The 57,172-nt window shown below is 62.6% G+C and carries 52 protein-coding genes and 2 pseudogenes; 19 read left to right on the forward strand and 35 right to left on the reverse strand.

Going from position 1 to position 57,172, the window contains the following annotated elements:
• Positions 1-11: 11 nt before the first annotated feature.
• From PWP93_RS24160 to PWP93_RS24170, 3 genes are all read right to left on the reverse strand, one after another.
• A complete protein-coding gene (locus PWP93_RS24160) occupies positions 12-1,160 on the reverse strand; it encodes a porin (RefSeq protein ID WP_421046323.1) in 1,149 nt (382 codons plus the stop codon).
• A 110-nt stretch (positions 1,161-1,270) separates the two neighbouring features.
• Positions 1,271-2,131 carry a transporter substrate-binding domain-containing protein gene (locus PWP93_RS24165; RefSeq protein WP_421046981.1) on the reverse strand — a complete coding sequence of 287 codons (861 nt, stop codon included), beginning with the start codon at positions 2,129-2,131 and terminating at the stop codon, positions 1,271-1,273.
• A gap of 90 nt (positions 2,132-2,221) precedes the next feature.
• Complete coding sequence (locus PWP93_RS24170; RefSeq protein WP_421046324.1) at positions 2,222-3,010, reverse strand: HalD/BesD family halogenase; 789 nt, start codon at positions 3,008-3,010, stop codon at positions 2,222-2,224.
• Between the two features lie 107 nt (positions 3,011-3,117).
• Between PWP93_RS24170 and PWP93_RS24175 the strand changes: the two genes are divergently transcribed.
• Positions 3,118-4,020 carry a LysR substrate-binding domain-containing protein gene (locus PWP93_RS24175; protein WP_421046325.1) on the forward strand — a complete coding sequence of 301 codons (903 nt, stop codon included), beginning with the start codon at positions 3,118-3,120 and terminating at the stop codon, positions 4,018-4,020.
• An 8-nt stretch (positions 4,021-4,028) separates the two neighbouring features.
• Here PWP93_RS24175 and hutC read toward each other — a convergent pair whose 3' ends face one another.
• The 6 genes from hutC to PWP93_RS24205 form a co-directional block, all read right to left on the reverse strand.
• Positions 4,029-4,760: a histidine utilization repressor gene (gene hutC, locus PWP93_RS24180; RefSeq protein WP_421046326.1), complete on the reverse strand. Its 732-nt coding sequence runs from the start codon at positions 4,758-4,760 to the stop codon at positions 4,029-4,031.
• Positions 4,761-4,837: 77 nt separating this feature from the next.
• The gene (locus tag PWP93_RS24185; protein WP_421046327.1) at positions 4,838-6,448 is read right to left on the reverse strand and encodes an aromatic amino acid ammonia-lyase; all 1,611 of its coding nucleotides are present in this window, start codon (positions 6,446-6,448) and stop codon (positions 4,838-4,840) included.
• Between the two features lie 20 nt (positions 6,449-6,468).
• Positions 6,469-7,260 (reverse strand): ABC transporter ATP-binding protein, encoded by a 792-nt coding sequence (locus PWP93_RS24190; protein WP_421027565.1) that lies wholly within the window; start codon positions 7,258-7,260, stop codon positions 6,469-6,471.
• A 25-nt stretch (positions 7,261-7,285) separates the two neighbouring features.
• The gene (locus tag PWP93_RS24195) at positions 7,286-8,032 is read right to left on the reverse strand and encodes an ABC transporter permease (RefSeq protein WP_421046328.1); all 747 of its coding nucleotides are present in this window, start codon (positions 8,030-8,032) and stop codon (positions 7,286-7,288) included.
• Between the two features lie 18 nt (positions 8,033-8,050).
• Positions 8,051-8,773 (reverse strand): ABC transporter permease, encoded by a 723-nt coding sequence (locus tag PWP93_RS24200; RefSeq protein ID WP_421027567.1) that lies wholly within the window; start codon positions 8,771-8,773, stop codon positions 8,051-8,053.
• A gap of 87 nt (positions 8,774-8,860) precedes the next feature.
• Positions 8,861-9,718: a transporter substrate-binding domain-containing protein gene (locus PWP93_RS24205; RefSeq protein ID WP_421046329.1), complete on the reverse strand. Its 858-nt coding sequence runs from the start codon at positions 9,716-9,718 to the stop codon at positions 8,861-8,863.
• A 588-nt stretch (positions 9,719-10,306) separates the two neighbouring features.
• Between PWP93_RS24205 and PWP93_RS24210 the strand changes: the two genes are divergently transcribed.
• A complete protein-coding gene (locus PWP93_RS24210) occupies positions 10,307-11,095 on the forward strand; it encodes a hypothetical protein (RefSeq protein ID WP_421046330.1) in 789 nt (262 codons plus the stop codon).
• Positions 11,096-11,182: 87 nt separating this feature from the next.
• On the opposite strand, the gene PWP93_RS24215 is transcribed toward PWP93_RS24210, so the two are convergent.
• Positions 11,183-11,950 (reverse strand): ROK family protein, encoded by a 768-nt coding sequence (locus PWP93_RS24215; protein WP_421046982.1) that lies wholly within the window; start codon positions 11,948-11,950, stop codon positions 11,183-11,185.
• 235 nt (positions 11,951-12,185) lie between these two features.
• Between PWP93_RS24215 and PWP93_RS24220 the strand changes: the two genes are divergently transcribed.
• A complete protein-coding gene (locus PWP93_RS24220) occupies positions 12,186-12,974 on the forward strand; it encodes a hypothetical protein (RefSeq protein ID WP_421046331.1) in 789 nt (262 codons plus the stop codon).
• A 52-nt stretch (positions 12,975-13,026) separates the two neighbouring features.
• Here the strand turns inward: PWP93_RS24220 and PWP93_RS24225 are convergent, their stop codons facing one another.
• From PWP93_RS24225 to PWP93_RS24235, 3 genes are all read right to left on the reverse strand, one after another.
• Complete coding sequence (locus PWP93_RS24225; RefSeq protein ID WP_421046332.1) at positions 13,027-13,965, reverse strand: LysR family transcriptional regulator; 939 nt, start codon at positions 13,963-13,965, stop codon at positions 13,027-13,029.
• Between the two features lie 160 nt (positions 13,966-14,125).
• On the reverse strand, positions 14,126-15,043 hold the full coding sequence (locus PWP93_RS24230; RefSeq protein ID WP_421046333.1) for an NAD(P)-dependent oxidoreductase: 918 nt from the start codon (positions 15,041-15,043) through the stop codon (positions 14,126-14,128).
• 105 nt (positions 15,044-15,148) lie between these two features.
• Positions 15,149-15,907: a GntR family transcriptional regulator gene (locus tag PWP93_RS24235; protein ID WP_421027573.1), complete on the reverse strand. Its 759-nt coding sequence runs from the start codon at positions 15,905-15,907 to the stop codon at positions 15,149-15,151.
• Between the two features lie 262 nt (positions 15,908-16,169).
• Between PWP93_RS24235 and PWP93_RS24240 the strand changes: the two genes are divergently transcribed.
• From PWP93_RS24240 to PWP93_RS24270, 7 genes are all read left to right on the forward strand, one after another.
• Positions 16,170-16,439, forward strand: a complete 270-nt coding sequence (locus PWP93_RS24240; RefSeq protein WP_421028024.1) for a UxaA family hydrolase — start codon at positions 16,170-16,172, stop codon at positions 16,437-16,439.
• A 48-nt stretch (positions 16,440-16,487) separates the two neighbouring features.
• Entirely contained in the window at positions 16,488-17,663 is a 1,176-nt protein-coding gene (locus PWP93_RS24245; RefSeq protein ID WP_421027574.1) for a UxaA family hydrolase, read from the forward strand.
• A gap of 154 nt (positions 17,664-17,817) precedes the next feature.
• Positions 17,818-19,131, forward strand: a complete 1,314-nt coding sequence (gene dctA, locus PWP93_RS24250; protein WP_421027575.1) for a C4-dicarboxylate transporter DctA — start codon at positions 17,818-17,820, stop codon at positions 19,129-19,131.
• A complete protein-coding gene (locus PWP93_RS24255; RefSeq protein ID WP_421046334.1) occupies positions 19,128-20,162 on the forward strand; it encodes an Ldh family oxidoreductase in 1,035 nt (344 codons plus the stop codon). The genes dctA and PWP93_RS24255 overlap by 4 nt, the downstream gene beginning before the upstream one ends.
• 91 nt (positions 20,163-20,253) lie before the next feature.
• On the forward strand, positions 20,254-21,540 hold the full coding sequence (locus PWP93_RS24260; RefSeq protein WP_421046335.1) for a cation:dicarboxylate symporter family transporter: 1,287 nt from the start codon (positions 20,254-20,256) through the stop codon (positions 21,538-21,540).
• A 234-nt stretch (positions 21,541-21,774) separates the two neighbouring features.
• The gene (locus tag PWP93_RS24265; protein WP_421046336.1) at positions 21,775-22,188 is read left to right on the forward strand and encodes a hypothetical protein; all 414 of its coding nucleotides are present in this window, start codon (positions 21,775-21,777) and stop codon (positions 22,186-22,188) included.
• Between the two features lie 231 nt (positions 22,189-22,419).
• Complete coding sequence (locus PWP93_RS24270; RefSeq protein WP_421046337.1) at positions 22,420-22,908, forward strand: YaiI/YqxD family protein; 489 nt, start codon at positions 22,420-22,422, stop codon at positions 22,906-22,908.
• Between the two features lie 99 nt (positions 22,909-23,007).
• Here the strand turns inward: PWP93_RS24270 and infA are convergent, their stop codons facing one another.
• The 3 genes from infA to PWP93_RS24285 all read right to left on the reverse strand — a co-directional run bounded on the left by infA (position 23,008) and on the right by PWP93_RS24285 (position 25,091).
• On the reverse strand, positions 23,008-23,274 hold the full coding sequence (gene infA, locus PWP93_RS24275; protein ID WP_421028025.1) for a translation initiation factor IF-1: 267 nt from the start codon (positions 23,272-23,274) through the stop codon (positions 23,008-23,010).
• 358 nt (positions 23,275-23,632) lie between these two features.
• The gene (locus tag PWP93_RS24280; RefSeq protein WP_035525294.1) at positions 23,633-23,836 is read right to left on the reverse strand and encodes a cold-shock protein; all 204 of its coding nucleotides are present in this window, start codon (positions 23,834-23,836) and stop codon (positions 23,633-23,635) included.
• 226 nt (positions 23,837-24,062) lie between these two features.
• A complete protein-coding gene (locus tag PWP93_RS24285; RefSeq protein ID WP_421046338.1) occupies positions 24,063-25,091 on the reverse strand; it encodes a LacI family DNA-binding transcriptional regulator in 1,029 nt (342 codons plus the stop codon).
• A 136-nt stretch (positions 25,092-25,227) separates the two neighbouring features.
• Between PWP93_RS24285 and PWP93_RS24290 the strand changes: the two genes are divergently transcribed.
• Positions 25,228-25,770: a gluconokinase gene (locus PWP93_RS24290; protein WP_421046339.1), complete on the forward strand. Its 543-nt coding sequence runs from the start codon at positions 25,228-25,230 to the stop codon at positions 25,768-25,770.
• 121 nt (positions 25,771-25,891) lie between these two features.
• Here PWP93_RS24290 and PWP93_RS24295 read toward each other — a convergent pair whose 3' ends face one another.
• Positions 25,892-26,026 carry a hypothetical protein gene (locus PWP93_RS24295; protein WP_421027582.1) on the reverse strand — a complete coding sequence of 45 codons (135 nt, stop codon included), beginning with the start codon at positions 26,024-26,026 and terminating at the stop codon, positions 25,892-25,894.
• A 198-nt stretch (positions 26,027-26,224) separates the two neighbouring features.
• On the opposite strand from PWP93_RS24295, the gene PWP93_RS24300 reads away from it, so the two are divergent.
• Entirely contained in the window at positions 26,225-26,659 is a 435-nt protein-coding gene (locus PWP93_RS24300; RefSeq protein ID WP_421046340.1) for a phosphate-starvation-inducible protein PsiE, read from the forward strand.
• 59 nt (positions 26,660-26,718) lie between these two features.
• Here the strand turns inward: PWP93_RS24300 and PWP93_RS24305 are convergent, their stop codons facing one another.
• Both PWP93_RS24305 and PWP93_RS24310 read right to left on the reverse strand, forming a co-directional pair.
• Complete coding sequence (locus tag PWP93_RS24305; protein ID WP_421046341.1) at positions 26,719-28,026, reverse strand: MFS transporter; 1,308 nt, start codon at positions 28,024-28,026, stop codon at positions 26,719-26,721.
• Complete coding sequence (locus PWP93_RS24310; protein WP_421027585.1) at positions 28,023-29,213, reverse strand: M20 aminoacylase family protein; 1,191 nt, start codon at positions 29,211-29,213, stop codon at positions 28,023-28,025. Before PWP93_RS24310 ends, PWP93_RS24305 begins: the two co-directional genes overlap by 4 nt.
• Positions 29,214-29,429: 216 nt before the next feature.
• On the opposite strand from PWP93_RS24310, the gene PWP93_RS24315 reads away from it, so the two are divergent.
• Together PWP93_RS24315 and PWP93_RS24320 are read left to right on the forward strand one after the other, a co-directional pair.
• On the forward strand, positions 29,430-30,386 hold the full coding sequence (locus tag PWP93_RS24315; RefSeq protein WP_421046342.1) for a LysR family transcriptional regulator: 957 nt from the start codon (positions 29,430-29,432) through the stop codon (positions 30,384-30,386).
• A gap of 150 nt (positions 30,387-30,536) precedes the next feature.
• Complete coding sequence (locus PWP93_RS24320) at positions 30,537-31,007, forward strand: RbsD/FucU family protein (protein ID WP_421027587.1); 471 nt, start codon at positions 30,537-30,539, stop codon at positions 31,005-31,007.
• Positions 31,008-31,049: 42 nt separating this feature from the next.
• Here the strand turns inward: PWP93_RS24320 and PWP93_RS24325 are convergent, their stop codons facing one another.
• Genes PWP93_RS24325 through glnH form a run of 5 tightly spaced genes read right to left on the reverse strand, consistent with a single transcriptional unit; the run spans position 31,050 to position 35,271 of the window.
• Entirely contained in the window at positions 31,050-32,048 is a 999-nt protein-coding gene (locus tag PWP93_RS24325; protein ID WP_421046343.1) for a MurR/RpiR family transcriptional regulator, read from the reverse strand.
• Entirely contained in the window at positions 31,984-33,084 is a 1,101-nt protein-coding gene (locus PWP93_RS24330) for a C45 family autoproteolytic acyltransferase/hydolase (RefSeq protein ID WP_421046344.1), read from the reverse strand. The genes PWP93_RS24325 and PWP93_RS24330 overlap by 65 nt, the downstream gene beginning before the upstream one ends.
• Positions 33,085-33,107: 23 nt before the next feature.
• A complete protein-coding gene (glnQ, locus tag PWP93_RS24335) occupies positions 33,108-33,848 on the reverse strand; it encodes a glutamine ABC transporter ATP-binding protein GlnQ (protein ID WP_421027590.1) in 741 nt (246 codons plus the stop codon).
• Positions 33,845-34,501, reverse strand: coding sequence for a glutamine ABC transporter permease GlnP (gene glnP / locus PWP93_RS24340; protein WP_421046345.1), 657 nt, complete (start codon positions 34,499-34,501; stop codon positions 33,845-33,847). The genes glnQ and glnP overlap by 4 nt, the downstream gene beginning before the upstream one ends.
• A 23-nt stretch (positions 34,502-34,524) precedes the next feature.
• Positions 34,525-35,271, reverse strand: a complete 747-nt coding sequence (gene glnH, locus PWP93_RS24345) for a glutamine ABC transporter substrate-binding protein GlnH (RefSeq protein ID WP_421046346.1) — start codon at positions 35,269-35,271, stop codon at positions 34,525-34,527.
• Between the two features lie 148 nt (positions 35,272-35,419).
• Between glnH and PWP93_RS24350 the strand changes: the two genes are divergently transcribed.
• Positions 35,420-36,016 carry an acyltransferase family protein gene (locus PWP93_RS24350; protein ID WP_421046347.1) on the forward strand — a complete coding sequence of 199 codons (597 nt, stop codon included), beginning with the start codon at positions 35,420-35,422 and terminating at the stop codon, positions 36,014-36,016.
• Between the two features lie 51 nt (positions 36,017-36,067).
• On the forward strand, positions 36,068-36,724 hold the full coding sequence (locus tag PWP93_RS24355) for a glutathione S-transferase family protein (RefSeq protein WP_421027594.1): 657 nt from the start codon (positions 36,068-36,070) through the stop codon (positions 36,722-36,724).
• A 43-nt stretch (positions 36,725-36,767) separates the two neighbouring features.
• Here PWP93_RS24355 and tssF read toward each other — a convergent pair whose 3' ends face one another.
• From tssF to PWP93_RS24400, 9 genes and pseudogenes are all read right to left on the reverse strand, one after another.
• Complete coding sequence (gene tssF, locus PWP93_RS24360) at positions 36,768-38,618, reverse strand: type VI secretion system baseplate subunit TssF (protein WP_421046348.1); 1,851 nt, start codon at positions 38,616-38,618, stop codon at positions 36,768-36,770.
• A gap of 104 nt (positions 38,619-38,722) precedes the next feature.
• Positions 38,723-38,986 carry a PAAR domain-containing protein gene (locus tag PWP93_RS24365; RefSeq protein WP_421046349.1) on the reverse strand — a complete coding sequence of 88 codons (264 nt, stop codon included), beginning with the start codon at positions 38,984-38,986 and terminating at the stop codon, positions 38,723-38,725.
• 16 nt (positions 38,987-39,002) lie between these two features.
• Positions 39,003-40,475 carry a virulence factor gene (locus tag PWP93_RS24370; RefSeq protein WP_421046350.1) on the reverse strand — a complete coding sequence of 491 codons (1,473 nt, stop codon included), beginning with the start codon at positions 40,473-40,475 and terminating at the stop codon, positions 39,003-39,005.
• Positions 40,476-40,485: 10 nt separating this feature from the next.
• Positions 40,486-42,703: pseudogene (locus PWP93_RS24375) on the reverse strand (T6SS effector phospholipase Tle3 domain-containing protein); the annotation flags it as partial.
• Positions 42,634-43,665 (reverse strand): type VI secretion system Vgr family protein, encoded by a 1,032-nt coding sequence (locus PWP93_RS24380; RefSeq protein ID WP_421046351.1) that lies wholly within the window; start codon positions 43,663-43,665, stop codon positions 42,634-42,636. The pseudogene PWP93_RS24375 and the gene PWP93_RS24380, both read right to left, overlap by 70 nt.
• Positions 43,662-45,020 carry a type VI secretion system Vgr family protein gene (locus PWP93_RS24385; protein WP_421046352.1) on the reverse strand — a complete coding sequence of 453 codons (1,359 nt, stop codon included), beginning with the start codon at positions 45,018-45,020 and terminating at the stop codon, positions 43,662-43,664. The genes PWP93_RS24380 and PWP93_RS24385 overlap by 4 nt, the downstream gene beginning before the upstream one ends.
• A gap of 601 nt (positions 45,021-45,621) precedes the next feature.
• Positions 45,622-46,680, reverse strand: a complete 1,059-nt coding sequence (locus PWP93_RS24390; protein ID WP_421046353.1) for a hypothetical protein — start codon at positions 46,678-46,680, stop codon at positions 45,622-45,624.
• Between the two features lie 45 nt (positions 46,681-46,725).
• Entirely contained in the window at positions 46,726-47,853 is a 1,128-nt protein-coding gene (locus PWP93_RS24395; RefSeq protein ID WP_421046354.1) for a hypothetical protein, read from the reverse strand.
• Positions 47,854-47,955: 102 nt separating this feature from the next.
• Entirely contained in the window at positions 47,956-51,642 is a 3,687-nt protein-coding gene (locus PWP93_RS24400; protein ID WP_421046355.1) for a hypothetical protein, read from the reverse strand.
• A 1,357-nt stretch (positions 51,643-52,999) separates the two neighbouring features.
• On the opposite strand from PWP93_RS24400, the gene PWP93_RS24405 reads away from it, so the two are divergent.
• Positions 53,000-53,239: a hypothetical protein gene (locus tag PWP93_RS24405; RefSeq protein WP_421046356.1), complete on the forward strand. Its 240-nt coding sequence runs from the start codon at positions 53,000-53,002 to the stop codon at positions 53,237-53,239.
• Between the two features lie 271 nt (positions 53,240-53,510).
• Here the strand turns inward: PWP93_RS24405 and PWP93_RS24410 are convergent, their stop codons facing one another.
• A complete protein-coding gene (locus PWP93_RS24410) occupies positions 53,511-55,034 on the reverse strand; it encodes a PLP-dependent aminotransferase family protein (RefSeq protein ID WP_421046357.1) in 1,524 nt (507 codons plus the stop codon).
• Between the two features lie 188 nt (positions 55,035-55,222).
• On the opposite strand from PWP93_RS24410, the gene PWP93_RS24415 reads away from it, so the two are divergent.
• The gene (locus tag PWP93_RS24415; protein ID WP_421027606.1) at positions 55,223-55,975 is read left to right on the forward strand and encodes an SDR family oxidoreductase; all 753 of its coding nucleotides are present in this window, start codon (positions 55,223-55,225) and stop codon (positions 55,973-55,975) included.
• Between the two features lie 237 nt (positions 55,976-56,212).
• A pseudogene (locus PWP93_RS24420) lies at positions 56,213-56,551 on the forward strand (linear amide C-N hydrolase); the annotation flags it as partial.
• A gap of 123 nt (positions 56,552-56,674) precedes the next feature.
• Here PWP93_RS24420 and PWP93_RS24425 read toward each other — a convergent pair.
• The gene (locus PWP93_RS24425; RefSeq protein WP_421046358.1) at positions 56,675-56,989 is read right to left on the reverse strand and encodes a DUF4148 domain-containing protein; all 315 of its coding nucleotides are present in this window, start codon (positions 56,987-56,989) and stop codon (positions 56,675-56,677) included.
• Between the last annotated feature and the right edge of the window lie 183 nt (positions 56,990-57,172).

A 57,172-nucleotide genomic window follows, 5' to 3' on the forward strand; every position in this document is an offset into this window, starting at 1 on the left:
GGTTGAACAACTCAGAATGAATGTCTGATGGCGACGCGACTGACGAATTGCCGGTTCGACGACGAGGAATTATCCGCACCGGTAATGAATGCCTGATCCAGGAACGTCCCCGTATTGCCGTCCGCAACCTGCTGAAATACCCCTTGAAGATAGACATCCGTGCGCTTCGAGAGGTTGTAGTCGAGCATCAGGCCCACCTGGTGCCATTTGGGCCGCGCGCTGGCATTGCTTCCCTGGTACTTGCCAAGCGTGTACGTGTACATGGCCTGTGCGAAAAGCGCCGGCGTGAAGTCGTACTTCGCATTGATCTCAAAGTTATCGAAGTCCAGCGAACTGACTGTCACACCCGCTGGAAAGGTGCCGGGCATCAGGTAGCCGTTGCCGCCAGGCGCGTCCAGCGACGTGTGGCTATAAACAAAGCCCAGCGTCGCGCTGGCCATCGTATAGGTGACCCCCGCCCCATAGGTTCGCTGATGCCCCGCGACAAAACTTGCGTCGTTCGTCGCCACCGCGCCACCGCTATTGGCACCGACGTTATCGATGTCCATGTAGGCGAGAGCCAGCGACAGCGAACCTGTGCTATAGGCCGCTCCAATGCTATAGAGCCGGTTATTGGCGAACGCACCGGCGGCATTGCTGAAACCATAGACGCCACCGAATGTAAAGCCCGCGATATTCGGGCTGGCGTACTTCACCGAGTTGCTGACCCGAAACGAATTATCCGTATTGTCATTGTCGTACGGATGAGCGAACAGGTATCCCGAGTACCCGCCGTTTGCCGTGAGCGGCGCGAGATAGTCCACGACTGAGTCATATTGGCGTCCGAAGGTCAGGCCGCCCAGCTTGTCGCTTTGCACGCCGACGTAGGCTTGCCGGCCGAACATCCGTTCCCCCTGGCCAGCGCGTCCGCTATTGACGTCGAAACCGTTCTCGAGCGTAAACAGTGCCGCGAGCCCACCGCCGAGATCTTCTTTGCCGTTGACGCCCCACCGGCTACCTGCCGCGTAGCCACTTTCCATTTCGTACGCGTGCTTACCTCCGGTATTCGTCGTGAAGTTGAAGCCCTCGTCTATAATCCCATATAGAGCGACGGAGCTTTGCGCGGACGCAATCGACGAAATGAATACGAACCCCCCGGCTACGAAAATTTTCTTTATCATAGATGTCTCCATATTAATAATTGGCATTACAAATTATTTATTTCGGAAGGAGCGGGTATTCGGGCAGTGCAGCATTGGCTGGACTGCCCTATATCGCCATACTCACGCCATCATGGTGTGATATTGATGCTGAACCACTTCTGTGACAGTTTCTTCACGGTGCCGTCCGCGAGCGCGGCGGTAAGCGCGGCATCGAATTTCGCCTTCAGATCGGCATCACTCTGACGGAATGCGAGTGCTTCCCCTGGACCCCAGATTGTTCCCCCGATCTTCGGACCCACGAAGGCAAGCGACTTGTTTTCCGGCTGCTGAAGGACCGCCGAAAAATAACTCACGTCATCGAACGCGACGTCGATCCGGCCCGAAGCGAGATCGAGATCGCGCTCAGGTGACTTCTTGTACTCGCGAATCGTGGCGACGTCCTTGAAGTTCCTGTTGATGAAGTCGGTGTACGCGGTGCCGATCTGAATGCCGATGGAGCGCCCCTTCAATGCCACGCGAAGGCGGTCAATGGCGGTTTTGTCCGCTTTCGGGTCACCGGTCAGCTTGAGCACCTCCGCAGTACCGCCAATGCCGGAGAGCATTTTTGGGTCGGCTGAAACGAACGCTCCCGGCGTCAACGCATAGGGACGCGAAAACGCGATCACTTTTTCGCGCTCCGGCGTCACCATGATGGCGTCCATCAATACATCGAACTTGCCCACCCGCAGACCCGGAATCATCGAATCCCAGTCCTGCGCAACCAGCTTGCATTCGATTTTGATGCGTGTGCATAGATTCTGCATCAGTTCCGGCTCGAAGCCACCGAGCTTTCCGCCGGGCAACGTGATATTCCACGGCGCGTAGGCGCCTTCAGTAGCGATGGTGACCGACGTCCACTCTTTCGCGTCGGCAGACGAGGACAATGTCACAGACGCACCCCACACGGCCAACGCGACCAGCCGGCCCAGCACCCCACGCTTGATAAGCATCATTCGTCTCCGTTCGAGAATTTCTCGTGATTTAATTTCGTTATCCAAATTGAATTGATCGGGCCGTTGGCTCACGTTTGCCGATAACCGCTAGGCCGCGCGCCCGTAAAACCCGAGCTTTTCTTCGTCGCTAAACACGACACCCGATTTTTCATAGTAGGAAAAGACAGCAATCATCCTCTCGCGAATTCCGCGCACGCTCGTGACGCGGTGCGCCGTGTTCTTGCCTCTGAACACGTTGAGGTTCCCGGCCTTGAGCCTGAGGGTTTTGACGTGCGGGTCACGCCCTTCAAGAAGCCTGGCGACACCGTCGTAGTTCGGATCGTCGTCCGAGCGCAGGTCTGAGCGGTATTCGAATTCCCCGCCCGCTTCCGGCTCTTGCAACAACAACGTGGTCGTAAATTCCGCACGGTCAAAATGCCAGTTCAAAGTCTCGCTCTCGCGGTACGACATGACATTCACACGCGCGAGCGGGTCCTGCATCACGTGAAGCGAGCGCTTCCCCATGGTCGCCGCGAGAAAATGAGCAAGGGGTGCGTACTCGTATATCGCCAGCACGATGCTCTCGGGAATCTGGTCGGCGCAAACGGTGTGGCTAACGGTTTCAACCTCGCGAAGCGCCGGGTGGCCCGCATAGAGCTCCGGAATTTCGGGCTTGAAGTAGATGTTGTGCGACCGTTTGTGGGTATGGGACTTCGTATCCATCACGGGCTGAATCTCGGCAACGGCTTTTTCCGCCACGCCGGGCAAAAGCAGTCCTTCGAGATTGAACATTCCGTTCGCTGCCAGATCGGCAATCGAGCGGTCAACCAGATTCTGCCATTCGGGGCTTCCAATTCGATCCAGCGGGTGACGATCAAGATTCAAAATGTGCCGCATATTCGCCTCTTCAGATAGTGAGAGGAAAAGATATATTGAAAAAATCTTTCTTTCAACGGCGTAAATTGTTAGCCTACAAATAGAAAAACTTTTGCTGGAGACGCGAGATGTCGAGACTTCCTCCCTTGAACGCGGTCAAGGCATTCGAGGTGGCGGCGCGGATGGGTGCGTTCGCCATGGCGGCGACTGAACTCGGGGTGTCGGCGGCGGCCGTGAGTCAACAGGTGCGAAATCTCGAGGAGTATTTGGGCAAGCAGCTTTTTGTGCGCACCGGCAATCGCATTACGCTAACCGATGCCGGGCTCGCGATTTATCCCCAGACCGCGCGTGCGCTGAATGATATCGCTGCAATGACCGTGCGTATTCTGGAGGGCGAGATGCGTATGCGACTCGCCGTCAGCGTACCGGCCTCACTCGCGGAAACCTGGCTGGCGCCCAAACTCGCCGAGCTGCTCCATCATTTTCCTCAGATGGCGATCGATATTCGCGTCGAGGACGATCCGGTCGACGTGGTGCGCCAGGATATCGATCTCCGGATCAGCTATGGCGACTACCATTACCCGACGCTTGCGGCGATCCCGCTCGTCCACGACGAGGTGCTGCCGGTTTGCGCGCCGGACTTCTGGTACAAGCATGGCAACAACGAATTCGACCTTGCTCTGATGCACGAGAGCATGTTTATCCACACCAACTGGGGACCGAATTACGCCTCTCATCCCACATGGAGCGACTGGTTCGGGAAGTTTGGCAACGGCACGCATCCCGATCCCTCGCGTGGGCGGCGGGTCGGGCTTTCCAGTCTGGCGATTTCGTCGGCGAGGTTAGGGCTGGGCATCGCGCTCGGTCAGCGGGTCATGGCGCGAGCGGACCTGGAGGCGGGCCGCTTGATTGCATTGTCGTCGATGTCGCTTCCACTGGGGCATCCATACTGCGCCTTCCTTTCAGGCGCCAAGTCGGAGCGTGCCGACATCAAGCGGCTGGTGGCGCTGCTCAGCGACAACCCGCGGTGACAGGCGTCTCAAACCGCGCCAGCGAGGTGAAATCGTGACGCCGGGTGCCAGAGCTGCACGGCGGTCGCGACTGCATCGCCCACCCAGGTACGGCGCCAGAGCAACAGGCAAGGCTCACCGATCTCCATCGCCAGATGACGGCGAATCTGCGCATCGGGCTTACGTGCATAGATGCGGAACTCCGCGCGCTGGATCGGCGCGAGGCGCACCATGTAATTGTTCGGTGTCTCCAGTGTGAAGTCCTGCTCCAGATACTGTGGGAATACCCGCGGATTGACGTAGCGGTCCTCGTACTGGATCGGCTCGCTTTCCTCCATGTGCACGATGACGGAATGAAAGACCGGCCCCTTGGCCAGATCGAGCTCGCCAATCGCGGTCGGCGCGTTGCTGGCTTCCAGCGCGATCACACGCGCATCATGGCGATGCCCGCGTGAAGCGATCTCGTTCGCGATGTTGCGAACATCAAGCACCGTGGATTCATAATCGCGCGGCGCGACATAGGTGCCCGAGCCCTGCACACGCGTGACCACGCGTTGCGCGGTCAATTCGCGCAACGCGCGCGAGACCGTCATGCGCGCGACGCCGAATTCCTTGACGAACTCGGTCTCCGACGGGATGGCATCACCGGGCCGCCACGTGCCATCGGCGATGCGCTCGATGACGTATCGCTTGATCTGCTCGTACGGAGGAGCGATCTTGCGCTGCGTCGCCGCCTGGTTTGTCTCGGCTTCTACCCGCATTGTTGTGCTCATGGCTGCCGTTGCCCCCCCTCGGTTAAATCGCGGTGAATCGTTCCTTCGTCATCCTCAAGACCTGCTCAAGTGCCGACCGCACCAGGTAGCGCATCGTTGGCTGGCGCGGCGGTTCCGTCTGCCACCGGCTCGATCGGAGCCGGCGTCCAGCGTTCAGTCGTCGCGGGCACTGGCAAAGGGTCGGGCAGCGGTGGCGGGCCGCCATCGGCGATCATGTGAAACGCCAGCGTCATGTCCTCCGCAAGCGGGCGGTCGTCGCGATACGTCGGCAAGAGGCCGCGAACCTGTGCGTAGAGCCGCTCCGTGTACGGCGCGCGCGCGGCCGAAACGGACTGCAGATCGTACGCTTGCGCGGCCGCCAGCAGTTCGATGCCCAGAATGCGGCTGCTGTTTTCGATGACCGTGAGCGCTTTGAGCGCGGCCGGTGTCGCATGACAGAGGTGGTCCTCCTGCAGTCCCGACGTCACACCGCCATCGAGGCTCGCGGGGGCGGCTTCGCGCCGGTTCTGCGCAACGAGTGAGGCCGCGGTGTACTGCGCAATCATGAAGCCCGAGCGCGTGCCGCTCGCATCGGTAAGAAACGCGGGCAGTCCGCTCACGAGCGGGTTCACGAGACGGTCCAGGCGCCGCTCGGCCATGGCGGCCACCTGGGCGAGCGCGGCGGCGAGACTGTCCATCGCGAGCGCGATCGATGCGCCTACCGCGTGCGCCTGCGAGTACACCTGTGGCTCTTGTTGCGTTCCCACCACGATGGGATTGTCCGTCGTGGAGGCCAGTTCGCGGTTCACGACTTCTTCGGTGGCGGCCAGCACGTCGCGGGCGGCGCCGTGGACGTGCGGAATGGTCCGCATACTGAGCGGGTCCTGCGTACGGCGACCGAGCGACGCGGCCAGCAGGCCGCTGCCGGCCAATGCCGCACGCATGCGCGCGCCGACCAGGGCGAGCCCCGGCGAAACCCGAAAGGCAAGCGATCCGGCGTCGAAGGCCGCCATTTGTCCGCCAAGGTTCTCGAAGCTCATCGCCGCCACGGCGTCCGCCCAGTCGAGCAGCCAGTGCGCGCGCTGCAGCGCGAGCGCCGCGAGCCCGGTCACGCAGGGCGTGCCGTTCACGAGGCTCAGGCCTTCCTTCGCCTCCAGCTTCAGGGGCTCGAGGCCGAGCCGTCGCAGCGCCTCGCTGCCGGCCATGCGCTCGCCGCGCCAGTTGACGTGACCGGCGCCCACGCACACCAGCGCAATATGCGCCATATGGCTCAGATAGCCGACCGAGCCGAGCGCGGGCACTTCGGGCAGGCAATCCGCCTCGAGCAGCGCCGCGAGCCGCTCGACCACCTCCACACGCACGCCTGAGTGCCCATGCGCATAGTTGTTGATGGCCGCAGCCATGATCGCGCGCGTTTCCTGCGGGCCGAGCGGCGCACCTACGCCCACCGCGTGACTCATCAAGATGTTATGCGAAAGGTCGTGCTGCTCGATCGGCGATACCACGACGTCGCACAATGCGCCGACGCCCGTGTTCACCCCATAGGCCCGGATGCCACGTGCAATGATCTGCTCGACCAGTGCACGCGCGGCGCCGATACGTTCCCGAGCTTGCGCCGAAAGTTCGAGCGGCGCGCCTGCAGCAACTTCGCAGATTTCGCGCCAATCCAGAGGGCGGTCTGAACGAGTGACGGACATGGATGATCCTTGTGGGTAGCTCAATGCGCGTTGCGATCCTGATGGCTCGACACGAACTGGCGAAAGCGCTCCGACTTCAGTTCGCCGAAGACCTCCTGCGGCGTGCCGTCCGAATCCACCTGGCCCTGGTGCAGGAACATCACGCGATTGGAGACGTGCTTCGCAAAACCCATCTCATGCGTGACAACAAGCATCGTGCGCCCTTCGTCGGCGAGCGCGCGCATCACGCGCAGCACTTCACCGACGAGTTCGGGATCGAGCGCCGAAGTCGGCTCGTCGAACAACATCACCTTCGGATGCATCGCGAGCGCGCGTGCGATCGCCACGCGCTGCTGCTGGCCACCCGAAAGGTGCGCCGGATAGTGGCCGCGCTTGTCGGCAAGCCCCACCTTCGCGAGCAGCGCCTCGGCCTCTTCGACGGCTTCGGCACGGCTGCGCTTTTGCACGCGCATGGGACCTTCGATCAGATTTTCGATCACGGTCATATGCGACCAGAGATTGAAGTTCTGAAAGACCATGCCGAGCTGCGAGCGCACGCGGTCCACCTGGCGGCGGTCGTCGGGTTGCAGCTTGCCGTCGCGGCGGCGTTTCATCTTCAGCTCTTCTCCCGCGAGCGAGACGGAACCATCGTCGGGCATCTCCAGCAGGTTCAGGCAGCGCAGGAAGGTGCTTTTGCCTGACCCGCTCGCGCCGAGGATCGAAATGACATCACCTTCATGGGCGTCGAGCGAAATACCCTTGAGGACATGATGGTCGCCGAAAGACTTGTGGATGTTTTTCACGGACAAGGCGACCGGTGCGGCTGCGTTCATACGTTTCTCCGAATGGGATGGCCGATCACGAGGCGGCGCGGCGGGTTTCGAGGGCCGTGGCGGGACGGCTGGCGACCGTCGGCGCGGCACGCAAGTGGCGCGACAGGCGATGCTCAAGGAAGCCGATGATTCGGACTACGAGGAAATTCAGGAGCAGATAAATCAGTGCGGCGCAGGTGAAGACCTCCGTCGTGCGGTAGGTCTGCTGGATGATCTGCTGCGCGACGCCGGTGACTTCCCACACGGTGACGAGACTCGCGAGCGCCGTCGACTTGACGAGCAGCACGGCTTCGGTCGAATACGCGGGCAGGCACTGGCGCAGAGCGATAGGTCCAATCACGCGGCGCAACAGCGCGAAGCCCGAGAGGCCGATTGCGTAGCCCGCCTCGATCTGGCCCACCGGCACGGCCATCAGGCCTCCGCGAATGATCTCCGCCGTGTAGCCGGCCGTGCAGAGCGCGAGCGAGAGGACGGCACAGACATATGGCTCGCGGAGCACGGGCCACAGGAAGCTCTCGCGGATTACGCCGAATTGCCCGAGCCCGTAATAGACGAGAAACATCTGGATCAGGAGCGGCGAGCCGCGGAACACCAGAATGTAGGCGCGTGCGAAGCGGTTGGGCAGCCAGTGCGGCGACACGCGCATCGTGACGATCACGAGCGACAGAAGACCGCCTATGACGAGCGAGGCGAAAAACAACCCCAGCGTGGTCGGCACGGCACCGATTAACTGGCGCAGGGTGTCGAGAAGGAACTCGAAATCGATATGCATGACGATGGGATCCGTGCGTCAGTTGCGCGCGAAGTTGCGCTTGAAGGAGCGGCCCACGTACGCCTCCGCACGGCCGAACACGCGGTTCGACACACCGGTCATGGCGAGGTACAGCACGCCGCCCACCACGAAGAAAAGGAAGTACTGATGCGTCGATCCCGCCGCCACCTGGCTTGCGCGCAGCAACTCGGCGAGCCCGGTAACGGAAATGAGCGCGGAGTCCTTGAGGCTGAGCTGCCAGACATTGCCGATGCCTGGCAATGCGAAACGCAGAACCTGGGGAATCAGGATGCGGCGCGCCATGACAAGCGTCGGCATGCCGATGGACCGCGCCGCCTCCAGCTCTCCACGCGAAACAGCCAGCACGGCGGAGCGATAGACCTCCGCCTGATACGCGCCGGATATCATGCCCACGGCGAACGCACCGATCACGAACGGTGGCACGCCGATGAAGCCGTCGGCACCGAACCATTGGCCGATCGAAGACACGAGCGTCGAGCCTCCGAAATAGAACAAGTAGATGACGAGCAGTTCCGGGACGCCGCGAAACACGGTCGTATAGAAGTCCCCAATCACGCGAGCCGTGCGAAAGCGCGAGAGCTTCGCAGCCGCAACGAGCGCCCCGAACACCGCGCCGATCGCAAGTGCCGCGAGCGTCAGCACCACCGTCATCAGTGCGCCGAGCAACAGCACGTTGCCCCAACCTTCGGTCCCGAAGCCGAGCATTTCAAAGAGAGCCATAAACTCCATCCCACGCAAGCCAGATAAACGATGCCGCGCAGCATCACATCGTGGATGCGATGGGCGCGGCGAGGCCGTAAGCGCCGCTCAGGGCGTCACGTCGGTCTTGAACCACTTGATCGAGAGTTTTTTCACGGTACCGTCGGCAATCGCCGCGGTAATTGCCGCGTCGAACTTTGCTTTCAGGTCGGCGTCCTGCTTACGGAACGCCAGGCCTTCGCCCGGTCCCCAGATCGGACCGCCAATCTTCGGGCCAACCGTCACGGTGGGCACGGCTTCCTTCTTTTCGGCGTTCGCGGCGTAGTAGGTCACGTCGTCGAACGACGCGTCGATACGGCCGTTGGCCAGATCGAGGTCGCGTTCGGGCGAGGTCTTGTACACGCGGACCGACGCGACGTCCTTAAAGTTTTCGTTGATGAAGCGCGTATAGACGGTGCCGGACTGAATCCCGATCGTCTTGCCCTTGAACGCGGTGCGCAGCGTCTGTATCGCGGGCGCATTGGACTTTGCGTCGGTATCGAGTTTCAGCGCCGGAGCACCGGCCGCCGCATTGGGGAGAATCTTGGTATTGGTGACCGCGAAAGTTGCCGGCGTGGCCGCATATGGCTTCGAGAATGCAATGATCTTTTCGCGCTCGGGCGTGATCGAGATCGCATCCATCAGGACGTCGAACTTACCAGCCTGCAGGCCGGGAATCATGCCGTCCCAGTCCTGCGCCACCAGATTGCACTTTAACTGTGCTCGTGCGCACAGATTCGCGGCCAGTTCCGGTTCGAACCCGCCCAGCTTGCCTCCCGGCAAAGTCATATTCCATGGCGCATAGCCGCCCTCCAGGGCGATCGTGACGGTTGTCCAGTCTTTGGCTTGCGCGCCACCGCCGAAAATCGCAGCGCCGAGCGCAGCACTAATTAATCCCTTAGCCAACTTGCTGTACTTCGCCTGCATATCGACACTCCTTTGATCGCAAAAGACGGGGGCCAGGTGCGCAGCATTGTGTCGCGCATCTTGTCTAGTCAAGATGCTGTAACAAATTAATAGATGCAAGTGGTTTCCCAGAAATTGTCATCAACCCAGGGTATATCCCTGGGCGTCAAAAAGACCATGTAGCATGGGGCTATTGGATATTTACTCCCGCCCCGGCAAGCTTCCCGATGTAATGCACAGTCTTCCCCGAAAGAAAGGGCGGTATTGACTAGACGACATTGGCTTCTGAGTTGATGGTAGTAATAGAACGGATAGCGATGACAATGCGCGAACTGGGCAGATTCAAGGTCTTCGACAAAGGGAACGTTACAGGTCGATTGTGGTGCCGGATCCGCTGGTTGATCTTCGCGGCGAAGTAGTTCATATTCAATATGAATTTTTCGACCGCTATCCGTCGTTTCACGGCGCAGCATTCCTATGCGTAAAGAGCCAGGCTCCGGCAACGCTGGCCCGCGGCAGTGTTCCAGTTGTGGGGCCAGGCTTGCAGGGCCGCTGAATTTTTGCCCCCATTGCGGCGCGAGCCAACTGGGCGCGTCGCCGCGCGAGCCGATGCGGGCCGATCGTCCCTATGAGGAACGCGAGGCCCATCACCGGCGTTCGTATCTATATGCGTTCGCGACCGTGGCCGTGTTCGTGTCGGTTTTCGCCGGCTACGTGCTTTCGCATCGCAATGGCGGGGATGGAGCCCCCGAGGCTCAGGTGGCTCAGGGGGCCGTTGCGGGCACGCCGCAGGAATCGGCGACGGTGGCCGCCAACGAGCCCGCTCACGCCCCGCCCAGCGCCGCCGCGCCGCCCGCGCCCATGCCGTCTCCGGTGGCCGTGCCCATGCCGTCCGCGCAGACCGCGCCGCCGCCACCCGCTGCTGCGCCGGTGTCGCCGCCTCGTCACGCAGTCGCTTCGCATACGGAAACCGCGCCACGGGGCGCCGCATCGCTCAAGAGCCTGCGCGACGAGCGCGCGGCCGCCATGAAGCACGATGCGAGTCTGCGCGCGGACATCTCCCGCAGTCTTGCCGGCGCGCGAGCGAGCCTCGACAAGAACAATCTCGGTCCGGCCCGCAGATCCATCATGAGCGTGCTGGCCGAGCAGCCCGGCAACGGCGAGGCGCTGCAAATGCAATCCGAGCTGCTTGCCCGCGAGCAAGATCGTGACTTGCTGCTGGGCAGTGCGCGGCTGTGCGCGCGCCAGGCCGACTGGGTGTGCGCATGGCGCAACGCGGGACGTGCACTGACCGTCGATGCATCGAGCGGCGAGGCGAGGGACCTGCTCTCGCGTGCGATGGCCGAGCAAAGCGCAAAGGGCGAACGGGAGTTCGATCCTAGTCTGGATAATCAGTAGCGACGTCTTCCTGCCGACGCCGCCTGTCAATCGAAATAATCAGTCATCCTTGGTAAATGGCGTCGCAGCCATTGCAAGCGCGCCTGGTTACCGTGCTTGCCGCACTGAACGCGGATGCCACAACCGCGCGCCACCTTCAATGCCGCGCTCGTTCGGCACGATTGCCACGTTCGGCGGCAGCTCGAAGGTGAGTCGCGCCGCATTGCCGCCGCCAATCCACAGCTTGTCGTAGTGCACGAGCGATTCGAGAATGCCGATGACTTTCTCGATGCGCTTGTTCCAGCGTTTGTTGCCGACCTTGCGGCGCGCGGCATCGCCGATATATTCGTCGTACGCGCGCTTCTTGCTAACCGGATGATGCGCGAGTTCGAGATGCGGCATCAATTCGCCGTCGCGGAACATCGCTGTGCCCGCGCCCGTGCCGAGCGTGAGGACAAATTCGAGGCCGCTTCCTTCGATGGCGGCGAAGCCCTGCATTTCCGCATCGTTGATCATGCGCACCGAGGGATTGCCCAGGCGTTCGCCAAGCATTTGCGCGAGCGGCACGTCGCTCCAGCCTTCTACGCCGAGATGCGGCGCCGTGAATACACGGTTGTCGCGCACGAAACCTGGAAAGCCGATCGACACGTGCGTGGGCGGATACTGTTCGACCAGCGGCTTGACGAGCGCATCGAGCGTGTCGACGAGCAGCGCTGGCGGGCAAGGATGCGGCGTCGCCACGCGCACGCGTTCGGTGCGCATCGTGCCGTCCGCATCGATGATCGCGGCCTTCAGGCCGGTGCCGCCTATGTCGATGGCAAGAATGTTTTCGAGGCGCGGCGATGTGGGCGCGGCATGCTTCGTGCTGGCTCGAATGCTTTTCGACGTGTTTTTTGTGCTGATCACTATTCGGCTCTCCATTGATCGCACGACGCGGTGCGATGTCATTGCGTCGCTCGCCCGATGCAACCGTGCTTCGATCGAGCCCTCGCTGTGCGCAGCGTAGCACGGCACCGTTTGCACGGCCGATGGCAGGGATCTGACGATCGTTAAGGCGGTGTTAAGGCTGGGTTGAATAGAATTCGGCGGTATTCACTCAGGAGAGCTGCCCATGAATTCCACCGCCAAGGGCGTGGCAGAGCACGCGCTTAGCAAAGTTCCCGAACTCACGCTCGGGTTCTGGATCGTCAAGATTGCCGCAACCACGCTCGGCGAGACCGGGGGCGATTGGGTCACGATGTCGCTGAACCTCGGTTATCTCGTCGGCACGCTGATCTTTTTCGCGGCCTTCGTGGTTCTGGTTTCGGCGCAGGTGCGCGCAAAACAATTCCATCCGTCACTGTATTGGGCCACGATTGTTGCAACCACCACGTTGGGCACGACGCTGGCCGACTTCTGCGACCGCTCGCTCGGTCTCGGCTACCCCGGCGGCGTGACGATCATCGTCATTCTGCTCGTCGCGAGCCTGGCAATCTGGTACCGCGTGGAAGGGACCGTCTCGATCGAGAGCGTGGCGACGGTGCGCGTAGAGTGGTTTTACTGGACCACGATTCTGTTCTCGCAAACACTGGGCACCGCGCTCGGCGATTGGGTGGCGGGCGAGGACCGTGGCGGCATCGGGCTCGGCTACGAAATGGGCGCTGCTATCTTCGGCGCGGGGATCGCCGTGGTTGGACTGCTCTGGCTGTCCCGCCGCGTTTCGCGCACGACGCTGTTCTGGGCGGCATTCGTGCTGACGCGCCCGCTCGGCGCGACGCTCGGCGACTTGCTCGACAAGCCGATTGCGCAGGGTGGTTTCGAGGTCAGCCGGTTCTACGCCTCTGGCATTCTGTTTGCGTTCATGGCGGTTTGCATCATGCTGCTCCCGCAACGCGCGGCGCGCCGCGTATCGGCAAAGTAGTGCGTGCGGTGTCGAGGTCACGCGGCCGTGCGGTGCTCATGGCACGACCCGCTCATTCGAGCGGGAAGCCGCCCTCGAACGACTGTCGCAGAAACTCGATAAAGCGCGTGACGGCTCGCGGCACGTGCACGCCATAAGGGCGCACCACGTGCAACTGCGGGGCGAACCCCACCGGCCGCCAGCCGGGGAGCAGCACAACGAGCTTGCGCGCCTGCAACGCGGATTGCGCGCTGAAGTCCGGCAACAGCACGATGCCGAGATGCTCGAGCGCGGCGTCGCGCAAGGCTTCGCTGTTGTTGGCCGCGAGCGGGCCGTTCACGGTCACGCTCACGCGCGACTGCACCGCGCGGCGGCCCGTCTTCTCGAACGACCACACGCCCGAACCCACGGTGCGCGGGTAATAGAGGCAGTCGTGCGCCGCGAGATCGGCCGGCGTTTTCGGAATGCCGTGCTTCTTCAGATAGGCGGGCGTTGCGGCAATCACCGAACGGATGTCGCACAGCTTCCACGCCACGTGCGTTTCCGGCACCTGTGAGCTATGGCGGATCGCGAGGTCGAAGCCTTCGCTGGCGATCGAAGTGAGCCGGTCGGAGAGCTCCAGTTGCACGCGCACCTCGGGGTTCTCCCGCGAAAAGTGCGCGAGACGCGGGACGAGTTGCTGGCGTGAGAACGCGACCGGTGCGGTGACGCGCACGGTGCCGCGCGGCACCTCGGCCATTTCGCGCACGCTCGCGAAGCTGGTCGCGATGCGCTCGAATTCCTCGCGCGTCTCTTCCACGAGACGCTGCCCTGCCTCGGTGAAGCGCACGCTGCGCGTGGTGCGCTGCACGAGCGCGACGCCGGCCACGCGCTCGAGTTCGGCAATGCGCTGGCTCATCGCGGCCTTGCTCACGCCCAGACGCGCGGCGGCCGCCGTGTAGCTGCCCTGTGCCGCAAGCACATTCAGCCAGTGCAGATGCATCCAGAGCGCTTCGACCTTCTGCGTATCCATGAAAGCGGATCCTGCCTTCCAGACCGGAAAATGCCGCCGATGATAGCACCGCGCGTGTGCACTTTTTATCGGCGGCGTCGAGGATTGTTCGCTTCAGCAAACAATCGACGCCGAAGGTGCGCGGCCAGTGCGACGGCGAAAACAGCCGCGCGCCTGCGCGTCACGCGCCGGCGTCGAGCTTGCGCAGGCGCCAGATCAGGCTGGACGTATCGAAGCGGCTGCCGCCGAGGCGCTGCACATCGCCGTAGAACTGGTCGACGAGCGCGGTGACCGGCAGCGCCGCGCCGTTGCGCTTCGCTTCGTCCAGACACACGCCGAGATCCTTGCGCATCCAGTCGACGGCAAAACCATAGTCGAACTTGCCCGCCATCATGGTCTGTCCGCGGTTGTTCATCTGCCAGCTCGCCGCCGCGCCCTTGCCGATCACATCGAGCACGAGCGCCATGTCGAGGCCCGCGCGCTCGCCGAAGTTGATTGCTTCTGAAAGCGCCTGAACGAGGCCGGCCACGGCAATTTGATTGACCATCTTCGCGAGCTGCCCCGCGCCCGCCGCGCCGATCAGCGTGACGGCCACCGCGTAGTGGGCGAGCGTGGGCTCCACGCGCGCGAAGCTCGCGGCTTCGCCGCCGCACATGATCGTGAGCTTGCCGTTTTGCGCACCCGACTGGCCGCCCGACACCGGCGCGTCGATGAAATGCAGGCCAAGCGGTGCGGCGCTCGCGGACAGCTCGCGCGCCACGTTGGCCGAGGCGGTCGTATGGTCGACGAACACGGTGTCGCGCGCCATGCCCGCGAATGCGCCGTCCGGGCCGAGCACAATGCTGCGCAAGTCGTCGTCGTTGCCGACGCAGGCGAACACCAGCTCGGCGCCCTGGGCCGCTTCGCGCGGCGTCGAGGCCGCGCGCCCACCGTGCTCGGCAATCCATTGCGCAGCCTTGGCCGCGGTGCGGTTGTAGACGGTGACGTCGAGCCCGGCCTTCGCGAGATGACCGGCCATCGGATAGCCCATCACGCCGAGACCCAGAAACGCGACGCGGCGCACCGGGTGGGGCGGGGTCGAGGTTGCGGTTTGGCTCACGGTGGCTCCTTGGGATGGGGGGAAGGGGGCTCATTATCTCAGCCAGGTTGTGCGAGCGGTCGACGAGGCTGTTTCGAAGGGCGCGAAGGTCCTCGTCGGTAATGCTCAGGCATCGGACCCGCTCTTCACCACGCTTGCCAGATATTCATAGTGCTCCGTGTTGATGTGCGAGATTCGGTGCTCGACGGGTTTCTGGTTATAGGAATGTGCTACCCGCTCAACTTCGAGAACCGGCGCGCCCGCCTCAAGCGCGAGCAAAGTCCCTTCGAGCTCGCTCGCTTGAGACACGCGCACGCGCTCATCGGTGTCCACTACATTGATGCCGAACGCATCCTGGTAGAAGTTGTAGAGCGTGTCTTTCCGGTCCCGCAGCGTCGCTTCGGTGAGCGTCGGGAAGAGGGTTTCGGGCAGCGTAATGGTCTCGACAATCACGACCTTCTCATGCAGCGCAAGGGCATTGATGAACGTGAAGACGCGCGCGCCTTCCGCGATATTGAGCTTCGCCGCGATCACGCGTGAGGCCTTGCCCTTTTTGAAGTTCACCAGCTTGACCACCGGGTAGCTGCGCTCGCCATCGCGACGCACCACGCGGAAGTAGCGAAAGAAATGTCGGTCGCGCCGATGCGTCGCGACGAATGTTCCGAGCCCTTGATGACGAATCAGAATGTTCTCGGCGCAAAGTTCGTCGATGGCCTTGCGCAGCGTGCCGATCGACACGCCGAAGCGCTCCGCCAGACGCTTTTCCGATGGAATCGCCTCGCCGCCTTTCCATTCCTTCGCAGACAGCGCCGCCAGGATGCCCTCCTTGACCTCCTTGTACCGTGTGCCGCCCAACGTGGCCGGCATGGCCGTGATCGTGTTCATCGCGCCTCCCTGTAGTCGTTTTGCGACGAGCCCTCGAATGGATCTTCGAACGGCCTGATTGTACCCCGGGAAAACCATATGTAACACATATATATGAGTTAGTTGACATGGATGGGATGCCGGCCTAGTATCCGCTTCAACGGGGGCATTGATGAGCTCCCCCGATCTCACCAACCAGGAGGAGCACATGAGTTACGTGACAGCAGGAGCAAGCGGAGCGGCGAATGAGTCCGGTGTGGGCGAACGAAAGACGATCCATATCGTGCTGCACGAAGCGAAAGACACGGTCGGTGTCGCGGTGGTGGAGGGCATCAAGGCCGGTTCGCAGCTGAACGCGTGGATCATGGATGAGGATGAGATCGTCACGGTCAACGCGAAGCAGGACATTCCGATCGGTCACAAGGTGGCGCTGAAAGACATGAGCGTGGGCGACACCGTGTTCAAGTACGGCGTGGATATCGGAAAGGTGGTCGCTCCCATCACGGCCGGCGAGCATGCGCACGTGCACAACATCAAGACGAAGCGCTGGTAAGCGCAATCGCCGGTCAGCCTTCTTCCACCCCACATCGAGAGAGACACCATGAGCGTGATTCAACTGGACACCACTTTCCGCGGTTACCGCCGTGAAAACGGCCGCGTCGGCGTGCGCAATCACGTCATCATCCTGCCGGTGGACGATCTGTCCAACGCAGCGGCGCTTGCAGTCGAAAGCGCCATCAAGGGCACGATGGCCGTGCCGCATCCCTATGGGCGCCTGCAGTTCGGCGCGGACCTCGACCTCCATTTCCGCACGCTGATCGGCGCTGGCTCCAATCCGAACGTCGCGGCGGTGGTTGTCATCGGGATCGAGGAAGGCTGGACGAAGCGAGTCGTGGACGGCATCGCGAAGTCGGGCAAGCCCGTCATGGGTTTCGGCATCGAGTTGCACGGCGATCACGACACCATCCTGCGTGCATCGAAAGCTGCCAGGGAAATGGTGCAGTACGCAACCGCCCTTGAACGCGAGGAATGTCCGATCAGCGAGCTCTGGGTGTCGACCAAATGCGGCGAATCGGACACGACCTCGGGCTGCGGCGCGAATCCGACCGTCGGCAATGCGTTCGACAAGCTTTACGGTCTCGGCAATACCCTCGTGTTCGGCGAGACGTCGGAACTCACCGGCGGCGAACAGATCGTTGCAGCCCGCTGCGCGAACGACAGCGTGCGCGAGCGCTTTCAGTTCATGTTCGACCGCTATCAGGACATGATCAACCGCTGGAAGACCGACGACCTCTCCGAGTCGCAGCCGACAAAAGGCAATATCGCCGGCGGCCTCACGACGATTGAGGAAAAGGCGCTCGGCAATATCCAGAAGATCGGCAAGAAGTGCATGGTCGATGGGGTGCTCGACAAAGCCGAGGAACCGACGCATTCGGGCCTGTGGTTCATGGATTCGTCTTCTGCTGCAGCGGAAATGGTCACGCTGTGTGCGGCCTCAGGTTTCGCGCTTCACTTCTTTCCCACGGGGCAGGGCAATGTGATTGGCAATGCAATTGTGCCCGTCATCAAGATCTGCGCAAATCCTCGCACCGTGCGGACGATGAGCGAGCACATCGACGTGGACGTTTCGGGTCTCCTGCAACGCGAGCAGAACCTTGATGAAACGGGCGACAAGCTGCTCGAATGCATGCTTGCTACAGCGAATGGACGCTGGACCGCAGCGGAAGTGCTCGGCCATCGCGAGTTCGTGATGACGCGTTTGTTCGAGAGCGCGTGACGTCATAGCAGGACAAGCAGGATCGTAGAAGCAGGAGGCAGACAGAAGTCCCCGTCCGGTGCGCGCGCCGGTTCGCAAGCCGACCCAGAAGCGGCGTGCGAACCGCAAGCGCACGCCCGTTTGTCATCGTGCAGCAAGTGGAGGAGATACCATCTTGCGCGTACTCAAACATCTCTACGTCCAGGTTCTGATCGGCCTGGCCGCCGGCATTCTTGTTGGCTATTTCTCACCCAAATTCGGCGTTCAGTTCAAGCCGCTCGGCGATACATTCATCCGCCTGATCAAGATGTTGATCACGCTTCTGATTTTCTGCACGGTGTCCATCGGCATCGCACGGATGGAAAGTTTGAAGCAGGTCGGGCGCGTTGGCTTCAAGACCATCCTGTACTTTGAAGTGGTGACGACGATCGCGCTCGTGATCGGCTTGATCGTCGCGAATGTCGTGCATCCCGGCGTGGGCCTCAACATCGACCCGAAGACACTCGATGCCGGTGCGGTATCGCATTACGTCACCGAAGTACACACGGTAGGGCAGAAGAGCTTCCTTGAAGAGATCGTGCCTAACTCCGTTGTGGGCGCTTTCGCACGCGGTGACCTGTTACAAGTACTGTTGTTTTCGGTGCTATTTGGCGTCGCGCTCTCGCTCATGTCCGAGCGCAGCAAGTTTCTCACTCAGGGCATTGAACAGTTTGGCGACGCGCTGATGCGCATCGTTGAAATGATCATGCGGCTCGCGCCACTTGGTGCATTTGGCGCGATTGCATTCACGGTCGGCAAGTACGGAATCGGCGCATTGCAGCAACTCGGCCTGCTCATTCTGTGCTTCTACCTGACGAGTATTTTGTTCGTTGCGATCGTGCTCGGTACCGCATGCCGGTGGGCCGGCGTCGGGCTCTGGCCTCTCCTCAGGTATCTGCGAGAAGAATTGCTGATCGTTCTCGGTACGTCGACGACGGAATCCGTGTTGCCACGTTTGATGGAAAAGCTCGAACGCCTGGGATGTCCGAAGTCGGTCGTAGGTCTCGTGTTGCCCACGGGTTATTCATTCAACCTCGACGGTGCCGCGATCTATCTCACGATGACCTCGCTTTTCATTGCGCAGGCCACCAACACGCATCTGACGCTGATGCAACAGATCGGTCTTCTGGCGATCCTGCTCGTTACTTCGAAAGGCGGTGCAGGTGTCGCGGGGGCAGCTCTTGTTGCACTGACGGCCACCTTGTCGTCGCACAACATCATTCCGGTTGCGGGCATCACGCTCATCATCGGTATTGACCGTGTCCTCAATGAGATTCGCGCGATTGTCAACATGATCGGTAACGCTGTTGCAACGCTGGTGGTTGCTCGTTGGGAAGGGGTGCTCGACGTCGACGCAGCGCGTGCGACACTCGCCTGTCCACCTGCGGCAGCCACGAAAACCGACGACGTGTGCATCACGATCGAACCTGCACAGGACATTCAAAAATGAACGGACAAGACGAGATCAACGTCTCGGTAGATGCCCTCCAGTCACTTGCCTGCAAGGCGCTCCTCGAGGCGGGTACGACGAAAGCTACGGCACACGCTGCCGCAAAAGCACTCGTTTATGCAGACGCGCGTGGCCTTGCCTCGCATGGCGTGGCGCGCTTGCCGATGTACCTCGCACAGTTGCGCAACGGTCGCGTTAGCGCGACTGCGGTGCCGCGCGTCGTGAGCGACAAGGGCGCGGCGATTCTTGTCGATGCTGCCGATGGCCTCGCGTTCGGCGCCTGCGAGATGGCGATCGAGGCAGGCATCGAACGGGCTCGCAATTTCGGCACGGCAGTCGCAAGCGTGACGCGCAGTCATCACTTCGGGGCGGGCGCGTACCATCTCGAAGCGGTTGGCGAAGCAGGGCTCGTAGGGCTCGCGTTCAGCAACGCGCCGGGCGCAATGCCCGCGTGGGGTGGCACGCGCGCGCTGTTCGGCACCAATCCGATTGCCGCGGTCTTTCCGCGTGCCAATGGCGAACCGCTTTTGATCGACCTTTCGCTCTCGCACGTTGCCCGAGGAAAGATCATGCTGGCGGCGCGTCAGGGCGCGTCGATTCCCGAGGGCTGGGCGACTGCCGCTGACGGAAGTCCGACGACTGACGCCCGGGCAGCTCTCGAAGGCATGATGCTGCCCTTCGGTGGTGCTAAAGGCGCCATGCTCGCGTTGATGGTCGAACTACTCGCCGTCTCGCTTTCGGGCGCGCAATTTGGCGCAGAGGCCGGTTCGTTCCTGACGGAGGAGGGGCCGCGCTCGGGCGTGGGGCATCTGTTCTGGCTGATTGATCCCAACGCGCTGGCAGGAACGGAAGTCTACCAGGAGCGCATTGAGACGTTGATCGAATTGATGCTCGCTGACCCTGAGGTGAGACTGCCAGGATATCGCCGACGCGAGATCGCGACGCGCAGCGAGCGCGCTGGCATCGCGGTGAATCGCGACCTGCTGATTCAGCTTAAAGCCCTCGCGAACGAACCCGCTGCCGCGCAGTGAAGGCCATCAAACAACAGGTCCTTCACGTTGTTCCGCTTGATGATCACCAAGCCATAACAGATCGGCATCGTCGAGGTGCCAGGAGACGAGCATGCGAAAGATTCTCCGTCAAATTTACGTGCAGGTCCTTATCGCAATCGTTGCGGGCGCGCTGCTTGGACACTTCTATCCGCACCTCGGCCAGAGCGTCGCACCTTTGAGCACAGCGTTCATCAAGCTGGTCAAGATGGTGACGGCACCGCTGATCTTCGTCACCATCGTGCTGGGAGCGAAAGAGATGGGGGGGGCCGGTGCCCTGGGCCGTATCGGTGGCAAGGCCATCATCCTGTTCGAACTGACGACGACCATCGCGCTTCTGGTGGGACTATGGGCCGTCAACCTGATTCAACCCGGGGCGGGACTGAACCTCACGCCATCGTCTATCGATTCAAGCGTGCTTACCGGATATGAACGCTCGATGCATGCGTCGGGCGGACTGACCGAATTTTTTCTGAATATTATTCCGGATAGCGCCGTGTCTGCCTTCACGCACGCAGACATGTTGCAGGTCGTGCTGTTCTCGACCTTGTTCGCTATTGGGCTGTCTCATGCGGGCCAGGTTGGAGAGACGGCGTTCAAGTTCTTTGAAGGTATCAGCAGTGCTTTGTTCGGCATTGTGCGAATCGTTATGCGTCTGGCGCCGATCGGTGCGTTTGGTGCCATGGCCTACGCCGTTGGCAAGTTCGGCTTCGCCACGATGAATTCGCTGATGATGCTGCTCGTCACGGTCTATGCGGCAACGCTCGTCTATATCGTCGTCATCCTCGGCGGCATTTGCGTGATGTGCGATGTCAGTCTCTGGCGCCTGCTCAAATATATTCGGGGCGAGATTCTGCTTGTCATCGCGACCGTGTCGTCGGAAGCCGCCTTTCCGCAACTCGTGAAGAAGCTCGAAGCCTTGGGATGCCCGACCGGCGTGGTGGGCGTCGTGATGCCGATGGGCTATACCTTTAATCTTGCTGGAACCTGCGTGGCACAAGTGATTTGCGCGGTGTTTATCGCGCAGGCATTCGGTATTCATTTATCGCTGACGGAGCAGGCAGTGCTGGTCGGAATATCGATGCTCACATCTAAAGGCATGGCGGGTGTCGCCGGTGCGAGTTTCATTACCTTGCTAGCGACCCTGGCCGCTTTCAAGCATATCCCGATCGAAGGCGCGGCGATCGTTCTCGGCGTCGATCGCTTCATCGCGGAGATCCGCGCTACCACCAACATGATTGGCAATGCCGTTGCTACCGTTGCGGTCGCGCATTGGGAGCGTCAGCGTGACGATGTCTGCATGCGTAAGACCTTGGGGATGCGGCCGAAGATGCCGGCTGCCGTGGGACCTCGGACATAACGTTGGCTCGCGCGGCTGGCGGCACGGCTCGTTCGTACAGTTTGCTGAGCTGCGGTCGTAGGACGAAGATGGCCGGGGTGGTATGGGGAATGCGGTGCGACCGAACATGCAGGATATGAAGGAAGAGTACGAGCGCCAGATCGAGGAACTGCAAGAAGTGCATGGCTGATGCAACGCCGGGCGCGCGAGTTGCTCCGTCCGAACTACCAGACACGCTTTATCGCGAGGTTCGAAATGACGGGCACTGCATCGCGACTGACGCGGCGCGCGGCGGCATGCGCAATGCTGCTTGCGTCTTCAATTGGCATCGCTTCGGCGGCGCATGCCGAACCTGTGGCCACGGGGCCGCTCAGCATCTCTGGGTCGCTCGTCGTGCGCGGGCCGTTGACCGTTGATGGGCCGCTCGCGGTGGCCGGCGATATCCATGCTAAAGGGCCGATCAAGGCAGCCCGCATCGAGAGGATTGCGCCCGATGATCCCGCCGTGGACAGGCGCCAGGGAGCCAACACGTTCTATGGCCCGCTTACTGTGCATGGTCCGTTGATCGTACATGGCGATCTCGAAGCGCGGGGCCCGATCGACGTCGGCGGCCCGGCGGGCGCGGTCGGGCGCGTGGACGCCGACGGCCCGATTACCGAGCGGCGCTGAACGGCTGCACGATAAATCCGCGCGATGGCCGCGTGCCGCGAGTTGCAGAATAATTGAATGGCGGCGCTCAATGCCGATGGCGACTAGCCTCTTCACATCGGTTATTTGCGCTATGGCTCGGAGGTGGAACTCTCAGCGGCCCAATTCGAGCACATCGAACGCTTGTTGCTCGCCGCTCATGCAAAGATCGCTGAATATATAATCGCCGCATTATGATTGGGGATTATCCGCATGCAAGTGCTGGTCGACGCTGATGCGTGTCCTGCCATGATCAAGGACATGTTGTTTCGGGCCGCGCGCCGCACCGAAATCGTGGTGACGCTGGTTGCCAATCAATATTTGCGCACGCCGCCGTCTCCCTTTATCAAAGCGATTCAGGTGCCTGCGGGTTTCGATGCAGCCGATGCTCGTATCGTCGAGCTCGTCGTGTCGGGAGATCTGGTGATTACCGCGGATATACCGCTCGCCGCAGCGGTATTGGAGCGGGGCGGCCATGCGCTCGATCCGCGCGGAAACTGGTTCACGCGCGAGAATATTCAGGAGCGCTTGACGATGCGCGACGTCATGGACCAGCTGCGCAATGCGGGTATCGATACTGGTGGTCCGGCGCCCTTCAGCACGCGCGACAGCAAGGCGTTCGCGGGCGAACTCGACCGGTTCCTCGCACGGCATGCACGTAACCGCGCACATAACAAAACGCCGCCGCGCGGTACCGATTAATGTCCGGTGCCTGGCTGGATTTCATTGGATGTGGGCCGCAAGTCAAACGCAGCGCCGCGCCGTATGCCAGTCGGGCGTGCGTTTGAGGCCCTCGCGCGCTTAGCGGCGGCGAAAACCTGCTTGCGGCGCTCCAGAAGGAGCGCGCTCATCCTTGTGGCGGAAGTTGATCCGTCCTTTCGTCAGATCGTAGACCGACAACTCGAGCGTGACCCGGTCACCGGCAAGAATGCGAATGTGGTTCTTGCGCATGCGACCCGATGCATACGCGTTCACCACCACGCCGTTCTCGAGCGTAACGCGGTATTTGCTGTCCGGCAGCACTTCGTCGACGATCCCGTCCAGTTCCAGCAGTTCTTCTTTTGCCAAATCAATGCCTCCAGAGAGCGTGATGCCGCGTCGATGCAATACATGAGCGAACTGCGCCAATCATTGCGCTTGCAACGATCGCAGCTTTTGCACGCGGGGTGATGTTGAGCGTTGTCCGGCGCATGTTGCGAATGCGTCGCATAACGGCGTGCCAGCTGGCTGATATCGAGTAGCGGGCGCGAAGACCGGGCTCGCTATGGACATCATCCGCACCGTTGACTTGCGGGCGCGGCGGAAGCGGAAATGCAAGAAATGCAGCTGACTACAACGGACAACCGTGACATGCAGTGGCATGCGAGTGCCACGACAAGGCGGGAGAATCGCGTCCACCCCAACGGGCGGACGCGACCCGAAAGCGTTACTGCGGGGTGATGTTCGAAGCCTGGAGGCCCTTCGGGCCGCGCTTGGTTTCGTAGCTGACCTTCTGGCCTTCAGCCAGCGTCTTGAAGCCCGTCGAGCGCACTTCCGAGAAGTGTGCGAACAGGTCGTCGCCGCCCTTGTCCGGGGTGATGAAGCCAAAGCCCTTGGTGTCGTTAAACCACTTGACGGTACCAGTTTCCACTAGATATTCCTTAAACAGACGAATAAAGTTGCCCGCCCCAAAAAAAGAAGGGGCGAATAAAAAAATCAAAAAGGAGAGGTCAACGAGAGCCGCCGATCAGCGGCAAATGATGAGCAATCAAGCATTTTGGACATTTTGGTGCATGACAGTACGCGGTACGCGGTGCCAAGTCAAGCGCTTTCTCGCCTGATTTTACTTTCCGCAGCGCGCCTCGCCGATATTTGCTTCACGCGCTTTCCCGTACCACCAGCTCGAAACCCAGATCGACCGCCGGTCTGGCAATCGGCTCGCGATCGATCATGGCAAGCAGCAGATTGGCCGCCACGCGTCCCATTTCCACCCTTGGCGTGCGAATCGTGGTCAGGCGCGGCACGCAATCGGCGGCGCCCGCCAGATCGTTGAAGCCAACAATGGCCACGCGCGAAGGCACCTCGATGCCCTGGCGGCGCGCCTCGAAGAGCGCCCCCTGCGCGAGATCGTCGTTGCCGAAGAAAATGCCGTCAACGTCGGGCCGGCGTTGCAGCAGTTGCCTGAACAGGTCGCAGCCCAGCCCGATCGACGATGGCGATGACGTGAGCACTTCGAGATCGGGGTCGTAGAGACCCCGATGCCTGAGCGCTTCGCGAAAGCCCTCGGCGCGCTGCATCGTGCGCGCATCGAGCTGCGCGCCGACAAAGGCATTGCGGCGGCAGCCGCGCCCCACCAGATGCTCGGCCACGGCCTGGGCCGCGCGCGTTTGCGAGAAGCCCACGCAGTGCACGCCCGCGGCTTCGTCCAGCTCCATGATGTGCACGCAGGGCACGCCGCTCGCGTCGATCAGGCGGCGAGCGCTTTCGGTGCGGTCGAACCCGCTCACAATCAGGCCGCCCGGTGACGACGCCAGATAGTGGCGGATCAGGTCCTCTTCCGCATGGCGCGAATAGTGCGAATTGCCGATCAGCACTTCATAGCCGCGCGGGCGCAGCACGCTGTGGATCGATTCGAGCACGTCCACGAACACCGCGTTGGAGATCGATGGAATCACCACGGCGACGGCGTCGCTGCGCGAGGACGCGAGGGCCCGCGCAGCGGGATTCGTGACGTAATTGAGCTCCGCCGCGGCGGCCTTGACGCGTTCCACATAGTCGGGCCCCACGGAGCCCATGCCGCGCAGCGCGCGAGAAGCCGTAATCGTGCTCACGCCAGCGCGCCGGGCGACCTCTTCGAGCGTGGGCCGGCCTGTGCTGCGGGTTTTCCTGAGTGTCGAGGTTGCCATGATCGATTTAGGATAGCGCTGTCTCGCACCTCGCGCAACGGTAACGTCCCCAATTGAACGGGAATTGGACTCGATGCGGCGGTGCATTTTTTTGATGGCAAGAGATAGCGCTATCTCAGCATTCAGGGAGATTCGAATGACCCGGCAAATTTCATCCGTCGTTGTCATGGGCGTGGCGGGCTGCGGCAAGAGCAGCGTGGCGCGGGCCGTTGCCGAACGCGTGGGCGGCGTGCTGATCGAGGGCGATGCGTTTCATCCGCCAGAGAATGTCGACAAGATGGCGCGCGGCATCCCGCTCACCGACGAGGACCGCGCGGGCTGGCTCGACCGGCTCGGCGCCGAGCTCGAGCGCGCCGCCAGCCGGGGCGAGCGTGCCGTGCTGGCGTGCTCGGCGCTCAAGGAGCGCTACCGCGACCGGCTGCGCGCGGCCACGGCTTCGCTGGGTTTTGTGTTTCTCGATCTGCCGCAGTCGGCGGCGCTTCAGCGCGTGGCGCAGCGTGAAGACCATTTCATGCCGGTGTCGCTGGTCGAGAGCCAGTTCGCCGCGCTGGAGCCGCCCGTGACCGAGCCGCTGACCCTGACCGTCGACGGCACGCGCTCGCTGGCCAGCATCGTCGCAGACGCGGTAGCGTGGTGCACGAGCACCCACACGCCGGCGAGCTTGATGCGGACAGCGTGAGATAGCGCTGTCTCAATGCTGCGGCTTCGCCGCCGCAGCAGGCAGCGCCCACACCCGGTGCGGCTAGTATGCGACGGGATGGGAATGAGGAATCGGTCCGGCAGTCTATCGAGCCTGCGGTTTAGTAGCGGCGTTGCGCTTCTGCGAGCAACTCGCAGTATTCCAGGTGGCGATTGAGCGCCTTGACACTGAAGCGGCCAATTGCTTCGAAAGCTTGAGCGGCGGTAGACGAAATGATGCCGATGAGTGCGGCCATGATGTCCTCGTGCTTGGGATGGTTGCCTAGGGTAGTTACCTAAGGGTTAACCCTATTATAGGGGCATTCCACGAGAAAGCAAGACCTGATGCGGGGAGCACGGCATCGTGATCGTGCTTTTTTGGCCCGATTTCCTGAGTTTCACAGTCTCGCGTTACGATTTCGCGTTCTGACGGGCTATTCAATGGATTGAAGAACATGAAATACGAGAACGCCTTGCAAAAGGCGATCAAGGGACGTCTCGAGCGCGCGATGGAGCTTGCAGAACTGTTCGGCCTCGGGATTATCGGCATCGGCACGGTTGCGGCGATGATCCATCTGATCTGGAGGATGGTGAATTCCGACGGCGTCACGCTAACCGATTTGCTGCTGATGTTCCTCTATCTGGAAGTCTTCGCGATGGTCGGGCAGTACCTGAAGGCCGGGCAATTGCCCGTACGCTTTCCGCTTTACATCGCAATGGTGTCGATCGCGCGGGATTTGATCCTGCGCTCGGGATCGAATACGGAGTTGCATTTGCTGGCGTCGGCGGGCGCAATCGTGCTGATTGCACTGGGCGTCTTGCTGATTCGCTACGGCCGGGCGAAATATCCGAGCGAGCCGGCCGGGTCGACGGGCGAAGGAACGAACTAGCGGCAGTAAAGGCGGGCGCGCCGAGGGGAACCGGCGCGCTCGCCACGTTCAATCCGCGCTCAATCGAGCGCCTTGTCCCCGGTCTCCTCGAACATCGACACCGCAATCAGCGAAATCAGCACGCAGACGATCATGTACCACGCGGGCGCCATCTTGCTGCCCGTCTCGCGGATCAGCCACCCGGCGACGAGTTGCGCGGTGCCGCCGAACACCGAGACCGCGATCGCATACGCGCTCGACATATAGCCCGCGCGCAGATGCTTGGGGAAGTTCTCGGGCATCAGTGCGTAGGCGGGTGCGGAACCCATCGTGTAGCAGAGCATCAGCACGATCAGCGTGACGAGCACCACCGGCAGCGACGGAAAGTGCGTCATGATCCAGAACGCCGGATACAGCAGCAGGATCAGCGCGACGCGGCCGATGATCGTGAGCGGCTTGCGCCGGCCCATGCGATCGGACCACGCGCCGTAGATCGGGCACATTACGAGCGAGATGGTGCTCGACGCCACGCCTGCGAGCATCGACATCTTCGGCGGCAGGCCCAGGTACTGGATGCAGAAGGTGGGCATGTAATACATCATCACGTAGGTCGAAACCGACATGCCCATGATCGCGAAGATCGTGAGAAACCAGTTGCGCACGTAGAGGCCGCGCTTCGGGTCGTCGCGGGTGGCCACGGCTTTTGCGGCCGGCGGCTCCTCGCGGATATGCCGGCGCAGATAGATGCCCACCGGCGCGATCAGCGTGCCGACCAGAAAGGGAATGCGCCAGCCCCAACTGTGCATGGTCGCGGCCGGGAGCAGGAAGCCGAGGCTCGCCGCAAGACCCGAGCCGAGCAGCGCCGCCGCGCCCTGGCTCGCGAGCTGCCAGCTCGCGCGAAAGCCGCGGTTCGCCGCGCTGCCCATCTCCAGCAGCGTGGCCGTGGCCGCGCCGAATTCACCGCCTTGCGCGAAGCCCTGCACGAGCCGCGCGACCACGATCAGCACCGGCGCGGCGAGGCCGATTTGAGCGTAAGTGGGCGCAAGGCCGATGGCCGCCGAGCCCAGCGCCATCAACAGGATCGTGAGCGTGAGCGCGGGCTTGCGTCCGGCGCGGTCCGCATAGCGGCCGAGCACGATCCCGCCGAGCGGTCGCATCACGAAGCCCACGGCGAACACCGCGAAGGCGAGCAGCGACGACGTGACGGGGTCGTCGGAGGGAAAGAACTGCTGGCCGATCGTGAGCGCGAAGTAGCTGTAGACCGTGAAGTCGAAGAACTCGAGCAGATTGCCGATCACCGCCGCAACCACGATTTTTCTTTGCTGCCCCGGCGTCATCTCGGGCGCTTGCGCGTGCGCGGGGGCAAGTGTCCTGGCGGCGATGTTCATGCGCGCGCCTCGCTCAGGAAGCGCTCGACGAGGCGCGTCCAGAACGCTGCGCCCACGGTGAGGTTCTCGTCGTTGAAGTCGTAGCGCGCGTTGTGCAGCATCGGCCGGCCTTCGCCGTTGCCAAGGCGCACGAAGCAGCCGGGGCGCTCCTGCAGGTAGTACGCGAAGTCCTCGCTGCCCGCGATGGGCGGGAACGGCGCAATGATGTGCTCCGGCCCGACCAGCTCTTCGGCCACCTTGCGCGCAAACTCGGTCTCGGCTTCGCTATTCACGAGCACCGGATAGCCGCTGATGTAGTCGATTTCCGCGCTTGCGCCATAAGCCTCGGCCTGCGACTGGACCAGCGCGCGGATGCGCTTTTCGAGCGTCTCGCGCACCGCCGGCGAGAACGAACGCACGCTCATTTCCAGCACGGCATCCTCGGGAATCACGTTGGGCGCGAAGCCGGAGCGGAACGAGCCCACGGTGATCACCGCGGCTTCATTCGGATCGACGTTGCGCGACACGATCGATTGCAGCGCCATCACGATGCTGCTGCCCACCAGCACCGGATCGACTGCCAGATGCGGACGCGCGGCGTGGCCGCCGCGCCCCGCAATGCGCACCTTGACGGTGTCGCAGGCGGCCATCAGCGCGCCGCTGCGAAAGCCGAAGGTGCCGGCCGCCACGCCCGGATGATTGTGCAGTCCGAAGATGGCCTCGCACGGAAAGCGCTCGAACAGGCCGTCGGCAATCATGCGCACGGCGCCGCTGTCCGAGCCGGCCTCTTCGGCGGGCTGGAAGATAAGATGCACGGTGCCGTCGAAATTGCGCGTCTTCGCGAGCTGCTGCGCCGCGCCGAGCAGGACCGTGGTGTGCCCATCGTGGCCGCAGGCGTGCATCTTGCCGTCATGAATGCTCGCGTAGGCGAGGCCGGTCTGCTCGTGGATCGGCAGCGCGTCCATGTCGGCGCGCACGCCGACGGTGCGCGCGCTAGTGCCCGCCTTCAGCGAGCCGACCACGCCATGGCCGCCGACATTGCGTGTCACGTCGTAGCCCCATGCCTTGAGCTTTTGCGCCACGAATTCCGCGGTATTGGCTTCCTGGTAAGACAGTTCGGGGTGCTTGTGAATGTGATGGCGGATCTCGCTCAGTTGCTCGCGGGCCTGCGCCAGGTCGGCAACTTCGCAATAACGGCTTTCGCTCATGGGGTGGTGGCTCCTGATATTGGCGTGGACGCGCGGGGCGTCGAATCGTGTGTGCTTGGGGGGGGCGTGCCGGACCTGGGCTGGCGCCGTGCACCCGTGCAGCGCCGAGTATTGCATCGACGAAATGCTCGACCCATGACAGAAACGCATCGAAAATGTTGCTTTTAGGTCAACGATTCGACGGTCCGCGAGCGGCCGTCGGGAAAAGGGGGCGAGATGGACGAGACAGGCGGCAGCGCCGACGCGCCGATGGGCCGTTGGATCGACGAAATCGGCGAGCGCTCGCTGCGCTACCTGGCCGAGATTGCGGCCAGCGGCGGCGTGCGCCTGGCGGCCGATGCGCTGGGCGTCAATGCTTCGGTGATCAGCAGGCAGGTGGCGGCGCTGGAGCGGCGGCTGCGCTTCCCGCTGATCGAGCGGCGCGGACGCCAGGTGGTGGTGACCGAAATCGGCCAGGTGCTCATCGATCACTATCGCGACGGTCAGCGGCGCGAGCGCGACCTGATCGCTCGCCTCGAGGAATACCGGCACCTGAAACGCGGGCGCGTGGCGCTCGGCGTGGGCGAGGGCTTCATCGGCAATCTGATTGCGCGTGCGCTGCAGCGCTTTTCGATGACCTATCCGGACATCCTCGTCGAGATTCGCTCGGGGCCTACGCCGGCCGTGCTGTCGCTGGTGCGCGATGACATCGTCGATATCGGCCTGTGCGCGCGCTCGGCTGAAGATCCGGTTATGCGCATTCATCCGTTCGCGGCGCGGCCGTTGTGCGCGGTGGTCGCGCCTTCGCACCGCTTCGCGCGCATGACCAGGGTGCCGCCCGCGGAGCTCGCTCACGAGCGCCTGATTTTCATGACCGAGGCGTTTGGCGTGCAGCATTTCGTGCAGTCGCTGCTCGACGACGTGCGCCTCACCGTGATGCCCGCGTATCGCGTGGACCTTTTCAACACGGCGCAGACGCTCGCGGCAGCGGGCCTCGGCGTGGCCTTCATGTCATCGATCACCGCGCGGCGCGGCATCGATCTGGGCGAGCTGGTGGCGGTGCCGATCGATCATCCGATTGCGGCGGGCTTCGCCAGCCAGATGCTCACGCGCGTGGGCCGGCGCCTGTCTCCCGCGGCCGATCACTTGTGGAAGCAGCTTGCGCAGAGTTTCCTGCAGGACCACGCGCCGTAGAATTGCAACTAACAGCCAATCGAATCCCGTCCCAATCAACGCCTAATGGCGCATGACAATCTGGCCGCCGCGTACGGCCACGATATGATTGCAACGGTGACCAGCACGATTCTTTCATCGACATCGACGAAGTAGACAGAGGAGACACGCATGCTGAAAAATCTGGACCCGCTGCTGAACGCCGACGTGCTGCACGCGTTGCGCGCCATGGGACACGGCGACGAAGTCGTGGTTTGCGACGCGAATTTCCCCGCCGATTCAGTTGCGCGCGCAACTGTTTCGGGAAAGCTCCTGCGCATGGATGGCGCCGATTCGCCGCGCGCCGTGCGCGCGATCCTCTCTGTATTGCCGCTCGATACGTTCGTGGAAGCGCCCGCGATGCGCATGGAAGTGGTGGGCGAGCCCGATACGATTCCCGCCGTGCAGCGCGAGGCGCAGGCCGAGGTCGATGCCGCCGAGGGGCGCGCGGTGCCGTTCGCGCCGATCGAGCGCCATGCGTTCTATGCGCGCGCACGCAAGGCGTACTGCGTGATCGCCACGGGCGAAACGCGCGGCTATGGCTGCTTTGTGTTTACCAAGGGCGTGCTGCTCGCACCGGATGCGCCGCGCACAAGCGAGTAAGCCGGAGCGGCGGGGCGTGCGGCAGGTGTCGCCGCTGTCCGCTCAGCCCGTTTCGATCCCCAGCGCCGTAATGAGCCGTTCGCGCCGCGCCAGCGCTTGCAGCGACTGCTTGCCCAGGTGCGTCGCGACGAGATTGAGCAAGCCCTCGCAGAAGATCAGATACGCGCCCATGCTATTGCTGAAGAAGCTGCTCTCGTGCGGAATCAGAAAGGTATGGCGCGCGGGCGGCACGAGCGGCGATGCGAGCGTGTCGGTGATGGCGATCACGGTCATGCCGGCGGCGGCGGCGGCCACGGCGGCATCGGCGACGCTGCGGGTGTAGGGCGCAACGCTCGACACGACGACCACGTCGCCGGGCTGCAACTGCGCAAGGCCTTCGGCCACGCCCAGGCCGTGCGCGTCGAGCAGGGCAACGTCTGCGCGAATCATGCCGAGGCCATAGCAGAGAAAGCTCGCGAGCGCGCTGAACTGGCGCAAGCTGTGCACGCGCACGCGCGGCGCGCCGGCAAGCAGCGCGGCCGCACCGCGCAGGTCGGCGGGCGAGAGCCGCGTGAGAAATGCGTCCACGTTGGTGATCGATTCGCGTGCAAGCTGGGCGACCACCTCGACCTCGGGCGAGGTGTGGTTGGCTTGCGCCGATTGTGCCCGCGACTTCTTTCCGGCAACCAGTTGCTCGGCCTGGTGCGTATAAAAATGCCGATGCTGTTGGGCAAGGCTGTCACGGAAGACGCTCTGAAAATCGGCGAAACCCGTGTAGCCGAGTTTCGTCGTCAGGCGCGTGAGCGTCGATGCATTGACGCCCAGCGCCGTGGCCAGATCCGTGATGGTGCGCACGGCGACTTCCTCGGGCTGTTCGAGCAGATGCGCCAGCACCGAATGCGCCTTGCCGCCGAGCGAAAGATTCGCCTCGCCGCGCCCGATGCGCACCATCAGTTCACGCAGGCCGTCGACCGTGCGCGGCGCGCCGGGCATGGCGTCAGACGCCGGTGCCGCGTCGCGGCTGCTGCTCAGGCGGCGCGTCTTGTGCTTGTCTGTATCCATCGATCAATCGATACCGGGGCGGCGTCCCGGGCTGTTCGTAAATGTCCCATTCTATGTGAGACGTCTTGATCGCGATATCGGCGGTAGCGAGCGTGTTCTCGCCATCGGGGTCGAGGGGATCGGTGCGGTAGATCGGCAGCGCCGCGAGATTCCCGCCGTTCGTGTCGGCGAGCACCGCAAGCGGGTCGACGGCGCTGCACGCCTGCTCCAGCAGTTGCTCGCCGCGCCGCTGCCGGTCGCGCGAGGAGTCCGTCACGACCTGCGGATCGTCGCGCATCGTGGGGTGGATCGCATGATTGGCGTGCAGCGACGGCGCCGTGATGGCCAGCACCGAGCATTGGCGCGCATTGAACTCGACACTGAGCAGATCGGGGCTCGCGCGATGCCCGAGCGTGAGGTGAAACGCTCCGGCGCGAGGGGTATCGCGCAGCGTTGCGACCGCGGCGTCGAGGTCGGGCGCATCCAGCACGGCGCGCGTGAGCACCATGCGCGGCACGCCCGCGTCGGTGTGGAGCGGGCGCAAATTGTTGACCGTGACGGCGAGGCCTGCCTCCGTGACTGCGAACGTGTGCCCCGGCAGCGAGCCAGGATAGACGAACGACACAAAGCCGGGACTGCCTTCGATGCGGCACTCGGCAATCGCGCAATGTCCCGCAAAGCCGGGATCGCCGTCTTCATTGTGGCTGATGCGCCGGGTCTCGCCGCGCCCGAGTTGCACGGTCGTGCAGCCGTCGTGCGTTCCGGCTGCATGCGGGTCTAGCCGCAGGTCGCCACGGCAGTTCCATAGCAAGACCTGTTCGAAAGGCACGCCCAGCCCATCGGCGAGCCCGCACAGTTCCTGCCAGATGCGCGGGAAGCCCAGCCGGACGTGCTTCGCCATCGCCTCGGCCAACGGGCTGCCGCGCCATTGCATCACTTGATGCCAGGCGCGAGTCTGGAGCAAATGTCCCTGTACGGCGCTCGACCCGAAACGGCCCAGCGCCTGGCCGGCTTCGAAGGGTGTGCCGGAAACCTTGATGAAATCGAGTGCTGGCATAGCCTGAGAATTTGCCTGAAAATTCATTCGACATGCTGAAGAAAATCGCGCAGGCGCTGATTCGGCGGCGCGTCGAGCAGCGCGGTGGGCGGCCCGTCGACGGTGATATGGCCGTGCTCCATGAAGATCAGCCGCGTGCCCACCTTACGCGCGAAAGCCATTTCATGCGTCACCACCACCATCGTCATGCCTTCTTCGGCGAGCGACTGCATCACGCGCAGCACTTCCTGGCGCAGCTCGGGATCGAGCGCTGAGGTCGGCTCGTCGAACAGCATCAACTTGGGCTTCACGGCGAGCGCGCGCGCGATCGCCACGCGCTGCTGCTGGCCGCCGGACAACTCGCTTGCATAGTGGTTGACGCGCTCTGCGAGACCGACTTTTGCGAGCAGTTCGCGCGCGAGCGCCTGGGCCTCGTTCTTGCCCATGCCGCGCACCTGGCGCGGACCGAACGCGACGTTTTCAAGCGCCGTCAGTTGCGGAAACAGGTTGAACTGCTGGAACACCATGCCCGCTTCCTTGCGGATCTCGCGAACCTGGCGCGAGCCGTCGCGCACGCTGATGCCGTCGACGACCAGATCGCCGCCGTCGATATGCTCGAGCGCATTGATGCACCGCAGGAGCGTGGATTTGCCTGAGCCGGACGGCCCGATCAGAACCACGACTTCGCCCGCATGAATGGTCAGGTCCACCGCGTCGAGCACGGTCGTCTGGCCGAAGCGCTTGGTCACGCCCTTGAACTGCACCATGGTTTTGCCGGTGCTCATAGTATCCGCATCCTTTTTTCCATCGTGCGCAGGCAGAAGGTCAGCGCGCCGATCATGCACAGGTAGATGATTGCCACGGCCGTCCAGATTTCGACCGCGCGAAAATTCGAGGCCATGATCTCCTGGCCCTGACGCGTCAGTTCACCCACGCCGATCACGATAAAGAGCGACGTGTCCTTGAGGCTCACGATGAACTGGTTGCCGAGCGACGGCGTCATGCGGCGCACCGCGACGGGCCCCACCACGAATGCGAGCACGCGCCACATCGGCATGCCGAGCGCGAGCCCCGCCTCCTTGAGGCCGCGCGGCACGGACAAAAAGGCGCCGCGCACGATCTCCGCAATATAGGCACCCGAATTGATGATGATCGAGACGATCGCGGCAGTGAGCGCGTCCACCCGCACATGCAGCATCAACGGGAGTGCGAAGTAAATGAACATCACCTGCACGACGATCGGCGTGCCGCGCACGAATTCGACATAGACGAAGGCGATTTTCTGCGTGAGCGCGTTGCCATAGGCGCGCATCAGGCCAAACAGGAAGCCGACGAGCAAGCCGCCCGCGAGGCCCACGGCGGCTATCAGCACCGTGAGCCGCGCGCCCTGGAGCAGGGCGGGGAGCGCGTCGACAACGACCGAAAGATCGAACTGCATGGGGCTCTCCGGGTTCCGGTGGATCAGGACTTGGCCGGTTCGACGCCGAACCATTTCTTGTAGATCGCGGCATAGCGGCCATCGGCCTTGATCTTCGCGAGCGCCGCGTTGACTTTGGGCACCAACGCGCTGCCTTTCGGGAAGGCGATGCCGTATTGCTGCGCCATCATCTGCGGGCCGACGGCCTTCACGCGGCCGTTGCCTGCGGTGTGAATGTAGTAGAGGACGTTGGGCGTGTCGTGCATGGCCGCGTCGACGCGTCCGGTTTGCAGTTCCAGATAGGCATTGTCGATGTTGGGGAACTGACGCAGGTCGGTGCCGCCGAAATGGGTTTTCGCGTAGTCCGCCGCCGAGGTGCCGGTCTTGATGGCGAGCGATTTGCCTTTCAGGTCGTCCGGGCCCTTGATCGTGCTGGCCGTGGGGACCATCAGCATGAAGCCGCTGTCGTAATAGCCGTCGGAAAAGTCGATGACCTTCTTGCGCTCGTCCTTGATCGTGATGCCGGCGAGCGCGACGTCCACGTTATGAGTTTGCAGCGCCGGCAGGATGCCGCTGAAATCCATCGGCTGCAGCTTGTAGTCGAGCTTCAGATCCTTGGCGATGGCGGCCCACAAGTCGATGTCGAAGCCGACGTACTTGTCGCCCTGCTTGAATTCGAACGGCACGAACGCGGTATCGCAGGCGACCAGCAAGGTCTCGGCTCGCGCCGCTTGACCCGTAATGGACACGGCGACGAGTGCGGCCATGGCGAGCTTTGCTATGAGTTTCATGACAACCCCTTTGGTGGTGGATGGAGCTAAAAAGCAATTTAATTTGCGATGAGTATTTACGCGCAAAATAATTTGCGCAATAGGGAAACACGCATTTTCGCGGCGAAGCGGGTTTACCCTATGGCCGATTCCATCGGTCAATGGCTCGATGTGGACGATCACGTGCGCGCTGCGCTGCTATATGATGCTGACCGCACTCGGTCTGTGCGGTGTCATGAAACGCCGCTGGGTGGTGCTGGCAATCGCACTCGCCGTCAACTTCGCCGCAATGTACGGCGCGCCGCATCAACGCGGCGAGGAGGGTTTGGCGTTGTTCGGCGTGTCCGGCTTCATGATCTGGTTGGTATCGATGTACCTGGCCGGCGTGTGTTTTTATGTGTGCGCGCCGTTCGCCGTTTGCGCGCTCATCGTGTTTGTCGCCGCCCTGTTCGCGCCGCAGAGTGTGACGCGCGCCGTGACACCGACGATGGGCGCTTATCTCCTGTTCTACGTCGGGCATTTGCAGTCTCCCTGGCTCGCAAAGCTGCGCACGCGCGATGACCTTTCCTATGGCCTGTATCTCTACGGCTGGCCCGTCACGCAACTGATCTCGCATGGGTTGCCAGCGATTGTGCCGCTGGCGGCTTTCGCGTGCGTGACGGCCATTTGCGTTCCGCTTGCATTCGCAAGCTGGCGAGGCGCGGAGGCGCCCGCGTTGCGCCTCAAGGGCACGATGGTGTCACGCAGCGGTCCGCTAGTACAGTGATTGAGGTAGTCTGGCGGCTGTCACCATCAGCCTGTGTCGGGAGGTCTTGAGATGTCGCTGGCGCTCTACGGTCATCCTTTTTCTTCATACACGCAGAAGGTGCTCGTTGCGTTATACGAGAACGGCACGCCCTTTGAATTCCGCGTTATCGCGCCCGATTCGCCGCATACGGCCGATTGGCTGCAACGCTGGCCGCTGCGCAAGTTTCCCGTGCTGGTGGACGGGGCGCGCAATGTGGCGGAGACGAGCATCATCATCGAATATCTGCAACTCGCGCATCCGGGGCCGGTGCGCCTGCTTCCCGCTGATCCGATGGCCGCACTCGAGGTGCGTTTTCTCGACCGCTTCTTCGATCTGCATGTGATGACGCCAGTGCAACGCGCCGTGGACGGCGCCTTGACGGGCGACGCCGCGAAGCGTGCCGATGGACTCGCGTTTGCGCGGGAAAAGCTGGAGCTGGCCTATGCATGGCTCGAAGCGCGGCTGGCGGACAGCGCCTGGGCGGCCGGTGCGGATTTCACGCTGGCCGATTGCGCGGCGGCGCCGTCGCTGTTCTATGCGGACTGGACGCACCGCATCGCCGAGACGTTTCCGGTGCTGCGCGCCTATCGCGCGCGCTTGCTCGCGAGGCCGTCGTTTGCGCGTGCGGTGGAGGAGGCCAGGCCCTACCGTCCACTCTTTCCGCCAGGCGCGCCCGACAGGGATTGAGGTCCGGCGCAGCGGCGCGCGGTTAACGATCCCGATTCGGCATTCAGACCAGCGCGGCCGTGCCGGGCAGGAACTGGCCACGCGTGAGTTCCGAGCCGTTGCGCGCCGAAATAAGCACGACTTGCACAAAGCTGTGCGCGGGGGCATACCGGACGAACACGCTTTCCAGCACGCGCGTGAACGTGCTGAGCGAGTAGCACGCGAGGGCCGCATCATCGACGGAGAGTCGAACGCGCAGTCCCCGTTCGAGCCGCGATTGGGGCTTTTCGATCATCCACTCCACCGCGACTTCGCTCGCCAGCCCGACGATCGCATCGATATGCGTGGTCGCGGACGGCGAATTGTGCGGAACGTGCCCCGACAGCATGGCTTTCAACGCGGGTAATCCCGCCTGGTTCAAAGTGAACGTTCCGGGCGAAAGCAGGCTGACGAGATTCCAGTAGCGGCCGGGCTTTTTCGGTCGGGGCAGGCTGGTGGTTGGCTGCCGTAGCATGACGATGCGGCTTGCCGGCACCTCCCCCGCAAAGTCGAAATCTCCTCTGCTGTCGCCCGGTTCGATGGCGGACGGGAGAATGCCGTTCGTGCATCGCAGGTCCGCATGGATCTGATCGATGCCCTCTGGCTTGAGGGGCCGGCTGTCGAGGCCAACGAACGAAAGCAGCGTGTCCTGCCCAGCGACGAATTCCGTGAAGCGCTTGTCGCGCTCCATGATCCAGAAAAATGGTTGGCGCGTGCCCGGCCGGCCCGTGTGGCCGTGATGAACCAGCGACTCGAAAGCAGGAACCGGCTCGATTGTGGTGTCGTTGCCTTTCTGCACGCTGACCCGGACGGCATCCACGATCCAGACCGATCCATTGTCCGGCTTCAGCGTTTGTGGCACGAGCGGCCAGGCTGGCGTCACCGCGTCCTTGGGCGCAACCGGATCCGCCGGACGCCGGAACAGGTTGACTACCGGCGTGCACGAGAGCCGGAAGCTCGTCGGGCCCAGTTTATCCAGCGCGCGCGCGGCGAATGAGTCTGGGTGCACGCCGCGCACCGGGACGTGAAGGGCAACGCGCCTGTGCGAGCCAGCGCTGCGCAGCAGCGCTGCCATGTCGATATCGACGAAATCGAACTTATGCGGGAATGCGAAATATTCCAGCAGAAGTCGGAACGGCGAGTGCCTGCCGTCGGCGCGCTCGATTATTGCATCGTCGTCATCGAAGCCGGCGAGGCTGACTGGCACGTGCGGCAACGCGGTCCATCGCCCTTTTCCATCAACCTCGACGAATGCGGCGGGTGCGCGTTGCAGCAGCGCATCGATGGCGGCCGCAACGGTGGACGGGGCGCCGTTGACGAACACGCGGATCGTAGCCGGTGCGATAGCTCGCAGATCGGCGTTGGCGTTCAATGTGTCGAAGACGATGGACAGAATGCCGGTCGTCTCCTTGGGCAAGCGGATATTCGATGGCGCGGTGGTGGGCGGGCGATACCCGGCATCCGCGATCCGCAGTGGCGCCAGGGTGACATCGTAGACGGTCTCGAAGACGCATTCTCCGGTCATGGTTTTCAGTTCGGCGCGTCGCTCGATGACTTGCGGTTTCGTCATTTCCGCGACTTTCTGGCCGCTCTCGAAACAGGCGATCGTGCAGGAGGGAAACGCACGAAGGTATTCCGGATACGCCACTTCAAGCAGCGGCTTCGTGAACTCGGGGACATCGTCTTCAAGACGCGCGATCGTGCGTGCATTGAGCAGCGCTGCGGACTCGACCATGCGCTCGACGTGCGGGTCCTCGGAATGCTGGCCGCTGAGTGACAGGTGCGCCGCGGCCCCGGGATATCTCGCGGCGAATTCCGCAAGCGAAGCACGCAGATACCCGAGCTCGCGTTCGTAGGAGGAAATCAGATCGTCCATTTCTTTTCGTGAAACTGATAATTAGTATGTCGAAATTTAAATATGCCAATACCGATGGCCGTCCGTTGTTGTCTGGATGGCGGCAACGGGGAGGGGGACGCTTTTCAGGTCCGCCCGGAGGACAGCAGGCTGGAAATCAATATTGCGCCACACGAGGTCTTATGGCCGTCGAACGCGGCGGGCTTGCCGTCGACCATGAAGGCTGGATCGCCTTCGATGATCATGCAGTTTTCGTGTCCCTTTATGGGGCAAATACAGCGATCGCCCTTGCGGGCAACCGCGCTGCCCATTACCTCGCTGTCTTTGCTGCCGGTCTCGACCGGGCCACCGTGGCTGGTTGTGTCGCCTACGCGAATGATGCCTTTCATGACTTGCGTTCCCGGTTCACCACGACCAGCCCTGCTGGCCATACTTCGAGTCGTAGCGCCGGCCCCACCACGGCAGATAGGCGTTGTTTTCGCCGCGCGCACGGAACCAGTCCGCGTCTGGATCGATTGGCACGACCTGGGGCGGCGGTGTCACGACGACCGCAACCGGATGGTCCGCGTCCGTGGTGCCGGCCACGAGCACGGTCTCGCCCAGATGATTCGCCCGGCCGATTGCCAGCACCACATCGGTGAGCGCCGTGCCGGCGCCCATTTCGCCGAGCAGCTCCGGCGTGTTGAGGGTCTGCTTCTGGAAGTCGAAGTCGGGCATCGTCTCGGTCAGGGTGCGGCCGAGCGAGCCGATGCGCGAGGAGGAGGCTTCGCTGCCCTTGCCGGCATCGTGGATCGTGTAGTGGATATCGGGCACCGATACGTTCGCGTTGTGCGCGGCGGCGGCGATCGTGGCCTTCCATGCTTCGACCGCGCGCGTCGTGCCGGGCTTTCGTTCGAAGTCCTGTGCGTTGCCCGTGGCCGCGCGGCCGATCCAGGCGAGCGGGGCGCGTTCGGTCTTCATCTGCGGGCCGGCGAGGAACAGCAGCACCATGTTTTCGTTGAGCTGGCCGTCCTTTGGCGGAAAGCTCGGGGCGTCCCAGTTCATCACCCAGACGCTTTTGTCTGGGTTCGCCTGGAGGTAGTCCAGCGCGTTGTTCAGCGAGGTGAAGCCCGCGTTCGCACCGCCGGGGGTGACGTGCACGTCGGGAGGCGTGTCGCGGCTCCAGAGGCTTTTAGCTGACGGGTTCCCGATCTCGTAATTGTCAATGATTTCGTTACGCAAATAAGTTTGTGCCTCGGTTGGATCAAGGCGGGTGGGAATCGCGAATTCAACATGAATCCCCGCTAACTCCCGCCACTCCTTTTTGCTGTCTGGCTTGACCGTGTAGAAATATTTCGCGTTCGTCACGTAGCGTGTGCCGAACAAGCCAAGCAATTTGTCCACATACTTGTGATAGAAACCCTTGAAAGTTTCCGTACCCTTATTGCCGTAGGCAAGTGCGCCGATCGACTGGAGTGTCGAGAATTTTTGCGGCTTGGTCCGCACCATGTCATCGTTCTTGTTCGGCTTGACGAGCCCCATGGTCCACAACACCTGCCACTCGGTCGGGTAGTCGCGCCTCTGCAGCGGATTGAGCCATTCGAGCCCGACAACCTGCACCATGAAGGGTTTGGCGGGATCCGTCTGAGGTGTGCCGGTGTGGGGCGAGGCGGCCCGGGCGGACGTTGGCATCATGGCGGCCGTCGTGAATGCAAAGGTTGCAATGGCCAGCAGGACGGGTATGGCAACGAGTCGTTTCATCAACGCTCCTGTAGTTAATTCAGCGGCCGGCGGGTAGCCAACCTCCACGGTCAAATAAAACATGAAGAGTGCGCCCAGCACCATTGCCAGCACGGCGAGCGCCAGCCTGCGCGGCCACGTCGAGATCAGCGCGCTCATGCCACAACTCCACAACTCCCAGATTCAGATAGAACTGGCCCTCACGTTCATTGGCGATCTTCTCGGGCCGGCGGCCCTCCGGATCATTCGCAAGCCATTTGGTAATCGCGTCGCCATTCATCGTCCCGCTATCAAAGTATTCCCAGTACTTCTTGCTTGGGTTCGTCTTATCCATGCCCTTCCCCAGCCTCCAGTCCGCCTCGATCCGCAAGGCAGCCATCTGCTCTGGCGACAGGTAGCACAACCCAATCGCCACGTCATAAGCAAGCGCCTTTCGCGCATGCATCGGGTTCGTCATGATGGTCGAGTGGTTGGTCGGGTTGTTCGTCCGGCTGCCATCCAGGATCTCCGTAACCTGCTCGTTGCGCCACTGCGCGTACCCCTCGGGCAGGGCGCTCCTGCCGTCCTCGCCGATCACGTTGCCTTCGCCGTCGATCCACTGCGAATTGCCGTCCCTGCGCACGCGCATGCGCAGGGACGCGTGGTCCTCGTAGCGCTGTAACGCCTCGCTGCCGATGGTTCCAGCCGCTTCCTGGTCGGCTTGTTTGAGCTTGTAACTGTCGTAGGGGTCGTCGGCGTTCCTGTCCTGCTTGTCCGCATTCCGGGCCGCGGCCAGCGGGTCGTTGCCCTCGTTGAAGTTGCTCGTGAATTCGCCATCGGTGACGTGAACTTCCTTGCCGTACCGCAGGGCCTGTGGCGCAAACGGCTCATCGAGCGGCGGCGCATCGGCCGTGACCGTCCAGCCCTTCGGCGGCTCGGCGTTGACCGGACACAGGCCGAAGGCTGACGTCGCCATCGTCACGAGATAAAGCACGGGCGCGGTAGCGGTCGTGGCGAGCTTCGCCACGTAGTTCTCGTTGGCGCTCCATGCATGCTTGATGCCGTATCTGGCCGGCGGCGAAGGCGGAAACCAGAACCCCGACGTCTTGCCCTCCCTGTAGCGCCAGTCGTTTTCCCAGTAGTGGTAGTCAGCCTGTCTGCCGACCTCGAAGCCGCTTGCGAAGACGCGCTGGGTCAGCACCCCATGGGCGCCGACGTCGGCCAGTTCGTCGTTTGGCATCCCGTTGGGCGCGCGCGACCCGCCTTGGGCGGGATCTTCAACGACGCGGCCCAGCCCGCGCCAGCCGATGCCCTGAACCGTGGCGGCGGAAATCACCTGGTCGTGCGGGCAGCAATACAGCGTCACCCGGCCATAGGTGTATCCGTTCAGGCCGTGAGCCGTACGGTCTTCGCCGGCGGTGTAGGGCTTGCCGCCCGTCTCCGAGGTACGCGTGTTGGCCATGTCATCATCGGCCTTGCCGGCCGGCATTTCGAATGCCGTGCGCGCGCATGATGTCGAAGAAGCTGCGCAGGGTCTGGGTGCGCGCCGCGTAGGTCTGCCGGCCGCCCCGGTTCCGGGCGTCGCGCATTTCGCGCTGGGACCAGTTCTCCAGGAAGGTGTCGGTGTTCGCCAGGCTGTAAGGCGGATTCGCGAGCACGTAGGCATCGGCGACGCAGCGTCCCGTGTTGCCCCACGGGTCCTGAACCTGCGGGAACGCGTCGCCGAAGAACGCAGCCGTGAGGCCCACCATGTTGCCCTGACTGTGGCAGACGATCGTGATCGGGACATTGGCCTGCATCCGGCGGATCGACTGCACCAGCCTGGCAAGACGTAACGCGGCCAGCACGCCATAGCCGCGCGGCGGCGTGCGATACAGGGGACGTTGCGTCGGATTCAGGGCCTGCACGGAGAGGAATCCGAAAACGCGGTCGTCGATGCCTTCGTGCCACAGGTCAGGCAAGCTGGTGCAGCCGTTGGCGAATGGGCCGCCGCCCCAGTAGTCCTGATCGTTCAGGAAGATTCCGTACTCCTTCAGTTCTTCCTTGTTGGCCTTGTAGCCCCAGCGGAAGTGGATGACCGGCGAGAACGACGGATCAGGCTTGATGTAGGTTCCGGCCCACAGCTCCGGATTGAGAAAGCCATCCGGCGTCAGGCTTTCGGTGTACGAGACGGGGGAAAGCTGCCCACCGACGACACCCCTGTGCGCCATCTGGTCGTCCAGCCTCGCGAGCCGGCGGTTGAGGCCCTGGCACAGCCCTTCCTCGGCGGCTTCGAACCATTCGCCCTCGGAGTTCACGCCGTGCACGAAAATGACGACGCCGGGCAAGGGCTGCTGCTTCACGCAGAGTTCGCTCGTAACACGTTCTTCGCGGAATCGACTTGCGTGTCGTCGCCCTGGCTCTGCAATCTCACCTTGCCTTGATTGGCTAGCGCCGAGATGTCGTTGGCCTGAGCGAACAGTGCAACCCCATGGCCCGCCTGCAGATTGATGCGCTGCCCACTGCTCACCTGAACATGCTGCTGCGCCACCTGATCGATGTTCTCGCCCGCATAGGTCACATGCGTTTTCGGCGTCACGTTCACGAAGCCGGCCTCGGCGCCGAGCGCCATCAGCGGCTGACCGCCCGAGGCCTGCCAGCCTTTGAACGCCGACGCCAGCGCGCCTTGCCCCGCGGTGTCCATCGCCTGGCTGCCGTGCTGCCCCGCGTAGTCGCCCAGCGACTTGAACAGCTCCGTGCACTCGCCCAGCAGCTGGATGAGTTCGTCGCGATCGAGCTGATTGCCGCTCGCCTGGCCGCGTGCGTAAGTCGTCAGCAGGATGCCTTGTGCGGCCCGCAGTGCTGCTGCGGCGTCTGTGCGCAGTTCCGCGCCCTCGCCACGGTTGGCGCCTTGCCCGTTCTCGCGCGGCTGCGCGAGATAGCCCAGATTGAGTTCGGACGTCCCGTGCTGGCTGCTCAACTGCGCGCTGATTTGAGCTGGCGTGTCGTCTAGCCGGAGCTGGTTGTACCGCGCGCCATTGATCTCGCGCGAGCGCATGCCCGATAGATACCGGTTGCCAGGCAGCGCACCCTTCCGGCTGAAGGTCGCCGGCATGTTGTCGCTGTTGCTGAACACGCCGGCGATGTACATCTTGTCTGGGTCGCCGTTGGCGAAGTCCAGCAGGACTTCCATGCCGGCGCGCAGCGGCGTCTGATGGCCGAGATTGTCTCCCGCCCAATTCGACAGCGCGCGCACCGATGCACTGTCCGAATCGGTGTGGCTGGTGCCCGCGCCTTTGGCGTGCGCGTGGTCTGACGCGTCGAGCCCCTGGATCTGCACCTTGTGCCTGCCGTACTCGTCGGTGTAGACCTGCTCGCCATCCGGCGTCATGACCTTTCCGGTGACCGGATACACGCGCGGCAGGTCGATGCGCGGATCGTACGCGGGCGTGAGCGGCGTGCCCTGCGGGACGCCGCTGAACGTGTTTTCGTAGCGGCTCGGCGACGAGCCATCGAATACCGTCGGTCGTGCCGGCGTGTCGACCGACAGCGGCGCGTGAGCCGCCTGCCAGCGATTGGCCTCGAACAATGCCTGCGCCGCTCATTCAGTGCCTTCGGCATGTTGTTCTCGCCGACATGGTGCAGCGAGGTGATAACGATGCGGCGTTGCGGCTCGGGCAACGCGTCCAGTTCCGGGTGCCCCGTCACCTGGATCCAGAATCCGACTTCAAGGTCACGCGCGCCGCTCGCGCCGCTGACGCTTGTCGAGCGCGCGCCGTGGGCGAGCAGCCGCGCGATGCCGAGGCGCTCATAGTCTTTCGATGTATCGGCACAATGTGGCGAATCGATCCGTGCGTCGGACAGCAGGGCCGCGAGATCATTGCCTGCCGGCCCTTGGTCGACCCGCGTAGGCGCGTCCAACTGGTCGACCCTGCTACGTTTGAGGTCCCAGCTTGCCCGCCGGATCGAGCCCGCGACGAGCTGGCGATTCATCGCGAGGAGCGTGATCGAATCGCGCTTTCCGGTTGCCGCGTCGGGACGGTAGGGAACGCTGCCCACGCTCGCCCGCTGGAGCGAGATCGCGTTGTCGAACAGTACGAGCGTGTGGAAGGGCTGCTTCGCGAGATCGGTGCTGTTGCGACCGTCGCCCGCGCGGATAGACCAGGCGATGCCTTCGCGGCGGCACAGACGGCGGATAAAATCCGCATCGCTTTCATCGAACTGGAGCGTTTGCTCGCGCACGGGATATTTTGATGCATAGAGACCAGACATATCCAGATCGAAGCTTGCGCCCAGTGTCGAGCTTCTACGTCGCCATTCCTGCACGAGCGTATGGAAAATATCGATGACGCTTTTGCCACGAAATATGCGCGTATTGATGCGCCGTTCCATGATCGACAGCGCGTCACGGATCACTAGTTGATACGTCGCGAGCGATCCATCGGATTCCCCCTCGAGGGCATCGGTGACGATTGCGCAGATTGAATGCAATGCTCTCCGGTCGGTAACCATCTGGATCGTCAGCGGCTGGCCGAGAAACATCGATAGCGGTGCGCCGATCGTGGTGGAGATGCAGGAAATGCGTCCTTCGATGCCGCCGCACAGATTCTCGCGAACATCGAGGCGCTGGATAAGCAGCAGACCAGCCAGATCCTTTTGCGAACGGCGCCAATGTAGCCGGAACGGGCGGTGGTCCTGAGAAGGCAGGGCGCCGGAGAAAACGCGTGGGAAGGCTGGGTGGTTCACGGTCTGTTCCCCGGATTATCGATAATTCAGTTATGCAGAATGGAAATCCGGATTGCGCGATGAAATAATGCGCGTTTTAAAGCCGGATTCTTAAGATTGAAATCCTGCGAAAGCAGCAAAAACTGGATTTTTTGCCAATGCGATCGAGCAGGGGTTATGAGGGCGTCAATTGGCGGGAGACGTTATCACGCCAGGCATTAATCGTTACTGATCCGACGCAGGAATCCCGCAATAGTGGGAGCGCGATTGGAGTACGGGGGGAACGGGGGGCCGCAAATGAGTGCCCACGATTCCTCGCGTTGGCGACTCGCATTTCGATCAATTGATAGTTGGATCGGCTATACCTGGCATCGGTCGGATTGTATTTGCCACGAGTGAGTCATCCACGCCTTTTGATGCTCGACGAACCGACACCGATGCGCCCGCATTCGCGAGCGCGCACCTTGCGGGCATAGAGCCGCACGAGGTTACGCGCACGTGCGCGTTTTTTCCGATGCACGCGGCGTGGCGCGGGGCGCGCATAACAGTGACTCCATTATTTGAAAGGCACGCCTCCCGCTGCCGCGAGTGGCGTGTCGAAAAGACGCTCAGGGACCGTTGTTCAGGTCGATGCAGCCACAACGAAAGTCACCTGGCCAACCGGTGCGATCTGTTGGGGCCCGACATCTACCGTCGGCGCAGCTTGCGCATACCGCGAGTCGAGCACGCCAAGCGTCAGCGCTCGAGCATATTTTTCTTGCGGCACCACGTAGTTCACGCTCAGGGTAAGGGTGCTGCCCGCCGCAGGCACCAGACCCGATGTATTCCAGTACTGGAGTGCGACGGACGAATTGAAGCCAGGGTCCACGTCGAACTGGATGCCGGCCACGTAGCTGTTGCCAGTGGTCTTGATCGGCTGCAGCAGGATGGACTTCATCTCCGGAGTGAAGCAGTCGCCGATCACGCCGATGTTGTCGCCAGCCGGGATGCCCTGGGTGGATATCGTGAGCTGCAACGTCGCGGATTCTCCGACGCTCATGGGAATGTTGAATCCCATCCGGGCGAGCAGGGGGCCGGTGACCGGGTCAAATGTCATCATGTTGCGAAACCCGATGCCCAGTTGCTGCGTCAGCAGTTGAGACATTTCCAGCCAGCTGCTGATGGTGGGGATGGGCGCTGCGTTGTTCTGGGCGACGAAGCTGTAGAAGGCGTTCGGGTTGGACAGTGACACGGTGCCGGTGTCGAGCACGAAGCCGTCGTTGCCCACGCCGACGAAGCCCGGCGCTGCCTGCACCTTCACGCCTTCACTGCCCGATGCGGTCAACAGTGGGTTGTTCTTCCAGGTCGAAGGAAACAGGATCAACTGTGCAGGAGTCCAGAACAGGCTGATCTGGCCTTCGAAGTCTTCAGACGAGCCGTTCAGGCCGCGCACATAGTAGTAGTTTTTGCCAGGCGCGGGAGAGATCGGGTAGATCGTGTTCCAGCTGCTGACCGTGCCGAATGTCTTCTGAGGATCGGCAACCGGCATGCTGCTCTGAATGATGTCGGGGCAGGCGTTGAACGGCGCTACGGCCGGAAGCGTGCCCTGCGACTTGAGGTTGTCCCGCAGGTACAGGCCATCGTAGGTCGATGCGGTTCCCGGCAGCGCCGGCGCTGCGTCGTGCGCAAATGCTGTGCTCATGGAGAATCTCCTTGCTCTTGGGGGCGACGAAAATCGCCGGGGCCGTCACTTGATGGCCGGGTTGTTCGTGACTTGCCAGTTGTAGGTGCCCTGAATGATCCAGGCGGTGGGCTCCACGCCTACCAGCTCAGGGCAGCTGCGGCGCAGTCGCAACATGAATTCGGTATCGATGAGGTTGCGCGAGATGGCTTCGAGATAGCTCTGCGCACCGGCCACGTAATTGACCGACATCGGCACACGAGCCCCCGGCGCCGGACCGCGGCCGTCGGGGCTGTACATGTTGACCGTCATGAGTGACTGGTAGCCGGGCTCCAGAACAGCGGATGCCACGCCCAGCAAAATGCCGTCCTGCGTGACCTTCGTGCGGCCGAGCTTGATCGGATTGCCCTGGGAGTCCGGGCGGCTGCTGTAGAACTCCGCATCCCAGCCCACGTAGCCCGTGGGCGCGATGAAGATGGAATAGCTATTGGTGGTGGGATAGTCGCTCGGAATGTTTAGCGGCGTCGTGTACTGCCAGGTCGGCGTGGCCGAGATCATCGACGTGTTGCGCCATCCCCAGCCCAGATTGTTCATGATCAGGGCGCCCATGTCCAATGCGGTATCGACGCTCGGGAAGGGATTGCTGTTGTTGGCGTCGTTGAACTGGGCGAACACGCAGTAGTGGTCGCTGCCCGGAGGGGGAGGGGCGACATTGGTCCACACGAAGGTCGCATCGCACACGCCCACGGTGCCGGGAGCCAGGTTGGCGATGTTGCCGTAGGTGCCTCCGGTGTCCGTCTTGATGACGTTGTTCTGCCACTGGCTCGGTGCATTGATGATGCCGGAGGGGGCGTAGTACAGCTGCACCGTGTTGGTCCTGTTCGCGGTGGCGCCGTTCTTGCCGCGGACGTAGAGGATGTTGGTCTGGCCTGAGTAGATGTTGTTGTTCGACGACGTGGCGTAGCTCGCGTCAGTGGCGAGCGCTGTTTGATAGTTCGCGATGGGCGTGCTGCCGGCGAACCAGATGTCCGGCGAGGCGGAGTATGGCCCGCCGGCAGGGACGGTTCCGGTGTTACCCGAATTGGGCCGCAGGTAGGTCCCGTTGAATTCACTCGTGCCCTGGACCAGCACCAAAGGCAGGCCCACAGGCGTGCGGCTCACGAAAGCGGAGCTCTTAGGTATACGAACGAGCATGACGGTCTCCTTGTTGGGAGGGTGAGAAAGTCGGTGGATAGCGATGGTTACGAGGCGCGGGCAGAGATGCCGACGGTTGCCGGCATCTCTGGTTCAACTGGATCAGACGGCGAGCGCCGGCACGGCTTCGGGCACAGCGCCGGGTGCGGGGTCGCGCGTGGCCGTCAGCATGGCGTCGAGCCCGAGGCGAGGTACGGCGCCAGGCACGGCGGCTACGCGAAGTGACACGTTGCTCGAGCTGTTCAGATCGACGAAGCCCAGGATGCCGGCAGACGTGAGGCATAGCGCATCCGCCGCTGCGATCACGACCAGCGAGATCCCACTGGTGGCGGTTTCGACAGCCGGCAGCTTGAGCAGCTTGCCGATCTCCGGGATGAGCATCACGATGTTGCCGGCCTGCGAATAGCCCGACATCTTGGTGAAAGTGACGCCGGTGACCACCGCGTGACCCACGCCATAGAGCGAGGCCAGCACAATGCCCCAAATGGTGTCGTTGTTCTCGGGGAAGGCCTCGTCGTAGATCGTGAAGGCCGAATCCAGCACCACGCCCAGGGAGGTGTAGATGTACATCCACTTGCCTGCGCCCTCCGCTGTTGCGCAGTCCGGCCCGCCGGACGAAAAGATCCACGGGCAGGCAGCGGCCTGCGCGACAATCTCGCCGCCCAGGGCGAACTTCGTGAGCGTCTTGGTCAGCGGGTCCACCGCGCCTGTCCCGGTGGTCGGCCGTACATCGAGGGCGGCGGAGATAAAGGCGTAGGTTGCCATGGAGACCACGGAGGCAATGCCCATGAGCTCTTGCGCGGCGTTCGGCGTACTTTCCGCGGCGGGCGTGGCCTGTTCCCGGGTTGCCTTGACCGATACGGCTTTGCCCGTTGCGCTGGTCGGCGCGAGGCCGGAGTTGGCCAGCATCGATTGCGCGCTGAAAGAAGCCTTGAAGCTGTCCACGCTCGCCTGGTCGGGGAAGGGTGCCTTGCCGTAGATCGCCTTGTAGATGATGGTCGAGGGAATCGCGAGCACGAGTGCGAACAGGTCACCGAGGCTCAGTTGCGATCCATTGGTCAGCCAGCCGTAGAACTGGGTCACGAAGGGGATGTTCCAGTCGGCGGTGAACAGGTCCTTGAGCGAGTTCAGGAACGTCTGCACCAGTTGCAGCACCCCGTCGACGACGGCCTGGACGCCCGAAAGCATGGCGTTGGCGAGACCCTGCATGACGCGCAACAGCGCGCTGAGCAACTGGCTGAAGATCTGGTCCGGACTGCCGCCCAGGTTGTTCATGTACGCGAGGGCATCATTGAACGCCGGATCGTTCTGCACCGAAGTTGCCAGGTTCTGGATCTGCTGGGTCAGGATGTCCCATGGGCCGGTGTTGGATGGCGGCACCACCGTAGTTTGCTTCGCCGCGGGCGAGTTTTCCACGGTGGCGTTGAGCACGATGTTGTTGGCGTTGCCGGAGCTGTAGACCGGCGCGGTCGGCGTTTTCGAGTCGGTGTAGCCGCCCAGCGTCGACGTCCCGCCTACGCTGTTGACCAACTGGTCGAAGATGGCGCTTATCTGGTCCTTGACCTGGGCGATGCCCTGGTCGAACCTGGTCTGGATGCCGCCGACCGCGCCGGGAAGGAAGTCGAGGAATTGCTCCAGCGTGTAGTAAAGCGCATCGTGGGTGCGCAGGATGTCCGGCCAGGAGAACACGAAGCCAAGCCATTCGAAGATCTGCTCGAAGATCACCTTCACCTGGGCAAAGAACACTTCGACAAGGTCGAAGGCATCCTGCACGAACTGCACCACGGTCTCGAAGAGGTATTGCACGCCGTTGACCACGAAGGTGATGGCCGCTTTGACGGCGCTGCCGACCGTGGTGATGATGGTGTCGACAACGTTCACGATGCCGCTGACCACCCCTTCGACGAAATCGCCGATGCTGCCGAACCAGTCCAGGATGCCACCCGCTGCTTGCGTGGTCAACACGTGCCGGGCACGTTTTTCGTGGATCAGGTGTTCGGCCTGCTCAGCCGTCATCGTGCGGAATTTGGGCTTCCCAGCGCTGAATTCGAGCTGCCAATGCCGGGCTTGAGTCGCCGCGCCCAAACGGGTGAGGTCGGTGGTTCTGTCGGCTTCGACACATGACACACCCACCTTGGGCGCCGCCCCGAGAACCGGCGTCTGCAACGCGCGCTTCACATAAGCGGACTGCGTGATCGCCATGCACTGGTTGAAGGCCGATGCCAGTTCATTGGTCTGTTCGACGGTGCGGTACTGGTCTTGCAGTAGGTACTGCCCATCGGCCGTGCGTGCGTTCATCAGGTCGGTGCCGCTGACCGTGGCGAGCTGCTCCTGTACCCCGGCGTATTGTTCGAGTGCGATCGCTTGCCCCGACGGCATCAGGTTGACCAGATTGATCTGCAGCGCGGGAATGCCGAGCATGCCTGTGCCTTGGGTGATGCTCAGGGTGCCGCCGGGCGAACAGGTGAGGTTGGCGGGCGTATGGGCATCCACGGTGTAGCTCGCGCCGTTGACGACGATCTGGGTTTGCGACGAAGCCCAAACCTGTACTGGGGCGTTGGGCAATGGCGCGCCGGCGGCGTCATAGACCATCAGGTCGGTGGAGTAGGAGATGAATTCCTCGACCTGCCCCGAGGTTGGCACCTCCAGAGGAGAAATCTGCCAGTTGCCGCTGTCCTGCTCCTTGATCAGGTGGCTGAGCGTGGCCTGGGTCGTTCCTACCGTGAAGGCTTCGATGTTTCCCTGGTCGAGTTGGGTAACCCCCAGCAACGCCACGCCCGTCTGGATCGCCATGGTGTTGGACCATCCCGTGGCCGATTGCTGATCCGGCGCGAAATGACATAGCCGCGCGCCGGTGTCGAGCGTGAAGAGCTCGATCTCCCCGGACGCGGACACGGCGCTTTGCACGTCCCGAAAGCTCATGCTTTGGGTCACCTGAGCCCAGCTATAGGGGAGGCCGCCCGAGCCGCCCACCATCTGGTAAAGGTTGCCGTCGGACAGCACACTGAAATACCTGTTGTTGCCGGCGGGGTCGAGGCTCGTCGCGACGGCAATGGACTTGAATGTGGCCGCGAACGGATAGCGCTTGACCTGCTGCGTCGAGACGTTATAGCCGAGGAATACCGTATCGAGCACCGTGAATTCGGCGGTACTGGCTGATGAACCGGACCAGACGCAATTGAGCGAAGACAGGGTCACGGAAGTGGACTGGAATACGCCTGGTTTTTGATCCCAGATGGACGTCGCCAGAGAATAGGAGCTGCCGGGGGACGCGCTCTGGAATTTGGTGAGCGCAGCCACATAGAGCTTGCCTGCTATCTGCGCGGCATACAGGCCTGCGATGGCCGTCGCGTTGACGGGCAGCGGCAAGGTGGCGGTCATCACGCTTGACCAGCGGTCGGATCCTGTCTTGCTGGTCTCGACGACGTAGTTCAGGTTCAGATTGTTTGCCGCAAATAGCACGATGCGTCCCGCGGAATTCAGGCCGGCCACCACCCAGCGCGCGGCCAGGCCCGTGCTTATTGCGCTGTAGCCGGTGTCGCTCGCCGGGTCAGGGAAAAAATTCCAGACGGTACCGTCGGTGCCGACGGTGAAGGCTTCGACCCGACCGTTGCCGTTGCGTATGGCGACAATGTCTCCTCCGCCGTGTACAGCCGCAGCGATCCGGTATTGCTGCATGAATTTCGTTTCGGTCTCGAGGCGGGGCGAAGCAGCGCCGGTTGACCGGGCGTAGGGCCTGGCCACGGCTTGCGCCACAGGCGTCCTGATGCTGGGAGGTTTCTGGGTCATGGCTGACAACTCCTGTTGAAGTGGTCGGGCAGACCCGGAAAGGCATGAAGCCCCCGTGCTCCCCGATGGTTTCGAGATCCGCCAGAGCATGGCGGAGCAAACGAAATAGATGTCTTGGTCTAGGTGCCTCAGGTCGGCGTGACAAAACCGTTACCCGTGCAGCGGCTGTTCTTGTTTCTTCAATGCTTCGTCAAGTGCCGGCGTTGTCGGAATTCTTCCCGCACACAAGACGGCAATACCGCTATGGGCATTTCATCCGCTTAATCTAGTTAATATGGATTGCTAACAAAAATGAGCCGCGAAGCACCCGGAAGATCCCAACTGACAGCTTTCAGGCACGGCCCGCTTACGCCGATAGCCGAACGACGCGTGACGAAAAGGCCGTCGCCGGATAAGCCACGTTCGAGCTTCGCAATTTTGAATGTGGTGAATCGATCATCGTATTGCTGTGTGGTACTAACCGGATAAGCAGCGCCCGCAATTGTTTGCAATCATCTGCCTCAATGGCATGGGGGAATCGCGGCGCACTAAGGAGGGTGGGGGTAATGGAATGGCAGGTTCATCGCTTCTCCTTGTCCAGTCAAAACGACACCTGCTGCGTAATCTAATCCTCAGAGGGAATATGCAAATAGCTGTTGGAGTTAGCAGGTTGAGTTAACGTCTAGAGTGGTCTATGGCCAATTTGATGGCGGCAGGCGGCCATCGAATCGAATCGGAAAACATGAAGGAAGCACCTCAGGGAATGGACCGGCGGCAGCCACGCTACCAGTCTCCCCCCGCCTTCTTCGCTTTCCTGTCAGGTGCAGCTAGTGGTCGCCGCGCCGGTCCGTTTCTGGGTGTCCCAGCGTTGCGCCGATGAGCTCGCGGGCCGTTCACATACTCGAAGTCCAGCAAAAAGCGCAACCGTTCGAGGCCGGTGACGCCTTTGGGGGTGGCTTGCCTTGTCAGATGAAATGCTATGCCTATACTCTTCTCAATTGCCTGAGGATTTCCGGTGATCAGGTTCATGACAGCCGCGGCTGCGACTGAGGTATCAATCGACGCTGCCTGAAACGCCTGTATGAGCCGAAGGGGCGCCGAGAAGCCCTCGTTTGGAATTTGCCGTCCGGACAATGCCTGACCCGGCGACCCAGGCTTGCCGGCAGCGCCACGCGATCATGCCGGAGCCTCGTGCACATGGGCGACGGTCCGTCTTGAGGAGGTGCTCGTTCGAACGAAATATTCGAGAGGCATCTGAGCGTCAGGAAAAAGAGCTGTCATGCCGCGCGAGCGCGCTGGCGATCGCCTGTGAGGCGAAAGCAGTGCGGTGACGAAGGCATCGACAAGCCATTGGTAACCCTAAGGGAGGGGCACCACGATGACATTGCTCGACCAGGAAATTGCACACATCACCCGCGCGGTGCGGTCCTCAGATTGGAGGAACGCCGGCGCGTCCATCCTGCCTGCCGGGTACTGGCGCCAGCGGCTCTACCGGCTGCTCGACTCGGGGCACGTCACGAAAGCGCAGTTATGCGCGATCGACGCCCTGCTGCTCGAACTGGACACGTGGGAGGTGCAACGCCATGAACAGCGAGAGCACAGCCCGGGCGATACCTGAAACGGGTCGTTGAGCCGCCACCAGGCATGATTGCCCCCCCGGCCTGTGCGCTCAGCGTCGGGGCGGAGTCCGTATGGCCGTTCAGTGAAGCGATCCACAGCTTACAGCTGCAGCGCGTCCATCGCACTGCCGTGCGTTCCACGCGTGGACGGCGCGAACCGCTGTGCTTGAATTGATCGAATTTCCCTGTGAGCCAACTGGCGGATATGTCGAATGCGGGCAGCAGCGAATCGGGCGTGTCGAGTCAAATGAAGCGAGGCCGGCCTCTGCGTCACCCCTCGAGACACTCGCGCAACGTCTGCGCGAGCCGGGCGGCCTCACCCGCATCGGCGACGTTCGCGAAGCCCATTACAAGGCCGCGCGGTGTGTGTTGCGTACGGCCGTTCGCGTACCAGATCGAAAGCGGCAGCACCGCGAGCCCCGCCTCGCGTGCGCGCGCAGCAACGGCGACGTCGTCGACCGGACCATCAGGGCCTTCGGCGAAGCGCACCGCGAACTGGATGCCTCCCGGCGGCAATTCGACAGTCAGCCGTTCGCCGAAAGCCTGCTCGAGAGCGCGCACGATCAGCACGCGCCGCTGCCCGTACAACGCACGCATGCGCTTCAAATGCCGTGCAAAATGCCCCCGCTCGACGAAATCCGCCAACGCTGCCTGCAATAGCGTCGGCGATCCGGCATTCATGCTGTACGCCACCCGGGCGACGCGCTCGACGGCCCGCCCCGGCACCACCGCATACGCCAGCCGCAAACCGGGAAACATCACCTTGCTGAACGTGCCGCAATAGATCACATGATCGTGCCGGTCGAGGCTTTTCAGCGCCGGCAAAGGACGGCCGAGATAACGGAACTCGCTGTCGTAATCGTCTTCGATGATCCAGCTCGATGCCTGCTCTGCCCAGTCCAGCAGCGCCATGCGCCTCGCGAGAGACAGCGTGCGCCCGAGCGGGCTCTGATGCGACGGCGTGACCAGCGCGAAGCGCGCCTGCGCGTCCAGGCGTTTGCCGCGTTCGACGTCGATGCCTTCATCATCCGCCGGTACCGCTATGAGCTGAACGCCGGTCTCGGCCAGAAAACCGCGCGCGAGCAGATAGCCCGGATCTTCGAACCATACGCGATCGTTCGGGCGGGCGAGACTGCGCAATACGAGTTCGAGCGTCGCACGATAGCCGCCGGTCACGAACACCTGCTCCGGCAGGCAGGTCACCCCGCGAGACAACCCGAGATAGGTGGCGATGTGCTCGCGCAGGGGCCGGTATCCCGCCGGATCGGGGTACGCGAACATCGCGCGCTCGCCGCTGCGCGCGCGATGTGAAACAAGACGATTCCATACCTTGATGGGAAACGCGTCGAGTGCCGGCAACCCGGGCTGCAACGGTCGCGGCTCGCCGCTCATGGCGGCAGCGATGGCAAGCGGGCGCGGCGCCACGGGTGCGCCGCGCACGTCGGCCGCTGCTTCAGGCGCGGCCTTTCCCTTCGTGTTTTGGCTGCCGTTCGACTCCCTCGCGACCTGCACATGCCGCGTGACCGACGCCGGCAGCGACGGTGACACGAAGGTGCCTGCCGCACCGCGCATTTGCAGGTAGCCTTCGTCGACCAGGATCGTGTAGGCCAGTTCGACCGTGCCGCGCGCCGTATTCAGCTGGGTGGCGAGGCTGCGCAGGGCGGGCACGCGGTCGCCGGGACGCAGGTGCCCGGCAGCGATCGCCGTTCTGAAGCGCTCGCAGATCTGCAGATAGATCGGCGAGTGCTGCTGGCGATCGATATCGATGTTGAAGGTGGCGGGCGGCGCGGGCATGACTGTCTTGCTGGCAAGGAGCTCGGAAATGACTTGGCCTGGTCGAAACGGCAATTCTTGGCACTTTTCGATGGTTCATGATGTTCCCACAATAGCCTCACGCGATGCGACGGCGGCGAAATCTTTCGGTCGATGCGACCCGCCAGGCGCTTTCGCGCGTTCATTGCCTCTCATCTGGAGAATCTGTCATGAAGATCGTCGTAATCGGTGGTTCCGGCCTGATCGGGTCGCGTCTTGTGAAGCTGCTTGGCGATGCGGGACATGAGGCGCTTGCCGCGTCGCCGCGTAACGGTGTGAACGCCGTTACGGGGGAGGGCTTGAGCGGCGCGCTAGCGGGTGCGGACGTCGTCGTGGATGTGGCGAACGCGCCGTCGTGGGAGCCCCAGGCGGTGCTCGACTTTTTCCGCAACTCGGCGCGCAACCTCGGCAAGGCGGAAGTGGCCGCCGGGGTACGCCATCACGTCGCACTGTCCATCGTCGGCTGCGAACGCACACCGGAGAATGCGTATTTCGTCGCCAAGGTTGCGCAGGAAGAAGCGATCGAGGCGGCGGGCGTGCCTTACACGATCGTGCGCGCGACCCAGTTCATGGAATTCATCGGCGCCATCGCCGATTACGGCACAGAAGGCGGGACGGTGCGTGTTGGGGACGGGCTGTTTCAGCCGATAGCCGCGGATGACGTCGCGGCAGCCCTCGCTGAGGTCGCGCTCGCCGCGCCGCTGAACGGCTCGGTCGACATCGCCGGCCCCGACCGCGGACCGTTCGCGGAGATCGTCTCGCGCTATCTGAAATCGGTGGGCGATGGCCGCCCGGTCGTGACGGATCGCGATGCGCTCTACTACGGCGGCCGCGTCGAGGAACAATCGCTTGTCCCGCTCGGCGATGCACGGATCGGCCGCATCAGTCTCGACCAATGGCTGGCGCAGACAAAAAAGGGCTGAGTGCGCTTCGCTTGATTGGAGCCGTCGGCCCGGCTTTGGCATAAACCCTCGCGGGGTTGAGGGAGTCGCCCACCGCAAATAGACCGGACACGACTGTTTGCGGGCAATCCTGAGGTAGACTGGCCTGGCTTTCGTCGGCCGATATGCACGAGGGCCAATCACTACGCAGGCGGCCGCGCGCGCCCCGAGCGTAGCGTTCGAGCCATCCGGGATTCCCTCAGCAGAACTGGAGTAGCCATGCGCTACGCGCGTCGTTCGGTTTTGTCCTGTCTTGTCGCTGTAACGACGCTGCTCGTCACGCCGGCCGCGTCGCTCGCCTGCACGCGGGTTGTCTATCTGGGCGCCGACAACGACGTCATCACGGGCCGCTCGATGGACTGGAAGCAGGACGTCGCCACCCATCTCTACATTCTCCCGCGTGGTATCGCGCGCAACGGCGAGGCCGGTCCGAACTCACTGAAGTGGGTTGCCAGATACGGCAGCCTCGTCGCAACCGGCTACGACGTCTCCACCACCGACGGCATGAACGAAAAGGGCCTCGCTGCGCAACTGCTCTGGCTCGCCGAGTCACAATACGAATCGTTAGCGTGACAGAAGGAAGTAAACCTGCTGGGCCTCCATAAGCAAATTGGCTGTGGCTGCAATAAGGCGTACCCACCAGGCGCAGGAAAGCTGCGCCTCTCGCGCAGCAAGGTCAACTCACGAATGCGCGAAAATCGGGCCAAGACCGGGAATCTCGGAGCCGTCCATGCGGGCACCCGAGGCCCAAGTGCCCGCGGCCGAGCCGCCATAAGACGCCGTGGCGACACGGTCGTGCGCGTGCAGGCGTGCTTCGGCCTGCTGGATGTTTCTCGGGTACTGCGTTTCGTCTGCGGAAGGGTTGTAGCCGGCCTGTTCCAGTGCGACCAGTTCCTGATGTACCTGGGCGCGCGTGAGCGGCTGGGTCGACTGGGCAAACGAGAGAGCGGGGAGGGCGATGGTGGCGGCAACGATGAGCGATTTGACGAGGTTCACGGTGTTCTCCAGAAGAAAATTTAAAGGGCTTGCAGGCGGGTATCGCGTTCCGGTTTTCGTTCGGTGCTGCATTGCGTCCTGCCATGGAAGTATTTGACTGCGCGCACGTATCTCGCTTGTGTCGGGAGTGAGGGGCGGGTGCAACGCTGTGTATCGGCTGGCAGCGCGGATACATGCGGATAC

The sequence above is a fragment of the Paraburkholderia sp. A1RI-2L genome (assembly GCF_048957375.1).
GTDB lineage: Bacteria > Pseudomonadota > Gammaproteobacteria > Burkholderiales > Burkholderiaceae > Paraburkholderia.

Coding starts and splice junctions, on each gene's coding strand:
- PWP93_RS24300 (WP_421046340.1), top strand. CDS start 26,225: ATGAAATACGAGAACGCCTTGCAAAAGGCGATCAAGGGACGTCTCGAG.
- PWP93_RS24410 (WP_421046357.1), bottom strand. CDS start 55,034: ATGCCCGCGCCGCCCGCCACCTTCAACATCGATATCGATCGCCAGCAG.
- PWP93_RS24205 (WP_421046329.1), bottom strand. CDS start 9,718: ATGCAGGCGAAGTACAGCAAGTTGGCTAAGGGATTAATTAGTGCTGCG.
- PWP93_RS24175 (WP_421046325.1), top strand. CDS start 3,118: ATGTCGAGACTTCCTCCCTTGAACGCGGTCAAGGCATTCGAGGTGGCG.
- PWP93_RS24380 (WP_421046351.1), bottom strand. CDS start 43,665: ATGACGCCGGATGGCGAGCAGGTCTACACCGACGAGTACGGCAGGCAC.
- PWP93_RS24200 (WP_421027567.1), bottom strand. CDS start 8,773: ATGGCTCTCTTTGAAATGCTCGGCTTCGGGACCGAAGGTTGGGGCAAC.
- PWP93_RS24245 (WP_421027574.1), top strand. CDS start 16,488: ATGAGCGTGATTCAACTGGACACCACTTTCCGCGGTTACCGCCGTGAA.
- glnP (WP_421046345.1), bottom strand. CDS start 34,501: ATGCAGTTCGATCTTTCGGTCGTTGTCGACGCGCTCCCCGCCCTGCTC.
- glnH (WP_421046346.1), bottom strand. CDS start 35,271: ATGAAACTCATAGCAAAGCTCGCCATGGCCGCACTCGTCGCCGTGTCC.
- PWP93_RS24165 (WP_421046981.1), bottom strand. CDS start 2,131: ATGCTTATCAAGCGTGGGGTGCTGGGCCGGCTGGTCGCGTTGGCCGTG.
- PWP93_RS24160 (WP_421046323.1), bottom strand. CDS start 1,160: ATGATAAAGAAAATTTTCGTAGCCGGGGGGTTCGTATTCATTTCGTCG.
- PWP93_RS24370 (WP_421046350.1), bottom strand. CDS start 40,475: ATGAGCGCGCTGATCTCGACGTGGCCGCGCAGGCTGGCGCTCGCCGTG.
- PWP93_RS24355 (WP_421027594.1), top strand. CDS start 36,068: ATGTCGCTGGCGCTCTACGGTCATCCTTTTTCTTCATACACGCAGAAG.
- hutC (WP_421046326.1), bottom strand. CDS start 4,760: ATGCGGGTAGAAGCCGAGACAAACCAGGCGGCGACGCAGCGCAAGATC.
- PWP93_RS24400 (WP_421046355.1), bottom strand. CDS start 51,642: ATGACCCAGAAACCTCCCAGCATCAGGACGCCTGTGGCGCAAGCCGTG.
- PWP93_RS24170 (WP_421046324.1), bottom strand. CDS start 3,010: ATGCGGCACATTTTGAATCTTGATCGTCACCCGCTGGATCGAATTGGA.
- PWP93_RS24395 (WP_421046354.1), bottom strand. CDS start 47,853: ATGCTCGTTCGTATACCTAAGAGCTCCGCTTTCGTGAGCCGCACGCCT.
- PWP93_RS24315 (WP_421046342.1), top strand. CDS start 29,430: ATGGACGAGACAGGCGGCAGCGCCGACGCGCCGATGGGCCGTTGGATC.
- PWP93_RS24390 (WP_421046353.1), bottom strand. CDS start 46,680: ATGAGCACAGCATTTGCGCACGACGCAGCGCCGGCGCTGCCGGGAACC.
- PWP93_RS24295 (WP_421027582.1), bottom strand. CDS start 26,026: ATGGCCGCACTCATCGGCATCATTTCGTCTACCGCCGCTCAAGCTTTC.
- PWP93_RS24305 (WP_421046341.1), bottom strand. CDS start 28,026: ATGAACATCGCCGCCAGGACACTTGCCCCCGCGCACGCGCAAGCGCCC.
- PWP93_RS24235 (WP_421027573.1), bottom strand. CDS start 15,907: ATGAACACGATCACGGCCATGCCGGCCACGTTGGGCGGCACACGGTAC.
- PWP93_RS24415 (WP_421027606.1), top strand. CDS start 55,223: ATGAAGATCGTCGTAATCGGTGGTTCCGGCCTGATCGGGTCGCGTCTT.
- PWP93_RS24185 (WP_421046327.1), bottom strand. CDS start 6,448: ATGTCCGTCACTCGTTCAGACCGCCCTCTGGATTGGCGCGAAATCTGC.
- PWP93_RS24195 (WP_421046328.1), bottom strand. CDS start 8,032: ATGCATATCGATTTCGAGTTCCTTCTCGACACCCTGCGCCAGTTAATC.
- glnQ (WP_421027590.1), bottom strand. CDS start 33,848: ATGAGCACCGGCAAAACCATGGTGCAGTTCAAGGGCGTGACCAAGCGC.
- tssF (WP_421046348.1), bottom strand. CDS start 38,618: ATGGACGATCTGATTTCCTCCTACGAACGCGAGCTCGGGTATCTGCGT.
- PWP93_RS24405 (WP_421046356.1), top strand. CDS start 53,000: ATGACATTGCTCGACCAGGAAATTGCACACATCACCCGCGCGGTGCGG.
- PWP93_RS24210 (WP_421046330.1), top strand. CDS start 10,307: ATGCGGGCCGATCGTCCCTATGAGGAACGCGAGGCCCATCACCGGCGT.
- PWP93_RS24225 (WP_421046332.1), bottom strand. CDS start 13,965: ATGGATACGCAGAAGGTCGAAGCGCTCTGGATGCATCTGCACTGGCTG.
- PWP93_RS24325 (WP_421046343.1), bottom strand. CDS start 32,048: ATGGATACAGACAAGCACAAGACGCGCCGCCTGAGCAGCAGCCGCGAC.
- PWP93_RS24255 (WP_421046334.1), top strand. CDS start 19,128: ATGAACGGACAAGACGAGATCAACGTCTCGGTAGATGCCCTCCAGTCA.
- PWP93_RS24285 (WP_421046338.1), bottom strand. CDS start 25,091: ATGGCAACCTCGACACTCAGGAAAACCCGCAGCACAGGCCGGCCCACG.
- PWP93_RS24220 (WP_421046331.1), top strand. CDS start 12,186: ATGAATTCCACCGCCAAGGGCGTGGCAGAGCACGCGCTTAGCAAAGTT.
- PWP93_RS24330 (WP_421046344.1), bottom strand. CDS start 33,084: ATGCCAGCACTCGATTTCATCAAGGTTTCCGGCACACCCTTCGAAGCC.
- PWP93_RS24365 (WP_421046349.1), bottom strand. CDS start 38,986: ATGAAAGGCATCATTCGCGTAGGCGACACAACCAGCCACGGTGGCCCG.
- PWP93_RS24350 (WP_421046347.1), top strand. CDS start 35,420: ATGTGGACGATCACGTGCGCGCTGCGCTGCTATATGATGCTGACCGCA.
- PWP93_RS24190 (WP_421027565.1), bottom strand. CDS start 7,260: ATGAACGCAGCCGCACCGGTCGCCTTGTCCGTGAAAAACATCCACAAG.
- PWP93_RS24320 (WP_421027587.1), top strand. CDS start 30,537: ATGCTGAAAAATCTGGACCCGCTGCTGAACGCCGACGTGCTGCACGCG.
- PWP93_RS24310 (WP_421027585.1), bottom strand. CDS start 29,213: ATGAGCGAAAGCCGTTATTGCGAAGTTGCCGACCTGGCGCAGGCCCGC.
- PWP93_RS24290 (WP_421046339.1), top strand. CDS start 25,228: ATGACCCGGCAAATTTCATCCGTCGTTGTCATGGGCGTGGCGGGCTGC.
- PWP93_RS24270 (WP_421046337.1), top strand. CDS start 22,420: ATGCAAGTGCTGGTCGACGCTGATGCGTGTCCTGCCATGATCAAGGAC.
- PWP93_RS24265 (WP_421046336.1), top strand. CDS start 21,775: ATGACGGGCACTGCATCGCGACTGACGCGGCGCGCGGCGGCATGCGCA.
- PWP93_RS24260 (WP_421046335.1), top strand. CDS start 20,254: ATGCGAAAGATTCTCCGTCAAATTTACGTGCAGGTCCTTATCGCAATC.